We start from the raw sequence: 55,004 nt of genomic DNA on the forward strand, positions 1-55,004 counted from the left end.
TGATTATGGAAGTGCGATTCGAAGAATCATGTACACCACCAACGCGGTCGAAAGTGTTCACTCCAGCTTTAGAAAAGTCACTAAAAAAGGAGCATTCCCCCATGAGAATGCTTTATTAAAACTACTCTTTTTACGAATTAGAGAATTAGAAGTGAAATGGTCAACTGGATTCGTTCCTAACTGGGCCCAAGTATTAAATCAGCTATTGATCAATGAAAGCCTACAGGCGAGGGCTGCCAAGTACCTGGAGTAAGAAACTTACACAGTTTATTTGACAAGCCCGTAAAAGTACCTGAAGGACTTGATCCTGCGCAGGCCAGCAGTATCACATGCGCAGGTGTTACAACTTATAAGGCCATCAAGGTTTCTGACGTGAAACCAGGACAATGGGTTGTTATCTACGGCTGTGGCGGACTTGGGAATCTGGCTATCCAGTATGCTAAAAATGTGTTTAATGCAAAGGTGATTGCGGTTGATATTAATGATGACAAATTAGCATTAGCAAAAGAAATCGGTGCTGACATGACGATTAATCCGCTGACAGAGGGAGATGCAGAAAAGATCATTCAGGAACAATTAGGTGGCGCACATGCCGCGGTTGTTACAGCTGTGTCTAAAGCTGCATTCAATTCAGCAGTCAATGCAGTACGTGCCTGCAGTAAAGTCGTAGCGGTCGGCTTGCCTTCTGACACAATGGATCTGAATATCCCCCGTCTGGTACTGGACGGCATTGAAGTTGTCGGCTCTCTGGTAGGTACACGCAAAGACCTTGAAGAAGCATTCACATTTGGTGCAGAGGGTAAGGTCGTACCAATTGTAAAAACCCGCTGTTTACATGAGGTTCAGGATATCTTTGAAGAAATGAAGGAAGGTAAAATTCAGGGACGTATGGTCATCGATTTTCAAAAGCAGTCAAACTAATCATAGATATGGAAAGCGGGTGCGCCGGATGCGTGCCCGCTTTTTAACGAATTGTCTATCATCTTTAGGTATGGTTTTCCTTTTCTTACTCCGCTTTCTTTTTAACGTATGCCGTTACCTCTTCACCTCTGTCTCCACTATTCACCCCAGCACATCCAAACAATAGATTCATATGATAAATGTTTAATTTCTCCCCCCGCGTGAACTATAAAGGATAGGAAGGTTTGCAGGTTCACCCGCTGCCTTAAAAAGACAATGGAGGTTTTATAGAGATGGTAACTGCTAAAGCAAGAGCTGTTGATGGACCGGATAAATCGTTTCGCGAGGCTGAAATTGAGCGTCGTGAGCTTGATAAAAAGGATATTTTAATTGAAATTAAGTTTGCAGGGATTTGTCACTCTGATCTTCATACTGCACACGGCGACTGGGGCGAAGTGAATTATCCGCTTGTTCCTGGTCATGAGATTGCAGGTGTGGTCACAGATGTCGGTGAAGACGTGACGAAATATAAAGTCGGTGACCGTGTAGGTGTCGGCTGTATGGTGGATTCATGCGGCGAGTGTGAGAACTGTAAAGAGGGCGAAGAGCAATACTGCCTCAAAGGCAATGTCCCTACTTATGCAGGTGTTGATAAATACGGTGAGCCGACGCAGGGCGGATATTCTACGCATATCGTAGTCGTTGAGGATTTCGTACTTGGTATCCCCGACAGTATTCCGCTCGATAAAGCTGCACCGCTTTTATGCGCAGGAATTACAACATTTTCACCGTTAAACCACTGGAATGCAGGTCCTGGCAAACAGGTAGCGGTTGTCGGTATGGGCGGCCTTGGACATATGGCGGTTAAAATTGCACATGCCATGGGCGCTGAAGTGACGGTGCTTTCTCAGACATTGAATAAGAAAGAAGACGGGCTGGCATTTGGTGCGAGCAGCTATTACGCAACAAGTGATGAAGAAACGTTCGAGAAGCTTTCAGGCACATTCGACCTGATTATTAATACGGTCAGCGCAAAGCTTGATATGAATGCATACCTTTCGCTGCTGACATTGAACGGGACACTTGTAAATGTCGGAGCGCCTGCTGAGCCGCTTGATATCAATGTATTTTCACTCATTCCTCACAGACGTTCATTTGCAGGATCATTGATTGGCGGTATCCGTGAAACACAGGAGATGCTTGATTTCTGTGCAGAACACGATATTGCACCAAGCATTGAAGTGATTTCTGCTGATGAGATTGATGAGGCTTATAAACGTGTGATGGATTCTGATGTAAAATATCGCTTTGTGATTGATATCAGCACGATGTAATCAAGCTTAAGGCTCCCGGACTGGTTCCGGGAGCCTTTTATCATTTTATTACCGCCAGATAAGCCATTGCCTTATGTAAAGGCGCCTTTTCTATGTACTGCCCTGCGTCATAATCCATTGCCCCACCTGGCTCATAATGAACCACATTAAGATTGAGTCCGCTCATCAAAAGTTGGAGGTCTGCAGGTGAATAACATCTGAGCGACTGCATTACTTTACCCTGCGCTTGATCCACTTCCCACCAGGAATCAAGCATACGGCAATTTACAGCATCAAAACCGTACGCGCGTTGAATGCCATTTGCGAACGACATACTCTGCCCTGATGCACCTGCCCAGAACCACGGCGTGTAAATGTCGATAAAGGCTGACCCATCACGCTTAAGCCATTGACGAATCCTTTTTAATAAACGCTGCTGATCAGCATCCGTTCCTATGCCAAAGCTGTCCCAGTAACAGACTGCGTCAAACTGATCAGGTAATTCAATTTGATAAAAGTCACCATGTATGACGGTAATTTTTTCCGTTACATTATGCGTTTTTGCCAACTTGTGAATATGAGCAACTGCGTTTTCTGTAAGCTCAATGACTGTGACATCATAACCCTTTTTGGCTGCCGCTACTGCGAAATATCCTTTTCCGCCGCCGAGTTCGAGAATCGACTGTACGGGTTCATCCGAAAAGTTTTCAAGGTGATTGAGCCTCTCATTTTCAGCCTCCAGCATGTCTTCGTCGTTTAAATCCATCCACTCATATTGCTTTGTGTAAAATCCTTTGACCCATTTCATTCAAAAAACTCCCTTTTCACTACTCTTTTAAAAGCTCGTATTGAATCAGCCGGCTATTCTTACCCTCATAGTCTTCATACCCGACTCTGCTGACTTCCTGAAAGCCAAGTTTCTCAAGCATTTTCCTGGAGCGGCTATTGGCTTCATGTGTTTCTGCGTAAAAGGTCGTGAGGTTCAGCTCCCGCACACCATATTCCATCATTAACGCCGCTGCCTGAGCACCAATCCCATTTCCCCACAATCCACTTTTCCCAATCGCAATGCCAAGCTCAGCGGAATGACCACTGATCTCTGCTAAGTCCGCGTAACCAACTAATTCTGTTTCAAATACGATACCTTTCCGTATAAAATTCTCTGGCGGATGGTTTACAATCTTACCCCACCAGCACTGAATTTCTTCAGGGTTTCTATTCATCTGCCATCCATTTGCCTGACAAAACTTCAAGTCACAGCTCCATTGAAGTACGTCTTTAATATCACTTTCAGTAATAGGTCTTAATCTCATATTCAACGTCTATCACTCTTTCTCTGTCGTTACGAGCAGTTCATCAAAAGGATGGAGATCAGGAAACCTGTCCAACACTTTGTATTCCATTGCAGGAGATGCCTGAACGTGAATGAACGAATCTTCAAGTTCAAAAATAATCACACGCATCCAGACTTCCCCTTCTTCTCTAAAACCATAGCCCCACACATTTTTTATTTTATTTTTCAAGGTTGAAAAACTTGCAGAATAGATCAGGTACTTTTGCGATCCCATCTCTGATTCCTCAAACTTTAATGGCTCAGGGACATCCTGTTCTGTAACGATTAATGCGTCATCTCCTGAGTACAGCTCCCGCCACTTAATAAGCCAGAACTTCTCATTCCTGTTCCCGTTGACTTGCCAGAAGCAAAGGATTGCCGGGTCTGCAATAACGGTAATGTTCTGATCATTTTTATAGGTATGAAGCAAGTCACCATAGATCCCGGAGAATGTCATTCCTTTTACTTTTTTCAGAAAGTCGAATTGGTTAATCATGATCACCTCCACCTTCACACTTCTTTACAACCTATACAATCCCCTTTATTTTCCTGTAAAATAGAGTAAGTATCTAAATAGATTATACATACACGGAGGTCTTTATCATGTGGGTCATCTTAGGGGTTATCGCGATCGCAGTAACTTTTCTCAACCTTTATCTGTATTCAGTAGGAAAGGATTATAAGCTTGCGATGGCAATGGGATTATCATTTACTGCATTAACACTTTGTGCAGAATACAGTATGGTATCAGAGTGGGTAGACGCTGAAGACTGGGCGGCGTTAATGGATATCGTGCCTACGATGGAATGGGCTTTATGGTTTCTAACAATCGTATCAATCCTGCTAAATATCACACCGATCATTTTAGAGAAAAGAAGTAAGTAATAAATAGTAAAGGATAGAATAAGCGTTGCGCTCAGCCTATCCTTTATTGCTGCCATTTGATCAGCTGTTCTTCAGTTTTAACGAATTTTTCTGCAGACATAGATCATCTCATAACTCTCATTTTTCACCGGTGTTTCTTTCCAATCTTCATATACATTCAGCACTTTAAAACCATGTAAATCCAACAGTCTTTCCATTTCTTTCGGGTACACATATCTCAGACTGATATTGGTACGTTTTTCATCAACAAGCTCGGCTTGACGATCTTTGTATTTTCTAATCGTCGTATAGTGCTGAATCTGCTCCAGTGCATCATAGCGACTGATCGTAGAGACGTCTACTGTGAGTTCACCGTCCTGATAAGATCTCCAGTATTCTTCCACAGGTGGCTGTAATAACTCTTCCGCGCCTGGAAACCTTGTGCTGAAAATCAATATCCCCTCATCTTCTAAATGACGGTTCACTGAACGCAGTAATCCATCCTGTTCTTCATTCGTTAAAAAGTGTTGAAATGAGTTTCCGACTGTATAGATGAGCGGACTTTTCATGCCAAGATTCAGATCTGTACAATCCTCCGCAAGCCACTCGATGTCAACGCCCGCAGAAGATGATTTCTTTTGGGCCGCTTCAAGCATCCCTTGATGTACGTCTATTCCCATCACCTGAAAGCCTTCTTTAGCCAGCGGAATGGTCACTCTTCCCGTTCCACAGGCCAGATCAATCATTGTACCTGGTGTTTTTGAGGCCCACTTGATCAAGAAAGGCAGTTCAGGCAGATAGCTTTCGTTTTCTTTATCATAAAGCTCCGGATCGTCGTATTCTTCAAAATTATCCACTGCTTAGTTCCCCTTTTTTATGATTGTTTCACGTGAAACAGGTTATTAAAGCTAAAGAACCCTCATGTTCTCATAACCTTATTTTAACAAACAATGAGTGTAGACTGGACATAAATAAAACCCTGCCATGTTAAATGACAGAGTGGACAATTAATCTAAAATGCTTTTTTCTGATAAATGATTGTTGTGAAAGTCCAGGAAGCGGCGTATATCAACAGGATAATAATTGCTGCCCCTGAATATAATGACGTGTCGGGAGTTTCAATAAAAAAGGTCGTAATGGTTGTTAAATGATTAGATAGAAATCTGATAACAGGCTGGCTGATTATCCCTCCGACGATTACAACAAACATTAGAACTAATGTGATATAGCCTTGCTTAAGAATATAAAAGAGTGGAAAAGCGATAGCTCCGAATAACAGGAAGGCTAATGCGCCAATTGCAGCATCTGTTAATGAGAAGCTTCGATTAAAGATCATCATAGATAAAGCGACAAGTGCACTCGCGATGAACATAAAGACAAGCGCGCCAATGTATCTCGCTGCAACGATCTGTTTTCTGGTATAAGGAAGAGAATTCAGCAGAATATTAGCATCTGTCTTTTCATCATATGCATAAGCATTGAATGGAATAAAAAAGCTCGCTACAAAGAAGGTCAGGATCGGCGGAACACCTGTTAATACGAAGAATAAAATAAAAGGTATAAAAATAATCAATTGTCTTTTCTGTAAAATAATATCTCGCCTGATCAGATTAAGCATAGCTTTTACTCCCCTTCGTGTAATACATAATATCCTCAAGTGTTGCCCGTTCAATGACGACTGATTCCCCAAATGTTTCCCTGACAGCCTTCACATTGTCAGTCAGTGCTTCAAAACCGGTAGAAGCCCGCTGCACATGGACAAATGATTTTTCGGTATCCCGGTCTAGGAGGTCAGTCCCTCCTTTTACAAGCGCATAACTTTCTTCTACTTCAGGAGCAGTCTGATTAAATATCAACTCTCCTTTATTGATAAAAGCAATGTAATCGGCGATCCGCTCAAGATCAGTTGTAATATGGGTCGAAAACAAAATTGTCCGCTTACCATCAAGCATGAGCTCCTGCAACAGATCAAGCAGCTCACGTCTGAATACCGGATCAAGTCCTGCAGTCGGCTCATCCATAATGATCAGTTCAGCATCATGTGAGAGTGCAATTGCTAATGAGGCCTTCATTTGCATCCCTTTTGAAAATGTTTTAACTGATTTTTTTAGCGGAAGTTCAAATCTCTCCACATATTCACGAAAAAGCTGATTATCCCAGTGTTTGTAAGCCGGACCCACAATCCGCCTGATATCAGTCAGGTTCATCCCTTCATAAAAAACGTTGCCATCGTACACAAAACCGATGCGTTCCTTAATCGCTTTTTCATGTGTGCTGTAATCCTGACCAAAGACTTTAACTTCTCCTGCCTCTGGTTTAATCAGATTCATCATCATTTTAATCGTCGTCGATTTTCCTGCTCCGTTTGCCCCGATCAATCCCGTAATATAACCCTGCTTGACCTGCAAATTCATTTTATTTATTGAAAAACCCTTATAAGTTTTCGTTACATTTTTTATATCAACTACGTGTTCCATCCCTTTTTCACTCCCTGTATAAAATGTCTAAAAGCTCTTTCATTTCCTCTAAAGTCAGCCCGATCTCCCTGCTGTTCGTGATCACAGCGCTAAGCTGTTCCTCAATCACTTTCAGCTTCTTTTCTCTCATCACTTCCAGGTTCTGTTCAGCTACAAATGATCCTTTACCAACGACTGAATAAATGAATCCAGCCTTCTCAAGTTCTTCATAGGCACGCTTCGTTGTAATAACGCTGATGTGCAGATCCTTAGCAAGCTGCCGGATTGAAGGCAGTGATGCACCTTCTACAAGATCACCCGAAAGAATCAGTGACTTCACCTGATTAGTGATCTGCTCATAGATCGGTTCCTTAGAGCTATTCGAAATAATAATCTGCATGTAAATCCCTCGTTTTTCATCATTAATGATATAGTGTATATATACTTTATATACACTATATACACAAGCGTATTTGATTGCAAGTTTTTTTAAAAACAAAAACAGGTGCTAAACTTTGAAGTTTAACACCTGCATTAGCCATGTTTTCTATTCAAATCTTTCGTTACGCGGGAGTAAGTTCTGACTCTATTCCGCCCATCCGCTTTCGCCTGATACAACGCTTTATCCGCCTGATTCAGAAGCTGGAATAAAGTTTCATCCTTCTCGTGAGTCGCAGATGCTACACCGAGACTTAATGTAATAGGCAGCGTGCCTTCTTCCATTTTAAAAGGATGATCCTCAATTTGCTGACGCAGCTTCTCAGCATCTGATACCTGCAGCGGTTCAATTCTGATGTTCATGTAGATGCTCCTATTCTCTTAACCTGTTAATAAATCTCCTTCAAATCTCAGCTGGTAAATATCAGGCATTGCGAGCTGATTCCAGAAGGCGAAATCATACTGCTGATCAAAAAATTCATAATCAGCACCATAATATTGCCGTGTGTTCCAATCACAATATTCTGTCCTTGATACTTCTCTAATACATTTTCCAGTGCTTTCACACCTCTTTCCTGCGCAGCCAGATTCGATTCCCCACCGTCCCAGGAAAAGGCCGGATCCTCCCATACTTTCGTGATTGCTTTGTTAAAATCTTCAACGGGTTCAGCAGTTAATGTCCGCTCTCTGAAGTCTTCAACTATTTCAATCTCTTTATCTATGTAAGCAGCAATACCTTCAACCGTTTGGACTGCACGTTTGTAAGGGCTTGATAGCACAGCAGTTATATTCTCAGTCTTTAAGTACTCCGTTACAGTATTGGCATCAATCAGCCCTTTTTCAGACAAAGGACGGCTCATGTCGTCTGGCGTGAAGTATGAGTGTGCGTGCCTGACTAGATAGATGGTTGTCAATGTCATTCAACTCCAATGTCTTTCTCTGATTCTAAATGCTTGATTACTGGATAAAAGACAAAATGAAGAGCAATATTCCCAATGAAATAATCACTTTGCCCCCGGTTTTTTTACCTTCATCAATCAACCTTAATCCTGACATAGTAATCCAGCCGGCAAGTGAGATCATAGACACCACTGACAGCAGCGTTAATTCTTGAAAGATCAGACTTGGGATGGTTGTAATGATGACAAGCCCCAGAAAGATATTTTCCATTACACGAATCATGTTGGTCATAGATCCCTCCGTCAAAAGTATTTCCAACTGTCTTCTTACGATTATTTTGACATGATGGTTAGTGAATGTATATTGGTTTTTCTAAATTATGGTACACAAAAACGCCTGGACACAGATTCCAGACGTTTCATTTTCCATATTATTTAGCCGCTTCTCTACTAGCCCTATACTCTTCTCTAATCCGCTTTCTCACCCGACCAATCAAATCTTCTAACCGCAGCTGGTCAGTTTCTGTTAATCCGTCAGGGTGCTTAGGAAGAAATAAGACTTGTGCTTTTGATAGGAAAAGATAGTAGTTCCTCTGATCCTCACCGATACGAATGACACCATCCCAGTCGAACGCGAGTGTGGAATATTGCATTTTGCGGATGACTCCTGCTTCATCTAATTGAAATTCAACAGAACCGATGGAATTCTCCATGTTTTTCCCGTCAAACTGTTTCTGAATACTTTTCATTGTTGTTCTTTCAACCGTAGGCGGTACGAAGACCCCTGTAAGGATAATTAGTAAGATCCCCATGATTACGCCGATAAATGAGCTGAATAAATCAAGAGTAAAGGAAAGGATAATGACAATCAGCAGAGATGAAAGAGTGGATCTTTTCTTTATACTGTTCAAATCGCCGTTAAGTATTAGGCGCTTTCGCTGCATGTCTACATAATCCTGTGTTGTGTAAAATGCCTGAAATTTAATCATGTCAATTTCGAATCACCTTTCTTATGATGTCAGTGTCAACTTAACATAGATTAAGAGGCGTATGTAATGAAAATTTCGTAAAACTAATAGATTTTTAAATATGATACAATCAATACAAATAATTGGAAGGTGTGGTTCAGATGAAAAACGTTAAAACAGAGGTTACCGGAATTTAACATGGGCAATCCACAGAGAATGCCCGTCATTTTTGAACATTTTAGGAGGAGCATTCTTGTTAAATAACACTGGATTTAATTTATGGGCAAATGATTATGATCAGACGGTAAAGGTAAGTGAAGAAAGTAATTTATACCCTTTCGCCGGCTACAAAGAGATATTGAATATGATTTTTAATACTGTGATGAATAAGGAAAAAGCTGATGTGCTGGATATCGGATTTGGTACTGGTGTTTTGACGAATAAGCTTTATGAAAACGGCCACCAGATTGATGGACTGGACTTTTCATCTGAGATGATTTCGATTGCACAGAATAAAATGCCTGAGGCGAGTCTGGTGGAATGGGATATTTCAAATGGCCTGCCGCCTGCGCTTCAGGAGAAAAAATACGATTTTATCGTCAGCACGTATACCCTTCATCACCTGAATGATGAAGAAAAGGTCACGTTTATCCGTGAACTGTTATCTCATTTAAAAGCAGGCGGTCAGCTGCTGATTGGTGATATTGCTTTTGGGACGAGAGAGCAACTTGAGGCTTGCCGGGCCGCGCATGTTGAGCATTGGGATGAGGATGAGTTTTACTTTGTCGCTGACGAGTTGAAGGCCGCATTGGACGGCATTTGTAAATGTGATTTTCATGAAATTTCGCATTGTGGCGGTGTGATTTTGATCACCGCTTAAAGACATTTCGCCTTCAAAATGGTATAATACTGTTAATTAAATAAGGTTATCAAGAGTGAACGAGAGTACTGGCTCTAAGACTTCACAGCAACCTGCCTAAAAGGTAAGGTGCTCCCACCAGCAAAGCGCAGGCTTTGGATGATAACGAACGGACTGTGGTCCCTGTTGCATTCATTGCAGCAGGGATTTTTTTCGTTTCTCTTGATCCTTGTTTAAAAAACATGAAGGAGAGATGAAGATGAATGCTTCAGGAATGTTGAGAGGTTATGCTTCAAAGGCTATGCCGAATGACGCATTCTTTGATCACGTGACACAGACGATGGAGAAGCAATTGAAGCAGTGGGATACGGACTATGAGCTGTTTGTGAATACGACAGATGGTTATCAGATTGCGGTTTTATATGGGGAGAGCCGTTACACAGCAACATTGAGTGCTGAAAATTGGGATACGCTTCAGCAAAACACTCCCTCTTCAGTTGACCGTGCCATCTGGCTGCAGCTGCAGGAACAGGGGCTTGAGGTGAAGACTGGGTTTGGGGATTATATCGAGAAGGTGTTCGGGAGTTTTACGGGTAATTAAATGAACATGTGCACTGCCGGGACGGAGGTTAACAGGCCATTTCGTGACCATTTGACCTCCGTCCCCACACTGCCTATCATAAATAGAGCTACCCCGGCGTTAAAATTGATAACGCCGGGGTAGTCTTCACATCTATCTATTCTTTTTCCTTCTCCAACTGATCCAGCAGTTCATCAAGACTCGGATCATTCAGATAACTTTCAATCGTAATAATCTTTTTATCATCATGAGCCATTCGCGCACGATCTGATAGATTTTTGTGAACGACGATGATATCTGAGTGTTCAGGTACGTCTTCAATTCTGTAGTGCTTGACCTCAATGTCTGTGATCCCCTTCTTCTGGAGCTTCTTTCTGAAAGTCGTTGCACCGAGTGCACTGCTTCCCGCTCCGGCATCACATGCAAATGAGATTTTGCTTACGTTCTTTGTTTCTGCAGATTCTGCTGAGAAATTCATCAGCTGCTTTCCTTCTGCTTTCATTGACTGTGACTTCGCAAGAGAGCTGCTGAAGTCAGCTTCTTCATCTTTGTTTTTATCAAGCTTCAGGATCACGGATGTAACTACAAATGTTACTGCTGCAGCTACCAGAACGCCTGAAATAATACCGAGGAAGTTTCCTCTTGGTGTAAGAGCCAGGTAAGCGAAGATCGATCCCGGACTCGGTCCTGCGACAAGACCTGCATCAAATAGGCTGAACACTGCAATTCCTGACATACCCCCTGCAATCATACCGATGATTGTAAGTGGTTTCATTAGTACATAAGGGAAATACAGCTCATGAATACCACCAAGGAAATGAATCACAATCGCACCCGGTGCTGTTCTTCTGGCTATCTTTCCACCAAATAGCGTGAATGCAAGAAGCAGTCCAAGACCCGGTCCAGGGTTTGAAGCGACTGTAAAGAAGATGGATTTCCCGGCATCAACCGTTTCCTGCAGTCCAAGCGGATAGTAAATCCCCTGGTCAATCACGTTATTCAGGAACAAGACTTTAGCAGGCTCATTCACAATAGATAGCAGCGGCAGGAAACCTGTCGACACAAGCGCCTGAATGGCTGCTGTCATCGCTTCATTCAGAGATTGAATGACTGGTCCAATAAACAAATAAGAGATGATCATTAAACCGAAGCCTAAAATACCGATTGAGAAGTTGTTAACGATCATTTCAAAGCCGGCAGCAATTCTGTTTTCAATCAGCTTATCAAACTTCTTGATCACATAACCGCCTAATGGTCCAATAATCATTGCCCCAAGGAACATCGGAATATCGGATCCAACAATCAATCCGATGGCACCGATCGCCCCCATGACAGCCCCTCTTTGACCGGCAATCATTCGTCCACCGGTATAAGCAAGCAGTAACGGAAGCAGGTACGTAATGGCTGGTCCGACAATCTGTTCAAGCTGCTCGTTTGGAATCCAGCCAGTCGGAATAAACAGCGCAGTTAAGATACCCCAGGCAATAAAAGCACCGATATTCGGTAAAACCATGTTGGTTAAGAAGCCGCCCATCGCCTGGATCTTTGCACGAATTGATGGTTTCTTATCGCCGTTTTGACCGTAATCCGGAACATTCGCTACGTTTGTCATTTTACATTCATCCCCTTCGTCATTGTTTATTCTAGCGATTCAATCAGGTTCAGGACTTCTTCTTCGTCTGTTGACTGCTTCAGCTGCTCCATCACTTCTTCATCGATTAATAATGATGACAGATCTGAGATTAATTCCAGATGGCCTTCGCTGTCTTCAGCTGCCAGAACAAACAGGATTTTTACATCTTTGTCTTCAGGATATGTCACGCTGTTCTCAAGCTTCAGGAAAGAAATGCCCGTTTTCAGTACGCCCCCCTGATTCTGGGCATGTGGCATGGCGATCTCAGGTGCAATCACGATATAAGAACCGTTGATTTCAACATTTTTAATCATATCGTCCACATAGGATTCAGTAATAAAGCGCTTACTTAAAAGTGGTTCTGCAGCGACTTTAATAGATTCCTCCCAGGTTGACGTTTCGTTTGCGAAGTGAATGTTTCCTTTTAGTAAATCTGCTAGCATGATGTGTTCCTCCTCTAATTGATCGCTGACATTTTCAAATTATTGTATTTACTTAATATTTTACTTTGAAGGTTTTGATCTTTGATATGGCTGATATTTTCAATCGCTTTTTCAATACCATTTTCTGCAATGTATGCCTGAAGTTCGACTGCTTCCGTGTCTTCAGTTGTATCAAACAAAAACCCTGCTGCAATCGCTGTTGTCAGGTGTTCTGTTGAATGGTCCGCTTCAAATAACGACACTGTCGGATGAACAAGACGTTCACGGCGGCCGAGCTTTCTCATTGGTGCTCTGCCAACCCTTTTCACATCATCATCTACATGCGGGTTTTTGAAACGGCTGAGTGTCTTTTCAATAAATTGATCCAACTCTTCAGGATCAGCCTGAAATGTCTGTACGATATAACCGGCTGCTTCCTTCATTGCGCCTTTTACCTGTGCTTCAAGTTCTGCATGTTGAAGTGTTTCTCTAATCGTATGGCAGCCTTTCAGATATCCAAGGTAGGCAGCTGCTGCATGTCCCATATTCACGATATAGAGTTTTCTTTCGATAAAAGGAGTCAGGTCCTGTGTGTAAGTGACGCCCTGAAGTTTTGGCAGACTATCATCCACCTTTTCGGACTCATCAATGACCCATTCATAGAAAGGCTCCACCATCGGAATCTCTCCATTTTCACTTTGCCTCGATAACGCCAAACGGTCAACGGCAGTATTTGGAAAGGCTGTGAAGGTACTGATATCAGCTGCCTCTTCCTCTGTCAGATGTTTATCGATTTCTGCTTTTAGCGTTGAGCTTGCATTAATTGCGTTCTCATTCGCCATCACATTCAGGTTCTTTCGGCTCTCAGCTGCTCTTTTCTTCAGGCCTTCAGCGAGTACACCCGCTACCCTTGAGAGATTCTGAACGCCGACTGACATGGTGATCACGTCAGCTGCCGCAATTTTTTCAATCACTGCTTCTGTTTGCGTGATGCTGTTTAATGCAGAAACAGGAGAAATTGTTTCCATGCGGCGATCATCACTCAGCAGCTCAACATCATAGCTGTTACGGCTGTTAATATGATCAATCATCTGCTGATTCACATCAACGAAGCATACATCGTATCCGTTCTTACTCAGTAAATAGCCGATGAAACCTTTGCCAATATTTCCTGCTCCAAAATGTAATGCCTGCATGTTCTAATCTCTCCTATCTCTATTTATCGTCTACTCAAGGTTTGCGTGATACTCCCAAAGGTTCTTCATATCAATGTCCTGTTCCTTAATCATCATGAGCGCCACTGTATCACCAAGTACGAGCAGACTTTGTTCAAATAAGCTTGTCATTGGCTGGACGGATGGGATTTCATTCGGCCTGTTCAGCTTCGTGCTGACAGGGATGCGCACAAATACATCAGAGAATTCTCTCATTGAACTTTCAGGATTTGCACCGATATGAGCAACTCTTGCATTATGCTGCTTTGCTTTCTTGGCAATGATCAGCGGAAAAGCTGTTTCCCCGCTACCCGACCCAACAATTAAAAGGTCTTTATCAGTAATCGCCGGTTCAGTGATCTGGCCGACAACATACGTGTTCACACCCAGGTGGGCCAGTCTTTTTGCAATTGATTTTAAGGAAAGTAATACTCGTCCCACACCTACGAAGAATACTTTATCCGCTTGACTAATTTCCTTCATTAAAAGCACTACATCTTCTTCATTTACATGTTGCAGTGTGTCCGCCAGTTCATTTGTAATGTCTTTTACAGATTCCTGATATTGAGTCATTTACTTTACCTCCTCAAGTAGACCTTTTTTAATTTGTTCTTCCATCAGCTTCTTGTTCTCTGCAAGGCTCTGTCCTTTAGCAAATAGGCTTGTACTACCTGCCACCAGAATGTCTGCACCTGCTCTTACAAGTTCCGGGATCGTCTCAAATGAAACGCGTCCATCGACTTCAATACGTGTATCGAGGCCTTTTTCATCAATTAATTGACGAAGATCCTCTACCTTTTGAACAGCGTATGCAACCTGCTTTTCATTCTTATCTGTTGCAAATCCAGGGTTGATCAGCATCAGCAGTACTGTATCGCAATATGGCAGAATGTATTCAAGCTCTGAAAGTGGGGTTGCAGGATTCAAAGCAATACCTGCACGTAGTCCGCTTTTTTTCACCAGCTGCAGATGTCTGTCGACGTGATTACTTGTTTCTAAGTGAAATGTAATCTGCTCTGCACCAATCTGAATCATTTCCTGAATGAAGTACTCATTATCTTTTGCCATCACATGCACATCGAACTTCATGTTTGTGCGTGTTTTTAATTGTTTAATCGTATCTATGCCTAGGGGCATGCTTGGACTGAAGTATCCATCGATTACATCAACATGTAAAAGCTCAAGCCCTAATTCTTCTATATTTTTAACACCTTGTTCTAAGTTACAAAGATCAGCGCACATAATTGATGGCGCGATATCGATTTTTCTATTTTGCATTTTTTTGCCTCCTTGTGCGTGTTTTTAATTGTTTAATTTATTATAAGCGCTTTCATTTTATATGTAAAGCCTGTTTTTGCATTTTTTTACGCGTTTAATGCGCGAATATTTTCGTGTTTTGTATTTTTTGTGATAAAATATAGACAATTCCACATGAACAAAGGGGATCGATCAAATGCTAAAAGAGGAAAGACAGCAAAAGATAGTGGAGATTTTAGAGGAAGAACATAAAATCATTGCGACAGACTTAAGCCGCAGGTTATCCGTTTCCGAGGATACAATCAGAAGAGATTTAAAGGAACTGGATAAACAGGGGCTGATCAAACGTGTACACAGCGGTGCCCTCAGAGTAGGTCCGCCGGTAGTGGATTTCACAACGCGTCAGCATATATCCAGTGACATTAAAACGAGCCTGGCTAAAAAGGCAATGGACTTCATTAAAGATGAGATGGTGATTTTAATTGATGGAGGCACGACAAACCTGCAATTTGTGAACCAGCTTCCTCTTACATTAAAAGCAACCATCATCACTAACAGCCCGCCAATCGCTATGGCACTTGAAGATCATCAGGATGTCGAGGTCATCATGATTGGGGGAACGTTATTCAAGCAATCAATGGTTACGCTCGGGATCGATACAGTAGAAGCACTTGAAACGATGAGAGCGGACCTTTATATTATGGGCGTCTATAATATCGACCCGCATATCGGAATCAGCGTACCGAGTATTTCTGAAGCACTGGTAAAAAGGAAGATGGTCAACGTGTCAGCTAAAACACTGGCAATGGTGACATCTGATAAGCTTGATACTGTATCAAACCATATTATCTGCCCAACAAGTCAATTGACGTACCTGATTACGGAAAATGTGAATGAACGTGTGAAGAAGCTGTATGATAATCAGGAGATTGTGGTGGTTAGTTAGGACACAACAAACTTATTCATATAAATCATGTAAAGAGAGAATATTGTTTTTAATACACTTTACCAAGTGCAGCGAAGCGTAAGGCGGCGACTCCAGCAGGAGAAGCCGGACAGGTGAGACCCCGCAGGCGCAAAGCGGCGAGGAGGCTCACCGCCGGCCCTGCGGAAAGCGTCCGCCTGAAGCGCAGCGAAACGATTACATTCCCCAAAAGTTTTCTTCCATCTTTTTTAAACCCCCTCCCCTTGCACTTTCCCCAAAATCCTATTAAAGTATATAAAGACCAAAGTCAAGCGAAACTAGTCATTGATGATTTTATATAAAATGTTGGGAACGTGTTTCCTCTATAGAAAGGGTTCAGATAGATATGAAAGATAATTTCTGGCAGGAGTTGCCGCGTCCATTTTTCGTGCTTGCACCGATGGAAGCAGTAACAGATGTCGTGTTTCGTCATGTTGTCAGTGAAGCAGCGAGACCTGATGTGTTTTTTACAGAGTTCACGAATTCGGAAAGCTATTGCCACCCGCGCGGAAAAGACAGCGTAAAAGGCCGACTCACATTTACAGAAGATGAGCAGCCGATTGTTGCGCATATCTGGGGTGACAAACCTGAATACTTCCGTCAGATGAGCATCGGCATGGCTGAGATGGGCTATCGCGGCGTAGATATTAATATGGGCTGTCCTGTACAAAACGTTGCAGCAAACGGAAAAGGTTCAGGCCTGATCCGTCATCCAGAGACTGCAGCTGCAATTATCCAGGCAGCAAAAGCGGGAGGTCTTCCGGTTAGCGTGAAGACGCGTCTTGGCTATACGAATGTCGATGAGTGGCATGACTGGCTGAAGCATATTCTTGAACAGGATATTGCCAACCTGTCGATCCACCTGCGTACGAAAAAAGAGATGAGTAGCGTGCCGGCGCACTGGGAGCTGATCCCTGAGATCAAAAAGCTACGCGATGAGATTGCACCGGATACACTTCTTACGATTAATGGTGATATCGAGGACCGCCAGATGGGTCTTGAACTTGCTGAGCAGTATGGGATTGACGGTGTGATGATCGGGCGCGGGATTTTCCATAATCCTTTTGCATTTGAAAAAGAAAAGAAAGAGCATACGAGTGAGGAATTGCTTGATCTGCTTCGTCTGCAGCTTGATCTGCATGACAAGTATTCAAGAGAGCTTGAGCCGCGTGCATTCAAACCGCTTCGCCGATTCTTCAAGATCTATGTACGTGGATTCCGCGGGGCAAGTGAGCTCAGAAACCGTCTGATGGAGACGGAGACGACTGATGAGGTTCGTGATCTGCTGAATGAATTCGCGGAGAAAAATGGTGTGAATGAAGAGCAGGGATTTTCGGTAATCAAATAAAGATTTGAGAGAAAAGCTGATTGGGCTTTTCTCTTTTTTAGTTCTATTAAAGCTTGAGCTTTTTAATCGTTTCGCTGCGCTTCAGGTGGATGCTTTCCGGAAGGTTGTTGCTGAGCCTCCTCATTGCTGCGCGCCTGCGGGGTCTCAGCTTCCAACTAATCGTCCCGGAGTCACCGCCTTCCGCTCCGATGCACTAAGATTTCATTTGTACATTAATTCAAAATTCCGATATGATACAATCGTTTTAATTACATAATATACCTATAATTTAACAAAAGAATGATGAACACGTGGCGCATTTACTCTTTTCAATTGTACTGGCAACGATTCTTGGTTTTATATTATTGATGTTGGGACCTCTGATCGGTGGTCTGATTGCTTTTGGTATCATTGTTGGCTCCTTATTCAGAGGGCTATATTTATTAAACGAAATTCATAAGAGAAGTTCTGTATATTCATCAGGAGTAGATAAAGTCCCGACGGCTTATGAAAAACACTTAGAAGAAAACAGCGCTCACAAATAGGGCTGGGAAGCATAGCTCCCGGTCTCTTATATTGTAATCAAACTACTTTCCGCCCAGAAAATCCTTCACCATCTCAACCGAATCCCCTCTGTCATACCTGCCATATAACTGATCAGCCAGCCTTACAGGATCGCCGAAAAAGAAGCGTTCATATAATTTCTGCCTCGAACCAAACGCGCTCATCGACAAATCCCATGCCAGGCGGAACAGCTTTACCCGTTGATAGCCATCCTGATTCGCTGACTGCATATGCTGAAGCAGGACGCCCTCAGTATCTTCTTTAAAGTCCTTTTCAGAAGGAATGGCCACAAGTCCGCTCGCACTGATCAGCTGAATGATTTCGATGAAGCGCGGGTAGATTTTCGGGTAGTAATTTACCGCTGCCAGCAATGGGTTGGGGTCAGGCGTCATCGTACCCCACTGATTGATTGTTGCGTTATGCTCCGACTGAAACAAAAACCCTTTCATTGCCTCAAGCGCAATGGCCACTTCAGAGAACTTTTCACGGATATGCTGATACTCACTGATATTGATGCTATTGATGATCAGCTGGATGGTTCCTAATATAAATTCCGTCTTCACCACATTTTTTGATACAACCTGGTGAGCTGTATGTTCAAGCATATGGCTCTGACTGTATAAAAGGTTTTTCACAAACGAATTTCCATGCAAAAACACCCGCTCCCAGGGTACAAGCACGTTGTCAAAAAGCACAATCGCATCCATTTCATCATATCTGGAGCCAAGCGGATGGTCATAATGAGAATCCTTATAAGCAAAAGACTCACGACAGATAAATGTTAAACCCGGCGTGTCACACGGAATCGCAAACGCGTAGGAAAAAGCTTCATCATCTGAGTTTGAAGGGACCGGATAAACCAGGATTTCATCAGTGATTCCGGCCTGCGTCGCTAAAATGCGGGAGCCGTTAATCACAATGCCGTCTGCGGTTTTCTTCACCATCCGCGCAGCAGTACCCTCCCCCTCTGCCTTTTTTGAGCGGTCTTTTTGCGGACTGACAAATACATGGGTTAAAGATAAGTCATTATCCCTCACATACGAATAGTAGTTCCTGATATTTTGTGCGCACTTTTCATCCTCAGCAGAAAACAGGTCAGCTGCGGCATTCAGCACCATCAGAATCGTATTCATATAATCCGGGGACCTTCCCATCATTCCGGCATGGCTCTTCGCCCACACCTGAATCATCCGCCTTCTTTTTTCTAAATCCTCTTTTGTTTTCGGCTCTAAAAAGGAAGTTCCACTCAGGCTGGACTGATCGGTGGTAAATGTCATCAAGTCTTTTAAGTCAGGCTGATGCTGCAGGTCATACAGCTTCGCCTGACTCGCCATCACACCCTTGAAGGCTGGATGATCTGAAAGATTGCCAGTGATCAGGCTGCCATCCAGCAAAATATTCGTTTTTAATTGATTCATTCGTTTAAGGTACTGCGCTCCTGTAGAGATCCCCATCGTGACATGCTCCTTTTTTCAGAAAAGGTCTGGTATTTATAGGTATGAAGAGAATTGGATTGTGTGACTGTCATGCTGATTGATTCAGTCTAAGCATCAGAACTTTTTATTCAGACCTAATTGTGAACATTCCCATCTTTTGAATGGCATGAAGTGTTGCATTCATTTCAAAGATATAATTGACAAGTTACAACATCCGGTCTAAAGTAATGATAATGATAATTGTTATCAATTAATTAAAATGAAGGTAGGAATAGAGATCATGGCATTTAAAGTAAAGTCTCCACTGTTTACATTTTCAATTTCAGCATTATTGATGCTTGCGCTTGCAGGCTGTTCAGATGATTCAGCTTCTGAAGAGACAGATACATCAGAAGATACGGGTACAGAAACGACTGAAACAACTTCAGGTGAATACCCGATTGTGATTGAACATGCATTAGGAGAAACCACGATTGAAGAAAAGCCTGAGCGTGTCGCAGCAGTGGCATGGTCAAACCATGATGTACCACTTGCACTTGGCGTTATGCCTGTCGGACTTTCAGCTGCAAATTATGGTGTACAGGATGACAGCGGTATCCTTCCATGGACAGCTGAAGCAATTGAAGAATTAGACGGAGAAGAACCGGTTCTTTTCCAGGATACGGACGGCATTGATTTTGAGGCAGTCGCTGATGTGAACCCTGACGTGATTCTTGCTGCTTACTCAGGGCTGACGCAGGAAGAATACGATACGTTAAGTCAGATTGCACCGGTTGTGGCTTACCAGGAAGCTCCATGGGTTTCTTCATGGCGCGATCAAGTCACCTACAACTCAATGGCGATGGGTATGGCTGAAGAAGGTGAACAGCTGATTGCTGATACAGAGCAGCTGATTGCTGACAAAGTTGCAGAGTACCCGGAGTTCGAAGGAAAAACAGCCGCATTCTTAAGTGTTAATGCTGCTGACCTGTCTTCATTCTTTGTTTATTCCAATGAGGATCCACGCGGTGCGTTCCTTGAGGAAATCGGGATGGAGTACCCTGAAAGTATTACAAGTGAATTTGCTGATCCGAATGCATTTTACATTGAAGCCAGCGCAGAAAATGCAGATATGCTGAATGATGCTGAGGTACTTGTTTCATATGGCGATGAGAATACACTTGAAGCATTACAAAATGATCCAATCCTTGGCCAGGTACCGGCGATTGAAAGAGGTTCTGTTGTGATCATCGGTGATAACACGCCGCTTGCAGCATCAGGCACACCAAGCACACTGTCAATCGAGTACACGATTGATGAGTACCTTACACTGATGTCAGAAGCTGTAAGCAAACTAGAGCAATAAGATGAATAACCTTTCCGTTACAGCACAGAAACAGTGGCATATGCCAAAAAACTTCATTAAGCTGCTGGTTATATCCTTTGTACTGTTAGCGGTATGTATATTTGCTTCACTTGCATTCGGGTCACGGGCACTGGCAATGAGTGATATCATAACTGGTTTATTTAGCGCCGATGTCCAGACCCACGAGGCAAATGTTGTACGGCAGAGAATTGCGCGAACCGTATTCGGATTTATGTGCGGCGCAGCACTTGGTGTATCCGGGGCCCTGCTTCAATCCGTTACCCGGAACCCGATTGCTGACCCGAGTATACTCGGTGTGAATACCGGGGCTGCACTTTTCGTCGTTTGCGGAATCGCATTTTTTAACATTAACAGTGCAGCACAGTTTATTGTTTTTGCCCTTGCAGGTGCGATCCTGACTGCTATATTTGTATACGGAATTGGTGCAATGGGTCGTGGCGGTGCCACGCCCCTTAAGCTCGTTTTAGCGGGTGCTGCGACAAGTGCTGCCTTGTCATCCCTTGTGATGGCAGTGATGATCCCCCGTTCGAGCGTAATGGACCAGTTCAGATTCTGGCAGGTAGGAAGTGTTGGTGCCGGCACATGGGATTCAGTGATGATTTTTATTCCATTTCTCGTCGTTGGACTGATCATTGCTGTTGTCACAGCACCTGCACTGAATGCGCTTGCCTTAGGTGATGAAGCTGCCAAAGGACTTGGTGTAAAGACAGGAACACTCAGACTGATTGCAGCGCTTGGCGGCGTGATGCTGTGCGGTGTAACTACTGCGCTTGCCGGGCCGATCGGATTTATCGGTCTTCTCGCCCCTCACCTGATCCGGCTGATGATTGGACCGGATTTGCGCTTTATGATTCCCATGTCTGCGATCTCAGGTGCCATTATTTTAAGTATTTCAGATGTTGCCGGACGCGTGCTTGGCAGTCCGGGTGAGCTTGAGGTCGGGGTGGTTACAGCATTTGTTGGCGCACCTGTACTCATTCTAATTACAATGAAAGCGAAAATGCGTGCATTATGATGAATAATGAATTGATTCAGCCTATAAAATCAGGAAGAATAAAAAGGCAGCGGAGGTTTCTGACTGTCACAGCTATCCTTACCATACTGGCACTGGCGCTCAGCGGCGCTATGCTGATGCTTGGTAATACAATTTACCCGGTCAGAGAAGTAATCGGCGTTCTGATCGGTGAAGAAGTCAGCGGTGCATCCTTTGCAGTCGGAACGATCCGGCTCCCAAGAATGATTGCCGGTGTGTTTGCAGGCTTTGCATTTGGCGTAGCCGGTCATGTATTTCAGACCATGCTGAGAAATCCGCTCGCTAACCCGAATGTTATCGGAATTACTGCAGGTTCCAGTGCTGCCGCTGTATTCAGTATTATCGTACTGCAGGCCAGCAGTACATTTATATCTGTTTCCTCTGTGATCGGAGGACTGGTTACAGTACTCGTTATTTTCACTCTGTCTAAAAGCACTTCATTTTCAATTGGCCGATTAATTCTTGTTGGCATCGGGATACAGGCAATGCTCAATGCAGTCATATCTTACCTCCTTCTCATCGGACAGGAAAATGATATTCCGACGGCGATGAGATGGTTGACAGGAAGTCTGAACGGCGTAACGACTGAAGGGCTGTACCCGTTAATGGTAACGGTTCTGATTTTCACACCGATTATTCTTGCCCTCAGCAGGCGGCTCGATATGCTTGAGCTTGGTGAACAGGCAGCGACTTCGCTTGGGATCAACACAAGCCGGACAAGACTCTTACTCGTTGTCAGCTCTGTCATGATCATTGCTTTAGCCACTGCAGCGACAGGACCGATTGCATTTATCGCCTTTTTATCCGGGCCGATTGCTAAAAGACTTGTGGGTGCAGGATTTTCAGGCACAATTCCTGCCGGGCTGGTAGGTATTATTCTGGTGCTTGCTTCTGATCTGATTGGTCAGTTCGCCTTTACTGCACGCTATCCTGTAGGCGTTATTACAGGTATACTGGGGGCACCGTATCTGATCTATCTGCTGATCAGAATGAATCAAAAAGGAGACTTGTAATGAAACAGACACATACCTTCCGTGCTGACAACATCATTGCCGGATATGACCAATCGCCGATTCTTCATAACATTGATGTCACAATTCCAAGCAACGAAATCAGTATCATCATTGGGGCCAATGGCTGCGGAAAGTCTACCCTTTTAAAGACGATGGCGAGACTGATCAAGCCGACAGCCGGTGAAGTCACAATCGGCGGGACACCGATCCAGAAGATCCCACCGAAGAAACTGGCACGTGTGCTAGGCTTGCTTCCTCAGACACCGATTGTACCTGAAGGCATTACAGTGACAGATTTAGTCGGCCGCGGACGCTTCCCACACCAGTCATTTATGAAGGGGTGGAGCCAAAAGGATTATGAGGCTGTGAGTGAGGCAATGGATATCATGAACATCACAGAATTCGCTGACCGTCATATTGATGAGCTGTCAGGCGGCCAGAGACAGCGCGTCTGGATCGCCATGGCGCTTGCCCAGCAGACAGATATTCTGTTTCTTGATGAGCCAACGACATACCTGGACATTACCTATCAGGTCGAAATTCTGGATCTGCTAACAGACTTGAACCGTAAATACGGTACAACGATTGTGATGGTGCTGCATGATATCAACCTTTCAGCCCGCTATGCAGACCATATCTTTGCGCTGCGCGAAGGAAAACTGATCGCAGAAGGTGATCCGTCTAGTCTTATTACAAGCCCGCTGATTGAAGAGATCTTTGGACTGAAATGCTCCGTCATGAAAGATCCGATCTCAGGATCCCCTTTTGTTGTGCCAATCGGACGGCATCATAATAAGATCAGAAAACATTCATGAGTGAAAGCCGCAGAGGAGATTCTGCGGTTTTTTGTTATAAAGATGCTGACTTTCTTCGCTCATGACTTCACATCATTGTCAAACTTCCACAAAAAATCAATCAATCCGTGCAACCAAATGCTTGAAAAGCCAGTATAAATAATAAAAAAGCTGAAAATACAGCAACTTACGGAGGAAACAACATGACAGAACTTCATCAGCCCATTTCAAAAGAAGAATTTGAACGCCTCAGAAAAGAAATCACGCGGTTTCGTGCGACTTATAAGTTTGCTTTGGACGAGATCAGTACAAAGGTGAACATTCTGAAAGAGGAGTTCCAGCTGATTCATACGTATAACCCGATTGAGCACGTGAATACACGCGTAAAATCCGGGGATAGTGTGGTGAAAAAAATACAGAAGAAGGGACTGCCGCTGTCACTTGAGGCGATTGAAAAGGAGATCAAGGACCTGGCAGGAATTCGTATCACCTGCTCCTTTGTTTCTGATATATACAAAATCAGTGAGATGATTCAGAAACAGGCGGACATTCAGGTGATCGAAGTGAAGGATTATATCAAACATCCGAAGCCAAACGGCTATCAGAGTCTTCACCTGCTTCTGCAGATACCGGTTTTCATGTCTGACCGCACTGTGAATGTGAACGTTGAGATGCAGATCAGAACCATTGCGATGGATTTCTGGGCCAGTCTTGAACACAAAATCTATTATAAATATAACGGCAACGTTCCTGAAAAGCTGATGCTTGAGCTGAAGGAAGCTGCAGATACGGCAAGTGCGCTGGATAGGAAAATGGAGCGGATTAATCAGGAGGTAAATATTCTCAAGGAAACAAACTATGAAGAAGATGAAATGTTTAATCCCGCTGAGATGATGGCTGATCTGCTGAAACGGATGGATAAAGGCAAGAGATAAAAAGAGGCCAGGTGCTGTGATTGATCCACACCTGGCTTTTAAGCATTTCCAGAAAACCAAGTCACAACAAGTGCCATGCTAACGATGCCCCATGCAACTGCTCCCCATATAAACCAGATGACCGGTTTAGCTTTCTTTTCACCATCTTCAAGATCCGGGTTACTTTTCAATAGCTCTACCCGCTCATTCATTGATTTCCTGAGTACCATCAGCACAACAAACCCAATTACCAAAAAAGCGATGGTAAACCATAATAGTAAGTCCATTTCACTTCACCCCTTCGTTAAATGGCTTAAAGTCTGTTTGGATTCTCAATCTTCATTCCAAAAACGTCTCCGCATTTCGCATAGCAGAAAATATACATAGCTGTACCGAGTGACATAAATGAATCTGGTTTCTTAATCTTATCATAGCCGCTGTTGCCGATTTTTCCGGTTTTGAACGCTGTATGTCCGCACTTTTCACAATTGAAGTTTTTTCTCATCATACCATTACTTCTCATAAGCTATTAACAAAGATACGTGTGAGTTGGAAAAGCGTTCCTTGATGTTGATCTTTTTCACCCGTGTGATGACACGCATTGATTCTATACAAACAGTAAAAGCGAATTTATTTGTCTGATTTTAAAAATTTTTAACATGAAAATACAAAATTCATTTTTGCAAATGATTAATGTGATTAATCGTTTGACTGAAATAAATGCTTTACTTTTTCATTCTTAAGCGTTATTATTTTTAAGTAGACAACACGGATAATGATTATCCACTTTATACACGTTGAAATTGAAAGGAATTGATATCTTGCATATAAAAACAGGGGTTGAACAATCAGTGTATGGTATATTGCTGCTTACGTTTCTACCTGAAAAAGCTGTGCTGCCAGGAGATGTCATCAGTACTCAACTGGGAGGGTCACCTACGTATTTTCAAAAGCTTCTTCGAAAGCTGGTTAGCGCTGATTTACTGACTTCCGTTCCTGGAAGCAAAGGTGGATTTCGTTTGAAGAAAACACCGGAGGAAATCACGATCTATGACGTATACGTAGCGATTGAAGGCAAGCAGTCTCTTTATTCATCAAGCGGTATTTTTCACGATATGCTTAACTTAAAAGATAAAGATATGTGTTTACTATCTGACTTAATGGGAGAAGCTGAATCTTCATGGCAGTCCATTTTAAAACGTCAAACCATCGCTATGCTTACAAATGAAATTCATAAAAAGTGTCCGAAAGAAAATTTGGACGTACTTAAAGCAACAGTAGAAGAAAAAATGGTGCTGTAGCACCTAAAGGAGATTATTATGGAAAACTTAAATAGATATTTTGATTTATTCGATCAGTCACGTACAAGCGAACAAGCATTTGAAGAATTAGTGAGCCTTTTTTCAGACGATATTGTATTTGTCTTAAACGGCCACAAAAAGCAGGGCATTGAAAACTGGAAGATGTTTGTGAAAATGGTGTTTAAAGAAAATGCTGACATTAAGCATATGTTCGAAGGCTGGAAAGGAATTGAAGGTACAGATATGTTAGAAACACCTTGGGCAGTTTGCGGCAAGCGTGCAACTGGAAACGTTTTTACTCAAACAGGTAAAGATATTGCGAGATTAGATGAGAATGGAAAAATAACTTATCTAGAAAATATCCCGGATAATACAGATATGTTTGACTCCTACAAAAACTAGTATAAAAAAAGACCGAAATTCCTTAGATTAGGAAAACGGTCTTTTTTATATGAAGTTTTTCTAAAAGACACAGATTTATATAAGTTGAGCGAGTTATATAAAAAAATTCATTATTTCTATTTTATCCAATGTTATTTAATAGTCCTTATGATTTATACCATTCAATAGATAAAATGATTTTGTTGCGATGACAGAGATGCTTCACACTAAAACAGCCCTCTTTTTCATAATCGAAAAGAGAGCTGCACTGTTTTATTTACTTTATTTTCTGCACTTCAGTACACAGCCCTCAAAATTTAATAGACTAGTTTACTGTCCCGCCCGCACTCATATAGCGCGCATTAAATTCCTGCACAAACTGATTCACAACTTCAGCATCATGAATGATCAGCATGTTTTCATCATTGACATTATTTCCATTGTTACTCCAGTTTGTAGACCCGACGACAACAGTCGAATCACTGTTTGTATCAGCATCAATAATCATTGTTTTACTGTGAAGCTTGCGGTCTTCATTTGCTTTATAGACCGGGGCAGGGTTAGCCCAGCGCGTATTTGGATTGTCCACGCTCGTCTGACTTGCTGTACGCCCTGTCATATCCACACTTGCACTCCACCACTGGTTCCAGAAGCTGTAGTCAAACAGACCTTTTACATCAAATCCGGTCAGTGTTCCTTCCAGATCATTGTAGGAGCCTTCATATTTATTTTTTAATTCATCTACAAGACCCTGGTCACTCCAGGCGAAAATCGTGAAATAAGTGTTGAGGTCCGCTTCATTTTTCACAAGCTCTCTCATGCGACCCAGTGCATCATCTCCGGTAGAGAAATAAACCTCAACCATTTTGCCGCCTACATCAAATATATGCTGCGTATTGTCTGTTTTTCCCGTACCGAAATTCGACACTGACGCGTCAGGAGTCATCGTCTCACTGCCCCACATTTCGTTAAATTCTGTCTCATAGGCAGTTGCAACCTCAGGGGCATGCAGCTCGACTACATGCTGCTGGTTACCACCAAGGACGCCGTTCGCCATATTGTCCTCTGAGCCGTAAAGTCCTGTTACTGTAAAGTTCCAGCTGCCGGTAAATACCCACGTATCATCTACAACGGCAAACTTATTGTGCATCTGCACACCAGGTGAATAGTATGTACCTGCTGATTTCTCTTCACCGTCTACAAATAAATACCCTGTATAATCTGAGTTGCCGATTGTATAGGTTCCATATTCGAAATCATCCGGAGCAGATGGCAGTCCGTGTGATGTTCTCAAAGCCGGATCCTCCACTGCAAGCATCGGAGAGTCAGAGAAAACCTGAATATCATCAGCAGTGCCGACAGCACCATCTTTTCCGCGGACCATTTCCTCTATGTATAATCTCATTGTGTTAAAGCGGTCTGCATAATGAGGATCCGTCGCATCTTTTGCATCTGCAATGACACGTACATCGATCCCTTCAGCTGCCTTATTAATCAGTGTATCAACCACACGTGGCAGGTTAATTTCATATGTAGCAAAATCAATACTTGTCGTCGCCTGATTCAATCTTTCAATCAAACGGTCTTCAAGGTTTACGTTATAATTCGCAGCATTGCCTGCTGTTGCATCAGCAGCAATTGCACATTTATTAAAATAAACATTGATCGCATACAGTGATTCAGATACGTTATTTAAACGTTCAGTCGAGTCACCGCAGACGTTAGCCGCTGTGCCGTCACCTGAGCCTGTGTTGCCTGAACCGCTGTTAGCAGGTGTTCCAAAACCGCCGTCATATGAAGCTGTTGCTGTCCCCCAGCTTGCTGCGGCTGTTCCGGCACCATCAGGATTGATTCTTTCCATGGTTGATTTAGCCGTATTATCACCGCCGTACCAGGCATCGACTGAATCGACTAACACACCGTCCGCATTGCGCAGCTCCAGTGTTTCTCCACTATTTCCAAGCGAGCCGCTGTAGATCAGATCAGCAGTGAGTCCCGCCAGAGTACCATCATCTGTTTTTTCCAGCAGAAAAGAACCATTAGCCGGAATCTGACCTTCTAACGCAACAGCGGGTGAACCGTCCTGCGCGTTTAACGACCAGCCTGTTAAGTCAATATTTTCAGATGTATTATTATAAAGCTCCATCCACTCATCTGAATAACTGTACGTTGTGCCCATCCAGGCAATTTCATTGATGACCACGTCATTAGCCGTGATCGCTTCCGCTCTTTCTTCATTCCCATAGACAGGAACAAACAAAGAGATCACCAGAGACAAAATCAGAGAACGATTCAAAACCTTTTTCATACTGACAACTCCTTTAAAGTGATTACCAGATTAGTATATAGGAGCTGAGTGACGATTTGTTAAGCCACAGATAAGTATTTGTAAATATGATAAAATCGCATCTTCAGTCTGATGTTTTCAATCAATATTTTCTGGATTTTAATATATTTTGATATAATCAAATCAGCTTAACAAACAGAGGTGCTTATGGACGCTCTACGTTGGATGATGAAAAAAACACGCCAGAGAATGATGGACCATCAATTCCAGCCCGGCGAAGTGCTGGCCGGGCGCTACGACATTGAAAAGGTGCTGCAAAACGGAAGTTACGGAATCATCTATTTATGTCACGACCAGAAAACCGGACAGACATGCGTTGTGAAGCAAATGCGTAAAAGTAAGAAAAAAGAAAATGCTGAAAACTATCTTCAGGAGACAGCGATACTGAAGCTCCTGGACCACCCGGGGATTCCATCGCTGGTCGCCACCTTTTCATATGAGAGTGAACAGTTCTTTTCGATGACATTTGTAGAGGGTAAAAATGTGGAGGATACATTATTTGCGACCGGACAGCAGTATACAGAAAAGGAATGTCTGGCAATCGTTGAACAGCTGACTGGTATTGTTTGTTACATCCATGACCAGGGTGTATTCCACGGGGATATCAGAATTCCAAATGTTCTTCTTCACAATGGTGAGATTCACCTGATCGACTTTGGTCTGGCAAACAGGCTGGAGGCAGACAACGTATTAAATACGCAGCGTGAAAAGCTCGCACAGGATGATTTCTTTGATCTGGGAGACTTCCTGTTGTTTCTCCTGTACTCTTCTTATGACAAGGACATCAAAAAGGGAAGACCCTGGACAGAAGAGCTTCATCTCGAGCTGCAGACAACGCTGCTGCTCAAACGGCTGCTTGGTATTACTAAGCCCTATCAGCAGTGCGCAGACATTCTCACAGATATCAGGAAGGCGATTGGCAGCTTTCACACACATTAAAAGACGCCGCTGAACCATTGTCGGGTTCAGCGGCGTTTTTTTCGATTTCATTGCAATCAACTGCTGGAATAATGTCTGTTGTTTTTGTAACGGCCTGAACCACCATACGGGTTGCGTCCCCGCCGGTCACTACTGCTTCCACCGCGGTAACCGCGCCTTTTCCCGCTGCTTGAGCCGTGACGGTAATGCTTTCTTCTGCCACTGCTGCTGCCACGCTTCTTCAGTTCTTTGGAAATGCCTTTGATGATCTTTTTGAACATTAAGCATCCTCCTTTAATGTAGAGGGTGTACTCTGTAAAGGTGAAACACACCCTCTATCATGAGCATAAAACGGCTGATGATTTTATACAACTGAAATGTATTTCCTCATTGTCACAAAGCCTGTTACCACGGCAGTTTGGCATCCTCAAGATCTTCCCGCCACATCTCTTTTAACTCATTGAGCATCTCAGCGGACAGGCGTCCCTCTGATGCGGAGCGGTTCTGGTTAAACTGCTGACGATCTTTTGCACCGGGGATCACTGTGGATACCGCTTCGTGCGACAAAATAAACTGCAGCGCTGCCTGTGCCATTTGTGTATCGTCCCCAATGATCTGCCGTACTTTTCCAACCAGCCTGCCTCTTTGTTCAATCTCTTGCACACTCCATCTGCTTCTGATTCCGCTGAACCGGCTGCCCGTGTCATACTTGCCGGTCAGCCAGCCTGAATCAAGCGGCACCTTCGTGATGACCCCTACACCCTGACGCTCAGCTGCCCTGATCGCAGCTGCAGGCTCCTGGTGAAAAATATTAAACATCACCTCAATGACCTGGCTATCCGTTTTCTCTAACAGCTCATTCATTTCTTTTCCGGTATCCACTGAAGCTCCGTACGCTCTGATCTTCCCCTGCTCCTTCAGGTTTTCCAGCACTTCAAACTGCGGACTGTTTCTATCCAGACTTGAAAACGGCGGGTTATGAAGCAGCAGGCTGTCGAGATAATCTGTCTGCAACCGCTGTAGACTGCCTTCCACTGACTGGGTCAGTTTTTCCGGGTCAAAGCTTTGTTCCCCGTTCTGATGGTGGCCACATTTACTGCTGATCACCACCTGCTCTCTTTTACCCTTAAACGCTTTTCCAAGCAGCTCTTCACTTTTTCCCGACCCATAGTTAGGTGCCGTATCAAAAAAGTTACATCCTGCACCCATGGCTTCACTGACTAAATGAATCGCTTCAGCATCCGTCATTCTGCCCCAGTCTTTTGTGTTACCTAACTGCCATGCACCAAATCCGATCTCTGACACCTGGATCTCTGTATTTCCTAAGCTTCGTTGCTTCATCTAATTGTTCCCCATTTCCTTATATTGAGTTACTTATTTGACTGAACACGGTATTTATTCATCAGCTCATCAGAAATGTGACAGTAATCATCCGGACACTTCTCGAGCCGGTCCTGATGCTCCTCTGCACTTCTCACGTAATTTGTGAGAGGAAGCACTTCAACCACAATGCGGTCAGCATCGTCTCTCTGCCGGATAAAAGCCTGTGCCACTTTTAAATGAGCAGGATCTTCACTGTAAACGCCGGTTCTATACTTCTCTCCAACATCAATCCCCTGCTTATTCACGCTATAAGGATCAATGATTTCAAAGAAGTAATCCATCAGCTGTTCCATCGTTACGACTTCAGGATCAAACTCAGTTTTCACACATTCTGCAAACCCATCGTACTCACCATCAAGTGTACTCGTTGAGCCATTCGCTCTTCCTGCTTCTGTCGATGTTACGCCGGGCAGCGTCTTGATAAATGCCTGCACGCCCCATAGGCAGCCTCCGGCAAAATATACGGTTTCCATATGGTTTCCCCCTTGTATATATTAAAATATCTATTTTCTAAAAAACATTCACTTTACTGTTTTTCACTAGCTGATTACTTAACTTCATTTAAGAATTTATATTATATTCAGTCGAAAATCACTATAAGTACCATCAAGTTGAAAAAATATTTAAAGATTTTTTTACATTTTGATGGATAAGAGCTTCGAATTTCCCAAGTTATTTCCAATACCATCTGCTACATATTAAGTATTTGAAAAACGATTCTCTATATTTCGGCCCCCAAATTAAGCCAGAAGTATGATAGAGTAGATAATTTTCCCAACAACATCACATAGTAGATTTGATATAGTAATAAGCAATTAGAAAATAATACAAAAGAAGGTAATTCACTCAAACAATTGATTGATCAATGGCTGTTAAATAGTTAAATAAAATTGCTAATTGAAAGGAGGTGAATATGATGCAGGAGATGAATTTGCAAAATCTATCTTTTAGGTTTTATGCGTTGTTGTCAAGTATAGTACAATATATTACAAATCCTTTCACTCAGAGTTTTCAAAATGCTGAAGCTGTAGGCGAAACGCAAAAAAATGCTTACATATGGGTAATTGTATTTGTACTTGTAGTAGCTGCTTACTTAGCTGCTTGTGCTCTAGTTGACAAAGAATTCAGTGGAGAAATTAAGTTTTTGGGCTTTTATGCCAAAGTAAAGTGTATCTAAGCAAAGGTTTTAAAAAGGGGTGCATGCTTTTTGCTCCCCTTTTATTTTTAGGAGGATGGTTGTCATGCTAAATTTGTTGATTAATAAAAAAAAGTATACTAGTTCCTTCGAGTTAACAGATATCAAACTTCAAGTATTTAAAGGGGAAATTACGCTTTTACTTGGTCATAACGGCTCAGGCAAAACAACGATCATTAAATCCCTTCTTGGTTTAACTGATTATGAAGGCACCTGTAACATAGATGACAAACAAGTTGATTATTGCAGTAATACTAGTATTACTGACTTTAAGATGAAAGTTTCATACATATCTGATCATGCCGACCTCTTTGACTATCTATGCCCTCAGGAATATATCAACTTGATGAAAAGTACATACAGTGGTTCGGTGGATCAGCGTTATCTGGAAAACTTAATTAAACTATTCGAATTAACACAATACCTCTCAGTTCCTATAAAGAACTTATCCTACGGAAACAGAAAAAAGGTACAGATTGTAAGTCAATTATTTCTGAAACCTGATTATTTAATTATAGATGAACCTACAAACGGTTTGGACCCGGATATGATTATCGTTTTGAGGAAAATCCTAAAGGTCGTCAAAAATACCGGAACAGGCATTTTACTATCCACTCATCATTTGGATTTTGGTCAGGATCTAATGGATAGGGTACTCATTATAAGAAACGGGAAAGAACTTTTAAATGCAGATGCAGAAGAACTGCAAAAGCAGTTTTCAGGTCAACGCATAGAGGAAGTTTATCAGAAAGTAAACCATGAATATTATCAGCACGTGGAGGAACTGCTATATGAACTCAATGGCTGAGATTATAAAACGCGTTGAATTGCCCGGTCTGTTAATCAGAATAAAAGAAATTGCTTCTGACAATAAACCTCAGACATTTGCGGTATCAATCGGAGTGCTGCTGATCTATTCTCTTTACTTAACCATTGCTGTTCAAAGTTCATTGGGAACAGACATTACTGAACAAAGTTATTCTGAAAGAACCTACATCGCATACATAAGTTTTTCCATTCTTTTATCGAGTATCATATTTTTCTTATCTAGAAATAAGCTGGATTCTTCAAGCTATAAAAACCTGTATTATGCGATTAACGTTAAATCACACGAGTTTATCATTGCACTTTATTTCATTCTATCTGTGTTTTACACACTTATTCTTTCGTTCACAATGCTGCCGCTCTTCATTGTAGGATATATCATTTTTGAATCGTTTTTTGTCATGTTTTTTCTTTTTATACTTTCGATTTATACAGGTACATTTTTATTTTTGCTCGTTTTTACACTGTGGATGGTCAGTAACTTTTTCTTCAGACGATTCTTGTTTATTTGTCTATCCTATATCGCTCAAATATTAGTTGTGAGCGGACTAGTCGTTTCACTGTTTCATAACTACAGCTTTCAATTTGAAAGCCTAGAGTTTCTTTTAGCATTTCTTTATATTTCAATCGGGTGTTGTTTTCTTTTTATATTATTTTATAAGCATTCAACTACTTATCTTTTAAAACAATTTCAGGAGAATTCAAATTCGAGTATAGGCTTGATTGATAAGCCTGTGTCATTTGATCAAATGAAAAGCAATTATAGTATTAATGCAAAAATGGAAAGTGTATATATGTTCAGAAGCAATGTTTTAGCGGAACAGGCTTCACTATATATCTTTCTCATCTTGATTACTGTAATTTTTTATAACGCACTCAGTTATGTGAACTTCACAGCAGTATACACTGCCATCCTTAATTTTGGATTAATAGAAGTCATCATTATCCTACCTTTAATTTTTGGATTTAATTTCATTAAAAGCCAGGTTTATCTATTTCCATTAGGCTTTACTAAAAATGAGTATTTAATTCCAAGGTTAGGATTATACACACTGATTAACACTTTATTTATACTTTCTTTTTTAATTTTTATCCCCTTAACGTTACAAATTCCAAGTGAATTTTCTTTTAGCTTTTTGCCTAAAGTGTTATTTCTAACTGTCATTTCTGTATTAATTGGCTACGAGTTTCCGATGACTCAAATGAATAAGGTACTTTTAATACTTACTCTAGTTATAACCTTTGGAATGTTCGATTTCTTTTTAATGTATATATTTAATTCTTTAGCGATTGTAAATAGTATTTATCTCGTTTTAACAGTTATTTCTTTCATATGTATCAGAATTTTTTACTTAAGGAAACCGGTGGTCATATGATACTTTTTTTTATTTTTCTAGCTATGTGTACGTATATGGTTGTCACTTTAACTGTAGAACATTTTGTTAGTCAATTTATCATTACAGTAGTTGTGACACTATTTTTACACGAACTCGGTCATATCTTGGCCATCATCTATTACAACTGGACCGAAAAAAGGAAACCACTTGATTTTCGTATTCATCTTTCTTGGCACTCATTTGAAGTGCATCACCTTACATTTATTAAGAAATACAAAAACATTATAATAGCCTGTGCCGGTTCAATTTTTCCTTTTTTACTCAGTATTATATATTTCAAATTGTTTAATGGACCATTGGCAGGCATGCTGTTTTTTTCATCTATATTAAACCTTGCATTGTTATTACCAATCTTTCCTGATGGTAAAAATGTATTAAATAATATGGCAAAAGGAGAATGAGTTATGCAAAAATTATTTAAATATCTTTCAAGTGGTGTCAGTTTTCTTCTACTGTACTTTGGGGCAACATTTATTATCCCTATGATTTTGATCATCATAGATTACACAAATGTAAATTTGAAACCTACACTGTTTGGTCAGGAATTATTAATCATTCAAGTTAATGAGAACACATTTCTTTCTGAAGGGACTGGCTTTGGTGCACTGCTATCGTTTGCTTTGGGATTATTAGTTTATTATTTATCGCTTCTAATTTTTAAAAAAAGAAAAGTAACTCCTAGTGAAACTTATTAAATACTAAACACCACCGCCAAAGCGGTGGTGTTATTTGTTATACTCCGTGTAGATCAATTTAACACTTGAGACCTCCACCTATTTACGCGCCCACTCAGTAATCGCCCTAATATCCTCAGGGGTCGTTCTGCAGCAGCCGCCAATGATCCGTGCACCCGCTTCATACCACCGCTGTGCGTCCTCCGCAAACTGATCTGACGAAGTTTCCCCGCCCCACTCTTTGCTGACTGCATCATATGTTTCACCTGAGTTCGGATAGACAATGATCGGTTTTGCCGTCCGGGTTTTTACTTCTGTAATCAGGGAAGCGATCGTCTCCGGTGCTGAGCAGTTGATACCGACTGCTGCCACCTGCTCCTGATCATTCAGCCACTCTGCACAGTCAGCAATTTTTTCACCATTGCTGATATGTAATTGATCCTTTGCGCTGAAGCTGACCCATGCCGTCACTTCAGGAAATTCCTTTAATACCTCTGCAATGGCTTTCGCTTCTTTAAGGCATGGAATTGTTTCGCATGCTAACAGATCTGCTCCGGCTTCAACCAACACTTTGATTCTCTCTTTGTGAAAGGCAACCAGTTCTTCAAATCCTGCGGCGTAATCACCACGGTATTCAGATCCGTCTGACAGAAAAGCGCCATATGGACCGACTGAGGCTGCGACTAAAGGTTTTGGACGCCCCTGCTGTCCCGTCCAGAATTCATCGCGCGCTTGTGCTGCAAGATGGACTGATTTCTTAATCAGATTGACGGCTTCTTCTTCAGTCAATCCCCTTTGCTGATACCCTTCAATCGTTGCCTGATAGCTGGCAGTAATCGCACAGTCGGCGCCTGCCTCAAAATAATCAAGGTGCACCTTTTTAATCATTTCCGGATTTTCCAGCAGAATTATTGCCGACCAGAGCTGATCATTCAAATCACATCCATAGCCCTCGAGCTCAGTTGCGAGTGCCCCGTCAAGAATGATGATGGGATAGTCATTCAGTATCGTTTTGATCGGGTTCATGCTATGTCATCCTTTCTGTCATCCTATTATTCAGCCCGCTTTGACCGCTTTAAAAACTGCTTCGTTCTTTCTTTTTTCGCGTGGTTAAACAGCTGATCAGGCGTTCCTTCTTCTACAATCAGCCCATCCTCCATAAAAATCACTCTGTCAGAGATGTCACGCGCAAACTGAAGCTCATGCGTCACAATGAGCATCGTTTTTCCTTCTTCAGCCACACTTTTAATCGTTGCCAGCACACCGTCCACAAGCTCCGGGTCAAGTGAAGATGTAGGCTCATCAAACAACAGGACTTTCGGGTTGAGTGCCATCGCACGGGCAATGCCGACACGCTGCTGCTGACCGCCTGAAAGCTGCGCCGGATAATGATCGAGCCGGTTGGATAACCCGACTTTTTCAAGGATGGCAAGGCTTGTCTCTTTCGCCCGCTCCTTCTTCAGCTGCTTCACACTTGTTAAGCCGACCATTACGTTTTCGAGTACAGTCAGGTTTTTGAATAGATTGTACTGCTGAAAAACCATGCCTGTTGACGTTCTTAACGCCAGAATATCCGACTTACCTGCCGACTCAGCGTCCACCTTTTTACCGTTGAGCTGAACGATTCCGCTGTTTGGCTGCTCGAGAAAATTGATGCAGCGCAGGAGCGTTGATTTCCCTGACCCGCTTGGACCTAAGATCGACACGACTTCCCCTTCACGAATGTCCAGGTCAATCCCTTTCAGCACGTGCTGTTTGTCATAATATTTATGAATATTTTCAAGTTTTATCATCATGCAATCCCTCTTTCATATCTGCGCGCCCGCTTTTCAAGTCTGACAAGCAGCCGTTCAACAGCGATGCAGAGAATCCAGTAGACAATCGACACCGCAATATACACTTCAAAAAATGCCAGACCGCGTGAGCCGAGAATTTTCGCCTGTCCCATGACGTCAATGACACCAATAATGAATACTAAGGATGTATCCTTGATCGTGCTGATAAACATATTGCCAAGGTTAGGGATCGCAACAGTCAACGCCTGCGGGAAAATGATTTTCGTCATCATCTGCACCGGGCTCATCCCGATCGCCTTCGCTGCTTCAAACTGCCCACGGTCCACTGATTCAATCGCAGAACGGATCGTCTCAGACAGATAAGCCCCGAGGTTAATTGAAAACGCCAGTAGCGCATACACTTCAGGCGAAATACTGTTCACATCTGCTGATAAAAACACACCGTATTCAATCTGCAGGTAATAAATCACTTTCGGGATCCCGTAAAACACCAGATAGATCTGTACGAGTAATGGCGTTCCCCTGATAAATGAGACGTAGACTGATGTAATCACGCTCAGTACAGGCACCTTGTAGATTTTAATTAAAGCTGTCGCAAGTCCGATCAGAAGGCTGATCACCATAGAACCCACGGCAATCCCTATCGTAATCGGCAGTCGCGACAAAATCGCGGGATAGCTTTCTATGATAAAGCCGATATCCAGTAAATTTTCCATACACTCTTACCCTCCGGACGCTTATTCAGGAATATATTCTCCGCCGGTCCACTTCTGTGACAGTTCAGCTAATGTACCATCCTCTTTCAGCTGCCTGATGATCGGATCAATTAAGGCCTTCAGCTCCTCGCCTTTTTCACCGTGCTTCAGCACAATGCCCATCTGATCATTGACAAGCGACTGTCCGACAATTTCAACGCCCAGCTCATTTTTCTCAAGCACGTTATTCATCATAATCGGATCATTCACATAGGCATCTACGCGTTCGTTTTGCACGTCCTGTAAAATCTCAGCAGGCGTTCCGCTTTCACTGTACGTTAATTCAATCGGAGTATCCGCTGTCTCGTTATACTCTTCAAGCAGCAGCGTATAGGAATCACCCGCGAGCGCACCCACCTTCTTTCCTTCAAGGTCCTCAATGGTCTGAATATCCTCTCTGCCTTCCTTCACAGCAATGACCGTTTCAGCTGCAAAATAGGACTCATCTGTAAATAAATACTTCTCCTCGCGCTCAGGTGTTTTCGCTACCTGATCAGCTACCGCCTGAATTTTATTGGATTCAAGCGAAAGAAACATACTGTCCCATGGAACCGCCTTAAACTCGAATGTATAGCCATCAAGCTCCTCATCAATCGCTTTTACAACATCCACGTCATAGCCTGTCAGTTCATTGTTGTCATCTGCAAAAGCAAATGGCGGATAATCATTCTGCGTTCCGACCGTAATGACCTCATCGCCATTTGACGCCGTCGTTTCCTCTGAAGAACAGCCGCTTACTACACCTGCTCCAGCCAGTAAAAATAGTGATAAGAATAAAGGTTGATGTCTTTTCATTATGCAAGCTCCTTTTATGTATATAATGTAAATTAATGTAATGGATTAGCTTTTTAAAGTCATATTTCCATTGTTGAACACACTACGCTCCCTTTTTCCTTATCTGCAACCGGCAATATAAAGGGCAATCTCCTGATAAACACAAAAAAACCACTTCCAATAAGAAAGAGGTTTTAATCTGCTTCTTATCTCTCAGAATGACAACATTCTGCAGGAATTAGCACCTCTCATCAAATGATGGTTGCTGGACGTCATCGGGCCTGTCCCTCGGTCTCTCTGGATAAGTTATTTAATTTTTCGATAGTTAGAATAGTATGCGACTTTTAAGCTTCTGTCAAACAGATTTTTCTTCTTTTTACACACACTCACATTTTCTTAAAAATTGAAAGCGTAACCAACGCAATATCCCGACACTTTTTACGTATTGAGCATATTAAAAATATTTCGGGACATAGTAACAGCATCTATTTTAATTTGGGGGAGGAACAAAATGAAACGACAAACCGGCACTTATTATTGGCCTACTACTTTTCCGGATGCACCGTCTTATCCTGTACTAGAAACAGACCTCATCTGTGATGTACTGATTGTTGGAGGCGGAAGTTCAGGGGCGCAGTGTGCACATTACCTGGCTGGCCATGACCTGGATACAGTCGTGATCGAAAAATCAACGATTGCTAGCGGAAGCACTGTGACGAATACAGCGATTTTGCAATATTCAGGTGAAAAGATGTTCACCAGTTTAGTGAATACATTCGGAGAAGACTACATTGCAAGACATTTGCAGCTGCTGCAGGAGGCGATTGATGAGATTGAAGCAGCCTCCAAAAGCAGTTCAATCGACTGCGAATTCACCAGAAGAGATACGTTATATTCCGCAAGCTGTCCGGAAGACGTTGCCAAGCTGCAAAAGGAATATGAGTATTTAAAGCAGCATGATTGTGAGGTCGACTTTTTAAAAAGAGATGAGATTGAAGCGAAGTATCCATTTAGCAGAGAAGCAGCGATTTATTCCTATCGCGACGGTGAAATTAATCCATTCAAATATACGCATGCGCTATTTGAAGAGGCAGTGGCACACGGTGTACGTGTATATGAGCATACTGAAATGAATGGACAGCACGTCGATCAGGGCAGCGGCAATATGATTGTGACAACGAAGAACGGTTATGCCATAGAGGCGCGTCATGTGATTTTTGCTGCAGGTTATGAGGGCATGGATATTAAAAAAGAGAAGAAAGCTTCTTTTGAAAGTACCTTCACGATTACCACTACTCCGGTTGATGACCTGTCTGCATGGTACAACCGGACACTTCTCTGGGAAACCGCACGTCCCTATATTTATGTACGGACTACGAAAGACAACCGGGTAATCATTGGCGGACTGGATGAAAATACAGATGAAGAAAGAGACAGAAATAGTAAATTAACTCATAAAAAATATCAGTTAATTAAGGAATTTAATAAACTGTTTCCTGATATTCAGGTGGAACCTGAGTTTTATCTGGCTTCATCCTACGGTGGGATTGTAGATGGGGTACCTGTCGTTGGGAATTACAAAGAATTCCCGGGCTGTTATTTCGTGTTTGCATTTGGTGATAACGGGATGGTGTATGGGCAGGTGTTAGCAAAGCTTGTTGCTGAGGAGATTGTGAAAGGGGATAGTGCGGGTCTGGCGATGTATTTGCAGGATCGGCCGATATTAAATCAAGCAAAAAGGCCGTGACAATCCCGGCCTTTGCTTTTTTAATCTTCATCCGTTGTTAATTCTACATATATGCCTGTTGTTAAAATGATGACGAGAAAAAAGAAGATTAACGATAGTACCATTTCACTCAACTCCTACCATGTGATAAATCCTCTGGAACCTGGTGGTGCATGCTGAATCATCTGGGCGATCGGGATCGCGTATGCGATGATGATGAGTAAGAAGGCGATGCCAATCCACAGCCACCAGTTTTCAAGTATTTTCGGTGTTGCCCGTTTATCACTTTCAGCAAGCGGAAACTCAACAAATTCATGCGGCTCAGCCTTTGGTGAGACGAATGCGCTCATGATCACGATATAGAGCAGCAGCATGGCTGAAAGGAAAAGAATGCTTCCGCCAACGGCCATTGTGACGTGGTTTGTCAGGATGCCATCAAACCACTCCATTGCGGATTCATGGCCGTTGTAACCTGAATATGCTGTTCGGCGAGGCGCGCCGAGCAGTCCGAGAATATGCTGCGCTGTACTCATTAACAGCATCCCGACTGACCATAAGCCAATCTGGATAAAGCCTAATTTTTTCATGGTGTTCGAGAACTTTCTTCCGGTTAAATACGGAATTAGCCAGTATGTCAGCCCCATGAAAGTCATAGCAACAGGCGTTCCGACAGTAATATGGAAGTGACCGACGATCCAGAGTGTGTTGTGCACGATTTCATTCAGCTGAAAGCTTGCGTTAATGATTCCGCCTGCTCCTCCCGGAATGAAGAAGGCCATGGCCACGAAAATGGATGTGAACCGCAGATCTCTCCACGGAAGCTTTGTGAACCAGCCGAATAACCCTTTCCCGCCATTCTTACGTCCAGCCCGCTCGAAGTTTGCAAACATGGAGAATGCCGTCATGAGAGACGGAATAATCACCATAAACGTTAATACGACCTGCAGGAACTTCCAGAAGTCAGAGATGCCGGGCTCCATTAGCTGATGGTGAAAGCCGACAGGAATGGAGAACAGGATAAACAGGACAAATGCAAGACGTGCAAGTGAATCACTGAAGACCGGCACGCCGATAATTTTCGGCACAATTGTATACCATGCCATATAAGCAGGCAGCAGCCAGAAGTAAACGAGCGGGTGACCGAAATACCAGAACAGCGTCCGGCTCAGTTCCACATTGATCGTATCCACCCAGCCGAATGCCCATGGAATATACTGAAATAACACTGTCGCGACGACACCAAGGCATGCGATCAACCATAATACAATGGTCGCTACTGTCATAAATGCAAAAAGCGGACTGAGCTCACCGCGGTTTGCTTTTCTCCATTTCACGTAATGGCCAATGAGTCCAAACCCCATAATCCAGGAGCCGACGACAAATAATGCAAGACCCACGTAATACCACGGGTTAGCCATTAAAGGGGCGTAAAATGTATAAAGAACGGATGCTTCTCCGATCACAATCATAAATGTCGCAAGAATCGTTCCTGCAAGCATGACCAGAAATCCGATCCAGTTCCAAAGCAATACCTTCGGACCGAATGCGCCAAGGCTTTTACTCATACCTGAAATGAAAAAGGCAAAAATGAAAAATGTCGTAAATATAAGTGCAAGTAACACGCCATGTGCGGTTAAAATCTGATAGTAATCCAGCCATGCCGGAAGCTCCAGTGCGTCGTTACGGATAAATACCTGCAGCAGACCGGCAAGTGTTCCGATTAAAAATGCGGTGTAGGCAACACCAATATTCCAGAGTGCGAGTTTACGTTCTCCAGCTGCGATCATGATTCAGTCACCTCAATTTCCCTGTACATAAAATGATGACCTGTTCCGCAGTATTCATTACAGATGATCAGATATTTCCCCGGCTCTTTAAAGGTGTATGATTTTGTCGTCACCTGACCGGGCACAACCATCATATTGACGTTTGTGTTATCAATCGTAAAACTGTGAACCACGTCTGTACTTGTTACTTTAAAAATAATTTCTTTGCCAACCGGCACTTCTAACGCCTCTCCGCCGTCGTAAGCAAAAGCACTTGCGATGATCGCGGCCTGATACGTATCATCATCCAGCTTTTTAACACCCGGCTCGTTAAATGGAGCGGTTTCTCTTACCTTTTCAGGATCGATCGTCTGGATTCCGCCAGCAGGTGTGTGATCGTGGGCAAACGCATTGACACCGACAATACTTAAGAATGCGATCAGGCATACTGTGCCGAACACGAGCCATATTTTTTCGTACTTATGAAGATGCATGGTGATTCTCCTTTAAGGTTATTGGGATAAATACATCAGGTAAACAGCTACCCACATTGCGACGATGACAAATCCAACAAAAAACACGCTGATGAGTGTGCCTTTCAGATTTTCTTCATTCGCCTGTTGTTTCTTAGCCATTTCAGTTCCCCTCTCCAACATTCATATTGGGTTAAGCGTAAAGGAATCACGGTTTGACCACTGTGATAAAAGTCACATCTGTGACAAAAATTTACCTGGAACTACGATTCTTTCATTTTTTCGCCAAATTTCTTATATGGGCTCTATAGAATCTGGCTGCTGATTTCCGCTTCAGGGGGACGCTTTCCGCGGACGAACGCTCAAGCCTCCTCAGGCAGAAGAACACTGCCTTCCGGGGTCTTTCACGATCGTTTTTCCGCAGGAGTCGCCCCCTTACGCTCCAATCATCAGCTGTGAAATATCAACGATGGACTTTAATAAAGTGATAATAGAAAGATAAATATAGCTTTGTGCTATTTTTCTAATCGTTTTACTGCACTTAGATTTTATTCGGAATATGATTTGGTAATACAAATAAGTTTGTTTTATTTAATCGATTAAGTTAAAAAAGACAACAAAAAAACTACTATTCTCTGAAGTGAGAGTAGTAGCTGGTTAGTCAATCCGGCAAAGTGTCAACGGACAGTTTTCGCATTGGATTTCGTTTTTTAAGTAAGCCAGGTCACGGATGAGGATCTTTCCGTCGCATATTGAGATGATCTTCTGTTTTTTCAGCTCGGATAGCATCCGGTTTGCCACTTCACGTGCCATTCCGCAAAAGTTGGCGAGGTCCTGATTGGTGAGGGATACGTCAATTAAGAGCCCTTCTGACTTTTGAATGCCATAGCTATTGGATAAACGGATCAGTGTAGAGTAAAGGGCACCCTTTTTGCCGTGAAGCAGCAGGTCACGAAAGCGGGTCTGTGTCTTCCGCTGATTCAGGCACATCCATTTCATAAATGCAGCAGCAAGCCGCGGGTTTTTCTGAAATTCAGCTTCCAGCTCGTGAATCGGATATACATAGCACGCGACGTCCTCTTTCACCTTTGCATCAAGCATGTAAGTCGCGTCATCAGCGTACAGATACACTTCCCCAAGCAGCTGATTCTGCCCGCAGATCCGCAGCGTCAGCTCACGCCCATCCGTATTCACCTTACTCAGCTGAACTTTTCCTTTTGCGATAAAAAACAAATGTTTAATCTTATCACCCTCACGGAACAAATAACTGTCTTTAGCGAAGCTTTTCACATGATGAGACAGGGACAGTAATTCTTTCAAATCGTCTGGAATTGGTTCGGTTTCTGCATACATGCGGCTCGGCCTCCTAAAGATGTATTTTTTATAATTGTTTAAGTATAGCATAGGTGTGGTGCCTAAGGAGACGGATCCTGGTGATTATTTCTATAAAATAATTGAACCGCTTAATGTCTATTCCAATACGTTCAGCGGTTCAATTAACTCGAATCCATCCTCATTAAAAAACCGGACTCTGACGTTGCCGGGTAATAAAGATTCATCGATACTGTCGAGGAGAAACATATCTGGGCCAACGACAAATTCATTATTGGGCAAAATCGTCATTTCTCCTGGCATTCCACCGTAAACTTTATCCTCAAAATCTTCCGGATCACACGATATCACATACCCTTCATAAGGGAATGCATCCCAAATCTCCTCATCATCAAAAAGAATTTCTACACAAAAATCGACAGGTCGATTAGAATGATTCAGGTATCTGACAAACACCTCAAGCTCTTCTTCCTGAGGCAAATATTTAATATAGCTGGTGTCCTGGTCCATTTCGATTGCGGGATCACTGCTGCATGCAGTTAGAAAAATGGCAAAGAAAGTAATTATGGTCAGGTGCTTTTTCAAATAGACAGCTCCTTTATGTAAGTGAATATTAAACCTTATTATACCATTTTATTCACATATACGTTACAGGGTGATGTAAAAAGCCAAGCGTTTACTCGGGCTATTTTTTGTGTGCACAAGTTTCAATTTAAATTAAATATTGCTGTACTCACCGGGACGATAATGACTAAATTACAGATCAGCCGGCGCATAAATGGCCGGGCTGCACCTTGCACCTGACACAAGATCCATTATTCAATATCAAAACGGGCTAAACCCGGGCCTTTCGTGCTTTTTTCTGTATCGTTATCGAAGAATATGTATAAATGACAAGAGCTGACCAGATAAAGATAAACGAGATCAGATAAGCCGTACTTAAAACTTCTTTGTAAAGCAGGACCCCGGTGAATAGAGAGATGGTTGGTGCGATATATTGCAAGATACCTAACATTGATAACGATACTTCATGAGCACTTTTTGTAAATAACAAAAGTGGCAGAGCCGTTATAATGCCACTTCCTATCAGCAGCATACTCGTGGAAACAGAGTCGAAAAATTGAAAGTCGGTTTGAAAAAAAAGATAGGTTAAGTAGGCTCCAGCCAGCGGGACGATTGCCATCGTCTCTAAAGTCAGTCCAATTGTTGAATCGGTTTTTATCATTTTTTTGACCAGACCATAAAAGCCAAAAGATAATGCCAGACTTAAAGAAATCCACGGAACCACACCATAGTGGAGAGTGATGATCAGTACGCCGGTTCCTGCTAATACAAATGCTGTAATTTGTTGTCCTGTCAGCTTTTCTTTTAATACGATTACGCCAATTAACATACTGGTGATAGGGTTAATATACTGTCCCAGGCTAGCTTCTAAAATTCGTCCGTGAATGACTGCCCACATAAAGATGCCCCAGTTTGAACTTATTAAAAGCGAAGCAATAAAAAGGGACCAGAATAATTTTGGTGTCTTTATCATCTCTTTTACAAACTGAAGGTATAAGCTGAACTTTTTCAGAAAAAATAGGAGAACAAGCATAAAAATAAAAGACCATAAAATCCGCTGTGCTAAAATCTCTCCATGCGATACATCCTGCAGCATTTTCCAATAAATCGGAGTCAGTCCCCACATCACATAAGAGAGGATAGCATATATAACTCCGTTTTTTCCGGTGGTCACTTTCACAAGCAACTTCCTTTCCTGAAAGCTTACTCATATTCAAACATACCTTATTGATTTTGCGACCTAACAATGACAAAAACAATCTCTTCTAAAGTTACTTACACACGATATCCGAAAGCGAGATAATGATCAATAGCATGCAGCGTGTTATTGATCACTATGTTTTGGCTTTTCTCGATAGGTGAATGATTATATGCTTTTTTATTTCACAAAAAATAATTCTTTAATTTTTATGATTCCGGCTTTATAGTTAAAGTTAACTTCAACTATAAAGGAGATGTTAGCATGCACACCATCAAAGACGTTGAAACGATGTATGGACTTCCGGCTTCGACTTTACGATTCTATGAAAAAGAAGGGATTCTTCCTAAAATTCAAAGAGATGGCGGAGGACGAAGACAATATTCTGAAGAAGAATTAGAGTGGCTTCAATTAGTGATCGCTTTAAAAAATACCGGAATGTCGATGGATGAAATCAAGAGATATGTAGAGTTACTAAAGCAGGGTGACAAGACATTGGAAAATCGAAGAAACATGCTGTTGACCCATAAAGAAGAAGTTGAAAAAAAAATGACTCAAACATTGGCGCACCTTGAAAAGATCAACAGGAAAATGGCCATTTATGATGTATTAGTTGGCAGAAAAAATAATAAAGATTTTTTAATCTGAAATTTAACGCTTGACTTAAAGTTCACTTTAACTTGTATGCTATCCATATACAAATTAAAGGAGTGATACATGTGAGCCAAAACAACAAAGTCTGGTTGATTACAGGATGTTCCACAGGTTTCGGAAGAGAAATTGCAATACATGCGATAAATGCAGGTTATCAGGTAGTTGTAACAGCGAGAAACCCGGAAACACTTCTGGATTTGGAGAAAATAAATCGTGAGAATGTGTTGGCACTAAAGCTTGACGTTACAAATAAAGAGGAAGTAAATCAAGCCGTTCAGAAGAGTGTAGAAACCTTCGGCAGCATCGATGTGTTAGTAAATAATGCAGGGATCGGTTATTTTAGTTCGGTTGAAGAAAGTTTGGAAGATGAGACACGCAAAATGTTCGAAATTAACTTCTGGGGTTTAATGAATATGACCAATGCTGTTCTTCCAACCATGAGAAGTCAAAAATCCGGACACATTATTAACTTTTCGTCGATCGGGGGTCTTGCATCCTTCCCTTCAATGGGATACTATCACGCAACAAAATATGCTGTAGAAGGAATTTCTGAAACGCTGGCACAGGAACTCGCACCCTTTAACATAAAGGTTTCATTGATTGAGCCAAGTGGATTCCGCACTGATTGGGCAGGGCGTTCTTCAGTCAAAACAGAATCTAAAATCTATGAAGACACTGTAGGGAAAATGATTCAAGGAGCTGCGTCAAGCAATGGTCATGAGCCAGGAAATCCTGCGAAGGCTGCTGAAGCCATTATGAAGATTGTAGAGTTACCAAATCCACCGCTCCGGCTTTTATTAGGGAAAATGGCTTATCAAGTAGCTACTCACAAATATACAACTCTTTTAAATACCGTTGAAGACTGGAAAGAAACAACTGTTTCTGCTGATTACGAATAGACTTTCATCATCCCTGATCAAATATTGATTAGGGATTTTTAATGTCACTGTATCAAATACCATTCTCACACAATCTTATTTTGTTTATATCATTCTCATGAATTGTGTGGATGTTGTTCCTGGCACAGAGGCACTCTCAAAAACATTTCACTAAAATGTAAAATATCAGATAGATTTGAGATGATCACTACCTATCTTTTACAATGGTATAAAACGTTGAGACAAATGGAGGCAGTATATGAATGCTTATTGGATTGTGAATGCAACGATTGAAACCGGATTTTATTTTGAAAGCCGGGTGACTAGTACTATTACGGAAATGGCGCATCTCAAAATTGAGGATGAAACCATCACTGAGGTGACATCCACTTATCCTGCTCAAACCGACCTTCCTGTAATCGATGCAGAAGGCGCATTGTTGCTGCCTGCATTCAGGGAGATGCATATTCATATTGATAAGACGTATTACTCAGGACCGTGGAAAGCTGTAGAGCCCGCTGTAAATGGCATCTTCACGAGGATTGAAGAAGAACAGACGATCCTGAAAGAACAGCTGCCTGTAGCAGAAGACCGTGCCAAAAAGATGATTGAACTGCTTTTGCAAAATGGTCATACCCATATCCGCACGCACTGCAATATTGATCCGGTCACAGGGATTGAAAACCTGAAAGCAACAGTCCGTGCACTCAAAGCATATGAAGATTACCTGACATATGAAATTGTCGCTTTCCCGCAGCACGGGCTCTTAAGAAGTAACGCGGAGTCCCTTGTCCGTCAGGCGATGGAACACGGGGCCACTCATGTGGGAGGCGTGGACCCTGCAACTGTGGACCGCAATATTAACAAGTCCCTTGAAGCGATGTTTGCGATTGCACAGGATTATGATAAAAACATTGATATTCACCTGCATGATCCGGATTCACTCGGCGCTTTTGAAATGGAACAAATCGCTGACTTAGTCAAAAAGAATGGCTATGAGGGACGCGTCACGATCAGTCACGCACTGGCGCTTGGCGACCTGAAGGAGAACCGGCTGAAGCAGCTGACCGGCATTCTGAACGACGCAAAAATCGATGTGACGACTACCGTCCCAATCAACCGTCCCACGATTCCAATCCCGGCCTTGTGGGGAGCAGGGATTCCCATCTCAGTCGGCCACGACAGCATCACAGATCACTGGTCACCCTTTGGCACCGGCATTACAATCGATAAGCTCGCAATACTCGGAGAACGCTTTGGGATCAGTGATGAAGTCGGGTTAAGTCAGTTACTGAAATATGCAACGGGTGGGGTCACCCCTCTCTCAGCAGAAGGTCAGCAGCAATGGCCAAAGCCAGGTGATACTGCTTCATTTATGCTTGTTGATGCGGTGTGCAGTGCAGAAGCGATTGCGAGGAGAAAGTCTATAAAGGCTGTTTTTGGTAAGGGGAAGCGGTTTTTAATAGCGGAATCATGATACTTAAACAATATGAAAAACCCGGGAATGATTCACTTCATGTGAAACCAGATTCCCGGGCTTTAACTAAAATTTATATCAGCATGCTTATTGCTGCGATCATACTGAAAAGCTGTGCAGGCTGCCATCCTGTGAGCGGATGAAGCAGACGTTTCAATCTATCACTGCTTCAAATCATTTATCGTAAATGAATAGTATGTAAAGCAGAAAATATTCTTCATGACCCAATTATCGTACACTTTTTCTCCTCATCCACTGTGTTGCAACCCACTTTTCTCCTTTTATCACAGGTGCGCCACCATGAAGCGTTTGTTTGTTCAGTTCTTCATCGATGTAAAAGTATTCGAAGTAAACAGCTGACCCTTTTTGAGGCGTGATCGAGATATCTAATGCAGGAAAGTAGGTTTCTCCTCCCTCTTCCACCTCATTCAAGTAAACGACCATTGTGCTGATGCGATTATTTGAAGCTGCTTTACTGGTTGGCAAAAAGTAATCGTGGTGTGCTTTGTACTCCTGCCCTGGCGTATATTTCAGGATTTGCAATCCCTCTGCGTGTTCAACAGGGATATTCATGATCTTCGCAAGACGCTTTTCAATGATATTGACCAGATCATTTTCTGACTCCTCAAAGAACATGCCGCTACTTGTCCTCATCTGATTCACCACACGATCACTGCTGATTTTCGAACGTTTCATTCTATCCGTCGATAATTGAATCAGCTGATCACATTCCCCGGAGCTTAGTACATCCTTAAGCACCACAACCAGCGGCCATTCATGCTGCTTCGTAAACGGGATCGCTGTATCTCCGACCATCATGACAGACCCATCGGCCTCAAAAAGATGTTGCTCTGCCGCTTTTTCGGGTTCTGTTCTATATCCTTCATTGCGCTGTTCTTCCACATTGATTAAATGATGATTAGGCGTTATGTTCATACGTTCCACTCGCTTTTCTAATTTTAAGAATATTAGCTTTATTATACCATTCATTTCAAAAAAGTGTCAGAACAAAATTTCTTCTCGAAGGTAGCTTTAGGCTGTGACAGACCCAGACTTCGCTTATACAAATAAAAGGCCCGGGACCACTCCGCTTATTGCTGAAGTAGATCCCCGAGCTTTAAATAAAACTTATATATGTTCATTTCCAAAAATAGCAACATACTGATTTTGCAAAACAAACGGATGATCCAGCCATCCTAAAGTATTCAAAACATACCCTAAAGAATCAGCATTATATCTCCCGGCAATTTTCTGATAAGCCAATAGCTCATACCGATTATTTGAATCAAAATCTACAGGATATAAACCACTCAGAGGATTTACAAATCCAGTAACAGGGCTCTTCAGTTTGCCATTTTCATCATATATTTCATTTAAATACTCACTGCCTTTTGTTGAGATATCTATGATGTACTTTTGATGATTGATCAAGCTGACAACTTCCACTTTATAATCATCCTGATAATGGACCTCATACTGATACTGCTCATTATATACATTGAAATCAAATAATAATTGTGGTGTATTACCCACAAAGGAATAAATATAATGGTACATGATTGCACCACTACCACCTGTCGTAATACTGATTAAAATATCATCTACTCCATTCCCGGTAAAATCCCCAAGGAATACAGTCGGATTGTAGCCTGCATTTTCTCGAAGTGGGACACTTGTTAACACGCCAGATCTTCCATCCTGAACGAGCAGCGTGATATGTTGAATAAATGGACTATCCGGAGTCATTATGCCGGTTAAATAGACATTATCTGGCACTCTATCTCCAGTTACATCTCCACGTGCAAACGAAACTACATTCGGAGGATTCATATTCGTCCCAGCGTAGTAATTATACATAACATGCTCCTTTTCATAATATATGTCATATGATTAAGCTCCATAAATGTATGATATGTAAACTTGTAATTTTACATACTTTAAAAATAAATGGCTTATATAATCTTTAAATCATCCCTCTAACATTCTTAGCGATAAATTCATTCTTTTTTCAAGAACTGCAACGAATATTTCATTTATGCAGTAGTCTTCTTGCAAACCCACTGCATAGAATTGTATTTTTTTTTGAAATAGATTACTCTTTGTTAAAGTAAACTTTAAGTAAAAGGCGGTTTTAATGGTGTATACGATAAATGAGGTAGAAAAAATGTATGGCATCCCTTCATCAACATTACGTTTTTACGAAAAGGAAGGCATCCTTCCAGCAATAGATCGAAGCAGCAACGGACGAAGAGTTTATAAAGCACAGGAGCTGGAATGGCTGGAGCTGGTTATGGCTTTAAAAGATACTGGCATGCCGCTGGAGGCGATTAAAGAATACCTTGAGATGTATCATGTGGGTGATGAGACACTGGATCAAAGAAGGAAAACACTTACGGATCACAAGCAGCTTGTTGAAGAGCAATTAGCGATGACTATCAAACATCTGGAGAAGATAAACAGAAAAATAACCTTCTATGATTTAATTATTCTTAAAAAGAACCCCAGGGATCTTTGATTGAACCCTCCCCTTGACTTAAAGCGTCCTTTAACTTGTATAGTTTGATACGAGGAGTTGCCAGCAGGTAATTTCCTTAATTTGAAACGATACATGAAAGGGTGAGCTGCTGTTGAAAACGAAAAAATTAGGTCACAGTGATCTGGAAGTGTCAGCGATTGGATTAGGTTTGATGGGGATGTCGCCATTGTACGGTCAAGTTGATGATGAGGAGTCTATCCGCACAATCCACCATGCATTAGACCTAGGCGTTACATTGCTTGATACAGCCGATGTATATGGCAATGGACATAACGAGCAACTGCTTGGCAAGGCGTTGAAGGGTCGACGGGAACAAGCTGTTATTGCGAGCAAGTTTGGATTCAGTCCTAACTTTGAAGGCATCTATGGTCATCCTGATTACGTGAAAGAGTCTATTGATAAAAGCCTTAAGCGATTAGATGTTGACTATATCGATTTGTATTACCAGCACCGTGTCGATCCCAATGTGCCTATCGAAGAAACGGTAGGAGCGATGGCGGATCTGGTCAAGGCAGGAAAAGTCCGGGCGATCGGTTTATCAGAAGCAACTCCTGAGCAAATCCACCGGGCACATGCGACACATCCAATCACAGCTTTGCAAACCGAATATTCGCTATGGAGCCGTGAAGTGGAGTCTGAGATCATGCCGACAGTCAACGAACTTGGTATAAGCTTTGTTGGGTACAGCCCTTTAAGCAGAGGTTTTTTATCAGGAGAACTGAACAAATTCGAAGATCTGGAAGAAACCGATATACGCAGAGGTCTTCCACGTTTCCAGCCGGAAAACTTCTCTAAAAATGTGGAATTAGTAGATAAGATTAAAGAAATGGCCTTGGAGAAAAATTGCACGCCTTCACAATTGGCCATTGCCTGGACGATGGCTCACGGAGTCCTGCCGATCCCAGGAACGAAACGCATCAAACACCTGGAAGAAAATGTCGAATCTCTAAACGTCAACCTCACTTCTGAAGACCTACAGCGCATCAATGCAAGCATGCCAAATGATGCAGCACTTGGGGGCCGATATTAATAATGGATTAAGAAAAAACTCAATCTTTATTTGGTTGAGTTTTTTTCTTTGTCTAATTTTGTTGACAGCGTTTTCAATTTGCTTTGTTATTCTTAACATTGATAGTGTGGAACAAAGCATTAAAATCTAAGACTAATATAAGGAATCTATTCAACAATGATCAAAGGTGTTGTTGTAAGTGGCAAGCATTTTTATTTGCCATTTCCGACATTTTTTTACTTGCCAAATACAGTGTGCTAAAAACAATCCTTACACAAACTTAATTTTTATATAATTCAATTGAATTTTGTAGATTTTTTTTGATTTGGCGCCATCCTTATTAAATGGACATAAAAAATCCCTGAGACAATTACACAAGTCATAATTGTTTCAAGGAGTTAAGTTCCTTAAATCTAGAAATAGCTGTTACCCTATTTTCCAGACGACCTTTCGGAAGGGTCTTTCATGTGTCGATAATAATATCATTTACAAAAAGCCAAATCAATTGTAATTACTTATTTCCGACACACAAGTTTATAGATAATCAGTATTAAACAAACACTTTTTTAGCTGTTTTCCCTATAATATTAGTCCCTATACCGTCAACCGTTCCTCCAATGACTCCTCCAATCAGAGGTACTGCCTTACCGAGATTCACTACGCCTTTTTCACCGAACTTAGTTAATAGACGGAAGCCTACAGCTTTATTTATTGACCTGATCACTCCACTTGGAATTTTTGTTATCATCTGCTTAGTCATTAATGTTCCTGCTTTGATCCCTGACTGCTTTAAAACACCTGAAGCAGACTGACCTGTCAGGCAGACAAATACAAATATTTTGACCTGATCATCCTTTAAGTCGTATCCCCGTATATGTGCAATTGCCGCAATCATTCGTATTTGTACGTATGTAACGGAAGCGATGTTTGCTGGGATGGCTACTGGTAATGTAATCAAACCGCCTAATCCTGTTAGAAAACCGCTTGTTGTCAATTTAGTATTTTGCCACCGGATCAGGCTATTAATCGCCCCATCAGTTGAATCATTTTTTGATAGGAAATTTTCGGCCAATTCATAAGCGTTATCCATGCCCGGAATTTCAATTAAAGCTTTTTCATATGACCAATCCAGCATTTTCTCAACTTTACCCTGTGAAATCTCTTTACCTGACATGCTAACACCTCTAGAGAGTATAATTTTGTTAATTTGATTGTAATTTAAACTGGGTTTTTAAGCTATAAAAATTCTTAACATTGAAGGCTAACAGTTCACTAAAATGATCTACACAAGATAAAATAAAAAGCCCAGGGTCCGCTTCCGCTTATTGCGGAAGTGGATTCCCGAGCTTTAAATAAAACTTAAATATCGCCATACTCACCGGACTATATCTAAATGAGATTTTTTCAAACTGGAGGTATTCCCCCTCCTAACTCTGTAAATTGCAATGAATCTTATATCATCAGTAAAAGGTTAGAGGTAATATTCTTTATGGTTATAGAAATACCTTACTCCCTTAAATTTAGTTTTTCTAATCGATAGAGTAAAAGCACTAGAGCCTTTTTTCTCCAAAATTCCATACTAACCTGCCCGCTTGACATGCCCCCTCGTGCATATCTTTCCACAAAAATAGATTCACCTTCAGTATTCAACGGGTAATTTGTAAGCTTTTTAAAAAACTTTTCAAAACAGTCTATAAAGCACGCTTTTGAGCAAGGAACTGGTATACCGGCAAAAGCCTGTTCTAATTCGCACCATAAATAGGGATCTCCTCTAAGCCCCCATGATTCTGGCTTTGATTTAAAAATTATTGATAATGACTTTTCCATGGTTTTACCCCCAAACCGTTCTTCAGCTAAATCTTTTTGATTGTAGAGCAGTCTTAAGGTCCGGTTATGTATGCAAATGTAAGAATTTTTCTTCAAGATAAAATCAATTGTCATCTCGAACCATACGTCAATTAGTTAAGCAAATTTATAAAACTACATAAAAAATTGGTTAGCATAAGACAGTAAGCTTTTCTTTATTTCGTTAAAGTCTTGGTGCAGATCAAGAGATACCACAAAAATTTGTTTTCCTTTAACCTGGTAAACATGGTTAGGTTGATTTAGTGCAGTTGTTTTTGCGTAAATCAACATACCTGCAACCTTTTCACCTGGGCTCTTTTTCCAATTGTTTATATACGTAAAGATTTGATAAAGATTGCTGGACTTCTGTTTTGCAGCTCCACCTTCAAACCTAGCCACCATATTTTCCGAATAAAATTTTGCATCCGCAATCAATGTTTTATGATCTTTTTGAAGTATAAGGTCTGTTTGCATAATGGGTAATGCTTCTTTGAAGCCATCATCAACGTCCCACTGGATTTGAGAACGTGATACTTTATAATCTGATTCACGTTTGAAAAATGCATAAATGAACTTTTCATATAATGATGATAATCTTTGTTCATCCTGAAGCTCTTTCATGATCTGAGAGGTAGAGCTTTCATCAAATAATAATTCCTCATAAAGATATCTGCATACATCCACAATGAATTGATAGCGAATATTTTGCCGGTTATATTTAACATTCTTCCATAGTCGCAAGTCCAGCTCTACAGCTGTTACCTCAGTAAAATATGGTAATAGACCGTAAAACGATTTACGCATTTTATGATTTATTTTATTTGAGTGGGCTAAGTAAAGAAGCGTCCCTTTAATAATTTGATTTAACAATATATCTTCAGAGAACTCATCGTAAACGATTGCGACTTTTTTATTGACCAATGTATTTTTCTTGATCGTCGTATTGATATCAATTTTCCCTTTAATTACATTGGAAGTCTCTTCAACGCTCATATAGTCTTTGCTCAATCCTCCACGAATCAAAACGGGGATACCAATCGATAAAATTGCTGCGTAAAGCTCTTTTACATTCTTAAAATCTTCTGTCCCGATTTGTTTGTACTCAGAAAGATTTAACGTTTGATAGGCATAAGAAAGCATGTAGTAAATATTACGAATCGGAATATTACTATTTCTCTCCATCGTAACAGCCTCTTAGTCGTTCAGCCCAATCGTTTGCTTTCTGTTCATTATCAAACCAATACTCAAATAGC

At 41.9% G+C, this 55,004-nt stretch carries 65 protein-coding genes, 2 pseudogenes and 2 riboswitches (2 of these 69 only partly in view); of the genes and pseudogenes, 28 read left to right on the top strand and 39 right to left on the bottom strand.

Translation table 11 applies throughout. The features are described from left to right. From DH10bf12_RS03220 to DH10bf12_RS03230, 3 genes and pseudogenes are all read left to right on the top strand, one after another. Window positions 1-253, top strand: partial view of an IS256 family transposase gene (locus DH10bf12_RS03220; protein WP_471736684.1) — the end only. It extends 992 nt beyond the left edge of the window; 253 of the gene's 1,245 nt are visible here — the last part of the coding sequence; its start codon lies beyond the left edge, outside the window; it ends in the stop codon at window positions 251-253. Window positions 254-273: 20 nt separating this feature from the next. Beyond that, window positions 274-921 (top strand): annotated as a pseudogene (gene adhP, locus DH10bf12_RS03225) (alcohol dehydrogenase AdhP); the annotation flags it as partial. 272 nt (window positions 922-1,193) lie between these two features. Beyond that, the gene (locus tag DH10bf12_RS03230; RefSeq protein ID WP_471737173.1) at window positions 1,194-2,234 is read left to right on the top strand and encodes an NAD(P)-dependent alcohol dehydrogenase; all 1,041 of its coding nucleotides are present in this window, start codon (window positions 1,194-1,196) and stop codon (window positions 2,232-2,234) included. Window positions 2,235-2,274: 40 nt separating this feature from the next. Here DH10bf12_RS03230 and DH10bf12_RS03235 read toward each other — a convergent pair whose 3' ends face one another. The 3 genes from DH10bf12_RS03235 to DH10bf12_RS03245 are packed head-to-tail and all read right to left on the bottom strand — an operon-like array spanning window position 2,275 to window position 4,042. Further along, window positions 2,275-3,021 carry an SAM-dependent methyltransferase gene (locus DH10bf12_RS03235; protein ID WP_471737174.1) on the bottom strand — a complete coding sequence of 249 codons (747 nt, stop codon included), beginning with the start codon at window positions 3,019-3,021 and terminating at the stop codon, window positions 2,275-2,277. A 19-nt stretch (window positions 3,022-3,040) separates the two neighbouring features. Further along, window positions 3,041-3,526, bottom strand: coding sequence for a GNAT family N-acetyltransferase (locus tag DH10bf12_RS03240; protein ID WP_471738183.1), 486 nt, complete (start codon window positions 3,524-3,526; stop codon window positions 3,041-3,043). A gap of 12 nt (window positions 3,527-3,538) precedes the next feature. Then, window positions 3,539-4,042, bottom strand: a complete 504-nt coding sequence (locus DH10bf12_RS03245) for a hypothetical protein (protein ID WP_471737175.1) — start codon at window positions 4,040-4,042, stop codon at window positions 3,539-3,541. 107 nt (window positions 4,043-4,149) lie between these two features. Between DH10bf12_RS03245 and DH10bf12_RS03250 the strand changes: the two genes are divergently transcribed. After that, window positions 4,150-4,431 carry a hypothetical protein gene (locus DH10bf12_RS03250; protein WP_471737176.1) on the top strand — a complete coding sequence of 94 codons (282 nt, stop codon included), beginning with the start codon at window positions 4,150-4,152 and terminating at the stop codon, window positions 4,429-4,431. Between the two features lie 77 nt (window positions 4,432-4,508). Here DH10bf12_RS03250 and DH10bf12_RS03255 read toward each other — a convergent pair whose 3' ends face one another. From DH10bf12_RS03255 to DH10bf12_RS03290, 8 genes and pseudogenes are all read right to left on the bottom strand, one after another. Continuing rightward, on the bottom strand, window positions 4,509-5,267 hold the full coding sequence (locus tag DH10bf12_RS03255; protein ID WP_471737177.1) for a class I SAM-dependent methyltransferase: 759 nt from the start codon (window positions 5,265-5,267) through the stop codon (window positions 4,509-4,511). A gap of 155 nt (window positions 5,268-5,422) precedes the next feature. Continuing rightward, window positions 5,423-6,028 carry an ABC-2 transporter permease gene (locus tag DH10bf12_RS03260; RefSeq protein WP_471737178.1) on the bottom strand — a complete coding sequence of 202 codons (606 nt, stop codon included), beginning with the start codon at window positions 6,026-6,028 and terminating at the stop codon, window positions 5,423-5,425. Next, window positions 6,021-6,887, bottom strand: coding sequence for an ABC transporter ATP-binding protein (locus DH10bf12_RS03265; protein WP_471737179.1), 867 nt, complete (start codon window positions 6,885-6,887; stop codon window positions 6,021-6,023). The genes DH10bf12_RS03260 and DH10bf12_RS03265 overlap by 8 nt, the downstream gene beginning before the upstream one ends. A 7-nt stretch (window positions 6,888-6,894) precedes the next feature. Continuing rightward, window positions 6,895-7,266 carry a GntR family transcriptional regulator gene (locus DH10bf12_RS03270; protein ID WP_471737181.1) on the bottom strand — a complete coding sequence of 124 codons (372 nt, stop codon included), beginning with the start codon at window positions 7,264-7,266 and terminating at the stop codon, window positions 6,895-6,897. 134 nt (window positions 7,267-7,400) lie between these two features. Next, window positions 7,401-7,667, bottom strand: coding sequence for a GGDEF domain-containing protein (locus tag DH10bf12_RS03275; RefSeq protein ID WP_471737182.1), 267 nt, complete (start codon window positions 7,665-7,667; stop codon window positions 7,401-7,403). Between the two features lie 18 nt (window positions 7,668-7,685). Continuing rightward, window positions 7,686-8,224: pseudogene (locus DH10bf12_RS03280) on the bottom strand (histidine phosphatase family protein). A 37-nt stretch (window positions 8,225-8,261) separates the two neighbouring features. Continuing rightward, window positions 8,262-8,495: a hypothetical protein gene (locus DH10bf12_RS03285; RefSeq protein WP_471737183.1), complete on the bottom strand. Its 234-nt coding sequence runs from the start codon at window positions 8,493-8,495 to the stop codon at window positions 8,262-8,264. Window positions 8,496-8,634: 139 nt separating this feature from the next. Continuing rightward, the gene (locus DH10bf12_RS03290) at window positions 8,635-9,192 is read right to left on the bottom strand and encodes a YcxB family protein (protein WP_471737184.1); all 558 of its coding nucleotides are present in this window, start codon (window positions 9,190-9,192) and stop codon (window positions 8,635-8,637) included. Between the two features lie 232 nt (window positions 9,193-9,424). Here DH10bf12_RS03290 and DH10bf12_RS03295 point away from each other — a divergent pair, with 232 nt between their 5' ends. Both DH10bf12_RS03295 and DH10bf12_RS03300 read left to right on the top strand, forming a co-directional pair. Continuing rightward, a complete protein-coding gene (locus DH10bf12_RS03295; protein WP_471737185.1) occupies window positions 9,425-10,051 on the top strand; it encodes a class I SAM-dependent methyltransferase in 627 nt (208 codons plus the stop codon). A 43-nt stretch (window positions 10,052-10,094) separates the two neighbouring features. Further along, a riboswitch (SAM riboswitch) is annotated at window positions 10,095-10,199 on the top strand. A 90-nt stretch (window positions 10,200-10,289) separates the two neighbouring features. After that, entirely contained in the window at window positions 10,290-10,631 is a 342-nt protein-coding gene (locus DH10bf12_RS03300; RefSeq protein WP_471737186.1) for a hypothetical protein, read from the top strand. Between the two features lie 136 nt (window positions 10,632-10,767). Here the strand turns inward: DH10bf12_RS03300 and DH10bf12_RS03305 are convergent, their stop codons facing one another. The 5 genes from DH10bf12_RS03305 to DH10bf12_RS03325 are packed head-to-tail and all read right to left on the bottom strand — an operon-like array spanning window position 10,768 to window position 15,157. Then, complete coding sequence (locus DH10bf12_RS03305; protein ID WP_471737187.1) at window positions 10,768-12,222, bottom strand: PTS mannitol transporter subunit IIBC; 1,455 nt, start codon at window positions 12,220-12,222, stop codon at window positions 10,768-10,770. A gap of 26 nt (window positions 12,223-12,248) precedes the next feature. After that, complete coding sequence (locus tag DH10bf12_RS03310; RefSeq protein ID WP_471737188.1) at window positions 12,249-12,686, bottom strand: PTS sugar transporter subunit IIA; 438 nt, start codon at window positions 12,684-12,686, stop codon at window positions 12,249-12,251. A 14-nt stretch (window positions 12,687-12,700) separates the two neighbouring features. Next, window positions 12,701-13,861, bottom strand: coding sequence for a mannitol-1-phosphate 5-dehydrogenase (locus DH10bf12_RS03315; RefSeq protein ID WP_471737189.1), 1,161 nt, complete (start codon window positions 13,859-13,861; stop codon window positions 12,701-12,703). Window positions 13,862-13,891: 30 nt separating this feature from the next. Next, complete coding sequence (gene hxlB, locus DH10bf12_RS03320; RefSeq protein ID WP_471737190.1) at window positions 13,892-14,452, bottom strand: 6-phospho-3-hexuloisomerase; 561 nt, start codon at window positions 14,450-14,452, stop codon at window positions 13,892-13,894. Continuing rightward, complete coding sequence (locus DH10bf12_RS03325) at window positions 14,453-15,157, bottom strand: ribulose-phosphate 3-epimerase (protein WP_471737191.1); 705 nt, start codon at window positions 15,155-15,157, stop codon at window positions 14,453-14,455. A 175-nt stretch (window positions 15,158-15,332) separates the two neighbouring features. Here DH10bf12_RS03325 and DH10bf12_RS03330 point away from each other — a divergent pair, with 175 nt between their 5' ends. The 3 genes from DH10bf12_RS03330 to DH10bf12_RS03340 all read left to right on the top strand — a co-directional run bounded on the left by DH10bf12_RS03330 (window position 15,333) and on the right by DH10bf12_RS03340 (window position 17,972). Next, the gene (locus DH10bf12_RS03330) at window positions 15,333-16,082 is read left to right on the top strand and encodes a DeoR/GlpR family DNA-binding transcription regulator (protein ID WP_471737192.1); all 750 of its coding nucleotides are present in this window, start codon (window positions 15,333-15,335) and stop codon (window positions 16,080-16,082) included. 364 nt (window positions 16,083-16,446) lie between these two features. Beyond that, entirely contained in the window at window positions 16,447-17,448 is a 1,002-nt protein-coding gene (locus DH10bf12_RS03335) for a tRNA dihydrouridine synthase (RefSeq protein WP_471737193.1), read from the top strand. A gap of 290 nt (window positions 17,449-17,738) precedes the next feature. Continuing rightward, window positions 17,739-17,972, top strand: coding sequence for a hypothetical protein (locus DH10bf12_RS03340; protein ID WP_471737194.1), 234 nt, complete (start codon window positions 17,739-17,741; stop codon window positions 17,970-17,972). A 42-nt stretch (window positions 17,973-18,014) separates the two neighbouring features. On the opposite strand, the gene hpaB is transcribed toward DH10bf12_RS03340, so the two are convergent. After that, window positions 18,015-19,445 (bottom strand): 4-hydroxyphenylacetate 3-monooxygenase, oxygenase component, encoded by a 1,431-nt coding sequence (gene hpaB / locus DH10bf12_RS03345; RefSeq protein ID WP_471737195.1) that lies wholly within the window; start codon window positions 19,443-19,445, stop codon window positions 18,015-18,017. A gap of 262 nt (window positions 19,446-19,707) precedes the next feature. Between hpaB and DH10bf12_RS03350 the strand changes: the two genes are divergently transcribed. The 5 genes from DH10bf12_RS03350 to DH10bf12_RS03370 all read left to right on the top strand — a co-directional run bounded on the left by DH10bf12_RS03350 (window position 19,708) and on the right by DH10bf12_RS03370 (window position 24,568). Continuing rightward, window positions 19,708-20,772 carry an iron-siderophore ABC transporter substrate-binding protein gene (locus DH10bf12_RS03350; protein ID WP_471737196.1) on the top strand — a complete coding sequence of 355 codons (1,065 nt, stop codon included), beginning with the start codon at window positions 19,708-19,710 and terminating at the stop codon, window positions 20,770-20,772. A gap of 1 nt (window position 20,773) precedes the next feature. Next, window positions 20,774-21,808, top strand: coding sequence for a FecCD family ABC transporter permease (locus DH10bf12_RS03355; protein WP_471737197.1), 1,035 nt, complete (start codon window positions 20,774-20,776; stop codon window positions 21,806-21,808). Further along, a complete protein-coding gene (locus DH10bf12_RS03360) occupies window positions 21,805-22,839 on the top strand; it encodes a FecCD family ABC transporter permease (RefSeq protein WP_471737198.1) in 1,035 nt (344 codons plus the stop codon). Before DH10bf12_RS03355 ends, DH10bf12_RS03360 begins: the two co-directional genes overlap by 4 nt. Further along, window positions 22,839-23,654, top strand: coding sequence for an ABC transporter ATP-binding protein (locus tag DH10bf12_RS03365; protein ID WP_471737199.1), 816 nt, complete (start codon window positions 22,839-22,841; stop codon window positions 23,652-23,654). The genes DH10bf12_RS03360 and DH10bf12_RS03365 overlap by 1 nt, the downstream gene beginning before the upstream one ends. Window positions 23,655-23,836: 182 nt before the next feature. After that, window positions 23,837-24,568: a GTP pyrophosphokinase gene (locus DH10bf12_RS03370; protein WP_471737200.1), complete on the top strand. Its 732-nt coding sequence runs from the start codon at window positions 23,837-23,839 to the stop codon at window positions 24,566-24,568. Window positions 24,569-24,606: 38 nt separating this feature from the next. Here DH10bf12_RS03370 and DH10bf12_RS03375 read toward each other — a convergent pair whose 3' ends face one another. Then, complete coding sequence (locus tag DH10bf12_RS03375; protein ID WP_471737201.1) at window positions 24,607-24,834, bottom strand: hypothetical protein; 228 nt, start codon at window positions 24,832-24,834, stop codon at window positions 24,607-24,609. 26 nt (window positions 24,835-24,860) lie between these two features. Continuing rightward, window positions 24,861-25,055: a hypothetical protein gene (locus DH10bf12_RS03380; protein WP_471737202.1), complete on the bottom strand. Its 195-nt coding sequence runs from the start codon at window positions 25,053-25,055 to the stop codon at window positions 24,861-24,863. Between the two features lie 313 nt (window positions 25,056-25,368). On the opposite strand from DH10bf12_RS03380, the gene DH10bf12_RS03385 reads away from it, so the two are divergent. Continuing rightward, on the top strand, window positions 25,369-25,848 hold the full coding sequence (locus DH10bf12_RS03385; RefSeq protein ID WP_471737203.1) for an RrF2 family transcriptional regulator: 480 nt from the start codon (window positions 25,369-25,371) through the stop codon (window positions 25,846-25,848). Between the two features lie 18 nt (window positions 25,849-25,866). Next, window positions 25,867-26,250 carry a nuclear transport factor 2 family protein gene (locus tag DH10bf12_RS03390; RefSeq protein ID WP_471737204.1) on the top strand — a complete coding sequence of 128 codons (384 nt, stop codon included), beginning with the start codon at window positions 25,867-25,869 and terminating at the stop codon, window positions 26,248-26,250. A 304-nt stretch (window positions 26,251-26,554) separates the two neighbouring features. Here DH10bf12_RS03390 and DH10bf12_RS03395 read toward each other — a convergent pair whose 3' ends face one another. Then, window positions 26,555-28,537 (bottom strand): phospholipase D-like domain-containing protein, encoded by a 1,983-nt coding sequence (locus DH10bf12_RS03395; protein WP_471737205.1) that lies wholly within the window; start codon window positions 28,535-28,537, stop codon window positions 26,555-26,557. Between the two features lie 186 nt (window positions 28,538-28,723). Here DH10bf12_RS03395 and DH10bf12_RS03400 point away from each other — a divergent pair, with 186 nt between their 5' ends. Beyond that, window positions 28,724-29,515, top strand: a complete 792-nt coding sequence (locus DH10bf12_RS03400; RefSeq protein ID WP_471737206.1) for a serine/threonine protein kinase — start codon at window positions 28,724-28,726, stop codon at window positions 29,513-29,515. A 56-nt stretch (window positions 29,516-29,571) separates the two neighbouring features. On the opposite strand, the gene DH10bf12_RS03405 is transcribed toward DH10bf12_RS03400, so the two are convergent. From DH10bf12_RS03405 to DH10bf12_RS03415, 3 genes are all read right to left on the bottom strand, one after another. Next, window positions 29,572-29,775 (bottom strand): hypothetical protein, encoded by a 204-nt coding sequence (locus tag DH10bf12_RS03405; RefSeq protein ID WP_471737207.1) that lies wholly within the window; start codon window positions 29,773-29,775, stop codon window positions 29,572-29,574. Between the two features lie 124 nt (window positions 29,776-29,899). Further along, a complete protein-coding gene (locus DH10bf12_RS03410) occupies window positions 29,900-30,835 on the bottom strand; it encodes an aldo/keto reductase (RefSeq protein ID WP_471737208.1) in 936 nt (311 codons plus the stop codon). A 29-nt stretch (window positions 30,836-30,864) separates the two neighbouring features. After that, window positions 30,865-31,350, bottom strand: a complete 486-nt coding sequence (locus DH10bf12_RS03415) for a peptide-methionine (S)-S-oxide reductase (protein WP_471737209.1) — start codon at window positions 31,348-31,350, stop codon at window positions 30,865-30,867. 443 nt (window positions 31,351-31,793) lie between these two features. Here DH10bf12_RS03415 and DH10bf12_RS03420 point away from each other — a divergent pair, with 443 nt between their 5' ends. The 5 genes from DH10bf12_RS03420 (at window position 31,794) to DH10bf12_RS03440 (ending at window position 34,989) form a co-directional block, all read left to right on the top strand. Further along, a complete protein-coding gene (locus tag DH10bf12_RS03420) occupies window positions 31,794-32,054 on the top strand; it encodes a hypothetical protein (protein ID WP_471737210.1) in 261 nt (86 codons plus the stop codon). 64 nt (window positions 32,055-32,118) lie between these two features. Beyond that, window positions 32,119-32,880 (top strand): ATP-binding cassette domain-containing protein, encoded by a 762-nt coding sequence (locus DH10bf12_RS03425; RefSeq protein ID WP_471737211.1) that lies wholly within the window; start codon window positions 32,119-32,121, stop codon window positions 32,878-32,880. Next, window positions 32,864-34,273: a hypothetical protein gene (locus tag DH10bf12_RS03430; protein ID WP_471737212.1), complete on the top strand. Its 1,410-nt coding sequence runs from the start codon at window positions 32,864-32,866 to the stop codon at window positions 34,271-34,273. Before DH10bf12_RS03425 ends, DH10bf12_RS03430 begins: the two co-directional genes overlap by 17 nt. Window positions 34,274-34,308: 35 nt before the next feature. Beyond that, on the top strand, window positions 34,309-34,695 hold the full coding sequence (locus DH10bf12_RS03435) for a hypothetical protein (RefSeq protein ID WP_471737213.1): 387 nt from the start codon (window positions 34,309-34,311) through the stop codon (window positions 34,693-34,695). Between the two features lie 3 nt (window positions 34,696-34,698). Further along, on the top strand, window positions 34,699-34,989 hold the full coding sequence (locus tag DH10bf12_RS03440) for a hypothetical protein (RefSeq protein ID WP_471737214.1): 291 nt from the start codon (window positions 34,699-34,701) through the stop codon (window positions 34,987-34,989). 78 nt (window positions 34,990-35,067) lie between these two features. Here the strand turns inward: DH10bf12_RS03440 and mmuM are convergent, their stop codons facing one another. From mmuM to DH10bf12_RS03460, 4 genes are read right to left on the bottom strand one after another with little or no spacing between them, the layout of a single operon-like run. Continuing rightward, window positions 35,068-35,994, bottom strand: coding sequence for a homocysteine S-methyltransferase (mmuM, locus tag DH10bf12_RS03445; RefSeq protein WP_471737215.1), 927 nt, complete (start codon window positions 35,992-35,994; stop codon window positions 35,068-35,070). Between the two features lie 26 nt (window positions 35,995-36,020). Beyond that, window positions 36,021-36,761 (bottom strand): amino acid ABC transporter ATP-binding protein, encoded by a 741-nt coding sequence (locus DH10bf12_RS03450; protein WP_471737216.1) that lies wholly within the window; start codon window positions 36,759-36,761, stop codon window positions 36,021-36,023. Then, window positions 36,761-37,480 (bottom strand): amino acid ABC transporter permease, encoded by a 720-nt coding sequence (locus DH10bf12_RS03455; protein ID WP_471737217.1) that lies wholly within the window; start codon window positions 37,478-37,480, stop codon window positions 36,761-36,763. The genes DH10bf12_RS03450 and DH10bf12_RS03455 overlap by 1 nt, the downstream gene beginning before the upstream one ends. Before the next feature lie 21 nt (window positions 37,481-37,501). Then, window positions 37,502-38,314, bottom strand: coding sequence for a transporter substrate-binding domain-containing protein (locus tag DH10bf12_RS03460; RefSeq protein ID WP_471737218.1), 813 nt, complete (start codon window positions 38,312-38,314; stop codon window positions 37,502-37,504). Between the two features lie 182 nt (window positions 38,315-38,496). Further along, window positions 38,497-38,601: riboswitch (SAM riboswitch) on the bottom strand. Window positions 38,602-38,804: 203 nt separating this feature from the next. On the opposite strand from DH10bf12_RS03460, the gene DH10bf12_RS03465 reads away from it, so the two are divergent. Further along, window positions 38,805-40,040, top strand: coding sequence for an NAD(P)/FAD-dependent oxidoreductase (locus DH10bf12_RS03465; RefSeq protein WP_471737219.1), 1,236 nt, complete (start codon window positions 38,805-38,807; stop codon window positions 40,038-40,040). A gap of 116 nt (window positions 40,041-40,156) precedes the next feature. Here DH10bf12_RS03465 and DH10bf12_RS03470 read toward each other — a convergent pair whose 3' ends face one another. From DH10bf12_RS03470 to rarD, 6 genes are all read right to left on the bottom strand, one after another. Next, window positions 40,157-41,806: a b(o/a)3-type cytochrome-c oxidase subunit 1 gene (locus DH10bf12_RS03470; protein WP_471737220.1), complete on the bottom strand. Its 1,650-nt coding sequence runs from the start codon at window positions 41,804-41,806 to the stop codon at window positions 40,157-40,159. Beyond that, complete coding sequence (locus DH10bf12_RS03475) at window positions 41,803-42,279, bottom strand: cytochrome c oxidase subunit II (protein ID WP_471737221.1); 477 nt, start codon at window positions 42,277-42,279, stop codon at window positions 41,803-41,805. The genes DH10bf12_RS03470 and DH10bf12_RS03475 overlap by 4 nt, the downstream gene beginning before the upstream one ends. 18 nt (window positions 42,280-42,297) lie before the next feature. Next, window positions 42,298-42,420 (bottom strand): cytochrome C oxidase subunit II, encoded by a 123-nt coding sequence (locus tag DH10bf12_RS03480; RefSeq protein WP_471737222.1) that lies wholly within the window; start codon window positions 42,418-42,420, stop codon window positions 42,298-42,300. A 495-nt stretch (window positions 42,421-42,915) separates the two neighbouring features. Continuing rightward, on the bottom strand, window positions 42,916-43,611 hold the full coding sequence (locus tag DH10bf12_RS03485; RefSeq protein ID WP_471737223.1) for a Crp/Fnr family transcriptional regulator: 696 nt from the start codon (window positions 43,609-43,611) through the stop codon (window positions 42,916-42,918). A gap of 117 nt (window positions 43,612-43,728) precedes the next feature. Further along, window positions 43,729-44,175, bottom strand: coding sequence for a hypothetical protein (locus DH10bf12_RS03490; protein WP_471737224.1), 447 nt, complete (start codon window positions 44,173-44,175; stop codon window positions 43,729-43,731). A 250-nt stretch (window positions 44,176-44,425) separates the two neighbouring features. Next, a complete protein-coding gene (rarD, locus tag DH10bf12_RS03495) occupies window positions 44,426-45,334 on the bottom strand; it encodes an EamA family transporter RarD (protein WP_471737225.1) in 909 nt (302 codons plus the stop codon). 282 nt (window positions 45,335-45,616) lie between these two features. On the opposite strand from rarD, the gene DH10bf12_RS03500 reads away from it, so the two are divergent. From DH10bf12_RS03500 to DH10bf12_RS03510, 3 genes are all read left to right on the top strand, one after another. Beyond that, window positions 45,617-46,000, top strand: a complete 384-nt coding sequence (locus tag DH10bf12_RS03500; protein WP_471737226.1) for a MerR family transcriptional regulator — start codon at window positions 45,617-45,619, stop codon at window positions 45,998-46,000. A 71-nt stretch (window positions 46,001-46,071) separates the two neighbouring features. Then, window positions 46,072-46,905, top strand: a complete 834-nt coding sequence (locus DH10bf12_RS03505) for an oxidoreductase (protein ID WP_471737227.1) — start codon at window positions 46,072-46,074, stop codon at window positions 46,903-46,905. Between the two features lie 238 nt (window positions 46,906-47,143). After that, the gene (locus DH10bf12_RS03510) at window positions 47,144-48,361 is read left to right on the top strand and encodes an amidohydrolase (protein ID WP_471737228.1); all 1,218 of its coding nucleotides are present in this window, start codon (window positions 47,144-47,146) and stop codon (window positions 48,359-48,361) included. Window positions 48,362-48,589: 228 nt separating this feature from the next. Here DH10bf12_RS03510 and DH10bf12_RS03515 read toward each other — a convergent pair whose 3' ends face one another. After that, window positions 48,590-49,297: a 2OG-Fe(II) oxygenase gene (locus DH10bf12_RS03515; protein WP_471737229.1), complete on the bottom strand. Its 708-nt coding sequence runs from the start codon at window positions 49,295-49,297 to the stop codon at window positions 48,590-48,592. Between the two features lie 192 nt (window positions 49,298-49,489). Then, window positions 49,490-50,218 (bottom strand): VCBS repeat-containing protein, encoded by a 729-nt coding sequence (locus DH10bf12_RS03520; protein WP_471737230.1) that lies wholly within the window; start codon window positions 50,216-50,218, stop codon window positions 49,490-49,492. Window positions 50,219-50,495: 277 nt separating this feature from the next. Here DH10bf12_RS03520 and DH10bf12_RS03525 point away from each other — a divergent pair, with 277 nt between their 5' ends. Both DH10bf12_RS03525 and DH10bf12_RS03530 read left to right on the top strand, forming a co-directional pair. Continuing rightward, window positions 50,496-50,876, top strand: coding sequence for a MerR family transcriptional regulator (locus DH10bf12_RS03525; RefSeq protein WP_471737231.1), 381 nt, complete (start codon window positions 50,496-50,498; stop codon window positions 50,874-50,876). A 112-nt stretch (window positions 50,877-50,988) separates the two neighbouring features. Next, on the top strand, window positions 50,989-51,927 hold the full coding sequence (locus DH10bf12_RS03530) for an aldo/keto reductase (protein ID WP_471737232.1): 939 nt from the start codon (window positions 50,989-50,991) through the stop codon (window positions 51,925-51,927). Between the two features lie 529 nt (window positions 51,928-52,456). Here DH10bf12_RS03530 and DH10bf12_RS03535 read toward each other — a convergent pair. From DH10bf12_RS03535 to DH10bf12_RS03550, 4 genes are all read right to left on the bottom strand, one after another. Continuing rightward, entirely contained in the window at window positions 52,457-53,080 is a 624-nt protein-coding gene (locus DH10bf12_RS03535; protein ID WP_471737233.1) for an EcsC family protein, read from the bottom strand. A 332-nt stretch (window positions 53,081-53,412) separates the two neighbouring features. Continuing rightward, complete coding sequence (locus DH10bf12_RS03540; RefSeq protein WP_471737234.1) at window positions 53,413-53,733, bottom strand: hypothetical protein; 321 nt, start codon at window positions 53,731-53,733, stop codon at window positions 53,413-53,415. Between the two features lie 153 nt (window positions 53,734-53,886). After that, window positions 53,887-54,933, bottom strand: coding sequence for a 5-methylcytosine restriction system specificity protein McrC (locus DH10bf12_RS03545; RefSeq protein ID WP_471737235.1), 1,047 nt, complete (start codon window positions 54,931-54,933; stop codon window positions 53,887-53,889). Then, window positions 54,920-55,004 carry the end of an AAA family ATPase gene (locus DH10bf12_RS03550; RefSeq protein ID WP_471737236.1) on the bottom strand. Its footprint extends 2,021 nt past the window's final position, so 85 of the gene's 2,106 nt are visible here — the last part of the coding sequence; its start codon lies off the right edge, out of view; its stop codon occupies window positions 54,920-54,922. Before DH10bf12_RS03550 ends, DH10bf12_RS03545 begins: the two co-directional genes overlap by 14 nt.

This window comes from Jeotgalibacillus sp. 10bf12 (assembly GCF_055597105.1).

What these genes read in the sequence shown, in the direction of transcription:
- DH10bf12_RS03230 (WP_471737173.1), top strand. Translation starts at nt 1,194, where the DNA reads ATGGTAACTGCTAAAGCAAGAGCTGTTGATGGACCGGATAAATCGTTT.
- DH10bf12_RS03235 (WP_471737174.1), bottom strand. Translation starts at nt 3,021, where the DNA reads ATGAAATGGGTCAAAGGATTTTACACAAAGCAATATGAGTGGATGGAT.
- DH10bf12_RS03240 (WP_471738183.1), bottom strand. Translation starts at nt 3,526, where the DNA reads ATGAGATTAAGACCTATTACTGAAAGTGATATTAAAGACGTACTTCAA.
- DH10bf12_RS03245 (WP_471737175.1), bottom strand. Translation starts at nt 4,042, where the DNA reads ATGATTAACCAATTCGACTTTCTGAAAAAAGTAAAAGGAATGACATTC.
- DH10bf12_RS03250 (WP_471737176.1), top strand. Translation starts at nt 4,150, where the DNA reads ATGTGGGTCATCTTAGGGGTTATCGCGATCGCAGTAACTTTTCTCAAC.
- DH10bf12_RS03260 (WP_471737178.1), bottom strand. Translation starts at nt 6,028, where the DNA reads ATGCTTAATCTGATCAGGCGAGATATTATTTTACAGAAAAGACAATTG.
- DH10bf12_RS03265 (WP_471737179.1), bottom strand. Translation starts at nt 6,887, where the DNA reads ATGGAACACGTAGTTGATATAAAAAATGTAACGAAAACTTATAAGGGT.
- DH10bf12_RS03270 (WP_471737181.1), bottom strand. Translation starts at nt 7,266, where the DNA reads ATGCAGATTATTATTTCGAATAGCTCTAAGGAACCGATCTATGAGCAG.
- DH10bf12_RS03275 (WP_471737182.1), bottom strand. Translation starts at nt 7,667, where the DNA reads ATGAACATCAGAATTGAACCGCTGCAGGTATCAGATGCTGAGAAGCTG.
- DH10bf12_RS03285 (WP_471737183.1), bottom strand. Translation starts at nt 8,495, where the DNA reads ATGACCAACATGATTCGTGTAATGGAAAATATCTTTCTGGGGCTTGTC.
- DH10bf12_RS03290 (WP_471737184.1), bottom strand. Translation starts at nt 9,192, where the DNA reads ATGATTAAATTTCAGGCATTTTACACAACACAGGATTATGTAGACATG.
- DH10bf12_RS03300 (WP_471737186.1), top strand. Translation starts at nt 10,290, where the DNA reads ATGAATGCTTCAGGAATGTTGAGAGGTTATGCTTCAAAGGCTATGCCG.
- DH10bf12_RS03305 (WP_471737187.1), bottom strand. Translation starts at nt 12,222, where the DNA reads ATGACAAACGTAGCGAATGTTCCGGATTACGGTCAAAACGGCGATAAG.
- DH10bf12_RS03310 (WP_471737188.1), bottom strand. Translation starts at nt 12,686, where the DNA reads ATGCTAGCAGATTTACTAAAAGGAAACATTCACTTCGCAAACGAAACG.
- DH10bf12_RS03315 (WP_471737189.1), bottom strand. Translation starts at nt 13,861, where the DNA reads ATGCAGGCATTACATTTTGGAGCAGGAAATATTGGCAAAGGTTTCATC.
- hxlB (WP_471737190.1), bottom strand. Translation starts at nt 14,452, where the DNA reads ATGACTCAATATCAGGAATCTGTAAAAGACATTACAAATGAACTGGCG.
- DH10bf12_RS03325 (WP_471737191.1), bottom strand. Translation starts at nt 15,157, where the DNA reads ATGCAAAATAGAAAAATCGATATCGCGCCATCAATTATGTGCGCTGAT.
- DH10bf12_RS03330 (WP_471737192.1), top strand. Translation starts at nt 15,333, where the DNA reads ATGCTAAAAGAGGAAAGACAGCAAAAGATAGTGGAGATTTTAGAGGAA.
- DH10bf12_RS03335 (WP_471737193.1), top strand. Translation starts at nt 16,447, where the DNA reads ATGAAAGATAATTTCTGGCAGGAGTTGCCGCGTCCATTTTTCGTGCTT.
- hpaB (WP_471737195.1), bottom strand. Translation starts at nt 19,445, where the DNA reads ATGGGGATCTCTACAGGAGCGCAGTACCTTAAACGAATGAATCAATTA.
- DH10bf12_RS03350 (WP_471737196.1), top strand. Translation starts at nt 19,708, where the DNA reads ATGGCATTTAAAGTAAAGTCTCCACTGTTTACATTTTCAATTTCAGCA.
- DH10bf12_RS03355 (WP_471737197.1), top strand. Translation starts at nt 20,774, where the DNA reads ATGAATAACCTTTCCGTTACAGCACAGAAACAGTGGCATATGCCAAAA.
- DH10bf12_RS03360 (WP_471737198.1), top strand. Translation starts at nt 21,805, where the DNA reads ATGATGAATAATGAATTGATTCAGCCTATAAAATCAGGAAGAATAAAA.
- DH10bf12_RS03365 (WP_471737199.1), top strand. Translation starts at nt 22,839, where the DNA reads ATGAAACAGACACATACCTTCCGTGCTGACAACATCATTGCCGGATAT.
- DH10bf12_RS03370 (WP_471737200.1), top strand. Translation starts at nt 23,837, where the DNA reads ATGACAGAACTTCATCAGCCCATTTCAAAAGAAGAATTTGAACGCCTC.
- DH10bf12_RS03375 (WP_471737201.1), bottom strand. Translation starts at nt 24,834, where the DNA reads ATGGACTTACTATTATGGTTTACCATCGCTTTTTTGGTAATTGGGTTT.
- DH10bf12_RS03380 (WP_471737202.1), bottom strand. Translation starts at nt 25,055, where the DNA reads ATGATGAGAAAAAACTTCAATTGTGAAAAGTGCGGACATACAGCGTTC.
- DH10bf12_RS03390 (WP_471737204.1), top strand. Translation starts at nt 25,867, where the DNA reads ATGGAAAACTTAAATAGATATTTTGATTTATTCGATCAGTCACGTACA.
- DH10bf12_RS03395 (WP_471737205.1), bottom strand. Translation starts at nt 28,537, where the DNA reads ATGAAAAAGGTTTTGAATCGTTCTCTGATTTTGTCTCTGGTGATCTCT.
- DH10bf12_RS03400 (WP_471737206.1), top strand. Translation starts at nt 28,724, where the DNA reads ATGGACGCTCTACGTTGGATGATGAAAAAAACACGCCAGAGAATGATG.
- DH10bf12_RS03405 (WP_471737207.1), bottom strand. Translation starts at nt 29,775, where the DNA reads ATGTTCAAAAAGATCATCAAAGGCATTTCCAAAGAACTGAAGAAGCGT.
- DH10bf12_RS03410 (WP_471737208.1), bottom strand. Translation starts at nt 30,835, where the DNA reads ATGAAGCAACGAAGCTTAGGAAATACAGAGATCCAGGTGTCAGAGATC.
- DH10bf12_RS03415 (WP_471737209.1), bottom strand. Translation starts at nt 31,350, where the DNA reads ATGGAAACCGTATATTTTGCCGGAGGCTGCCTATGGGGCGTGCAGGCA.
- DH10bf12_RS03420 (WP_471737210.1), top strand. Translation starts at nt 31,794, where the DNA reads ATGCAGGAGATGAATTTGCAAAATCTATCTTTTAGGTTTTATGCGTTG.
- DH10bf12_RS03425 (WP_471737211.1), top strand. Translation starts at nt 32,119, where the DNA reads ATGCTAAATTTGTTGATTAATAAAAAAAAGTATACTAGTTCCTTCGAG.
- DH10bf12_RS03430 (WP_471737212.1), top strand. Translation starts at nt 32,864, where the DNA reads ATGAACTCAATGGCTGAGATTATAAAACGCGTTGAATTGCCCGGTCTG.
- DH10bf12_RS03435 (WP_471737213.1), top strand. Translation starts at nt 34,309, where the DNA reads ATGGTTGTCACTTTAACTGTAGAACATTTTGTTAGTCAATTTATCATT.
- DH10bf12_RS03440 (WP_471737214.1), top strand. Translation starts at nt 34,699, where the DNA reads ATGCAAAAATTATTTAAATATCTTTCAAGTGGTGTCAGTTTTCTTCTA.
- mmuM (WP_471737215.1), bottom strand. Translation starts at nt 35,994, where the DNA reads ATGAACCCGATCAAAACGATACTGAATGACTATCCCATCATCATTCTT.
- DH10bf12_RS03450 (WP_471737216.1), bottom strand. Translation starts at nt 36,761, where the DNA reads ATGATAAAACTTGAAAATATTCATAAATATTATGACAAACAGCACGTG.
- DH10bf12_RS03455 (WP_471737217.1), bottom strand. Translation starts at nt 37,480, where the DNA reads ATGGAAAATTTACTGGATATCGGCTTTATCATAGAAAGCTATCCCGCG.
- DH10bf12_RS03460 (WP_471737218.1), bottom strand. Translation starts at nt 38,314, where the DNA reads ATGAAAAGACATCAACCTTTATTCTTATCACTATTTTTACTGGCTGGA.
- DH10bf12_RS03465 (WP_471737219.1), top strand. Translation starts at nt 38,805, where the DNA reads ATGAAACGACAAACCGGCACTTATTATTGGCCTACTACTTTTCCGGAT.
- DH10bf12_RS03470 (WP_471737220.1), bottom strand. Translation starts at nt 41,806, where the DNA reads ATGATCGCAGCTGGAGAACGTAAACTCGCACTCTGGAATATTGGTGTT.
- DH10bf12_RS03475 (WP_471737221.1), bottom strand. Translation starts at nt 42,279, where the DNA reads ATGCATCTTCATAAGTACGAAAAAATATGGCTCGTGTTCGGCACAGTA.
- DH10bf12_RS03480 (WP_471737222.1), bottom strand. Translation starts at nt 42,420, where the DNA reads ATGGCTAAGAAACAACAGGCGAATGAAGAAAATCTGAAAGGCACACTC.
- DH10bf12_RS03485 (WP_471737223.1), bottom strand. Translation starts at nt 43,611, where the DNA reads ATGTATGCAGAAACCGAACCAATTCCAGACGATTTGAAAGAATTACTG.
- DH10bf12_RS03500 (WP_471737226.1), top strand. Translation starts at nt 45,617, where the DNA reads ATGCACACCATCAAAGACGTTGAAACGATGTATGGACTTCCGGCTTCG.
- DH10bf12_RS03510 (WP_471737228.1), top strand. Translation starts at nt 47,144, where the DNA reads ATGAATGCTTATTGGATTGTGAATGCAACGATTGAAACCGGATTTTAT.
- DH10bf12_RS03515 (WP_471737229.1), bottom strand. Translation starts at nt 49,297, where the DNA reads ATGAACATAACGCCTAATCATCATTTAATCAATGTGGAAGAACAGCGC.
- DH10bf12_RS03520 (WP_471737230.1), bottom strand. Translation starts at nt 50,218, where the DNA reads ATGTATAATTACTACGCTGGGACGAATATGAATCCTCCGAATGTAGTT.
- DH10bf12_RS03525 (WP_471737231.1), top strand. Translation starts at nt 50,496, where the DNA reads ATGGTGTATACGATAAATGAGGTAGAAAAAATGTATGGCATCCCTTCA.
- DH10bf12_RS03535 (WP_471737233.1), bottom strand. Translation starts at nt 53,080, where the DNA reads ATGTCAGGTAAAGAGATTTCACAGGGTAAAGTTGAGAAAATGCTGGAT.
- DH10bf12_RS03540 (WP_471737234.1), bottom strand. Translation starts at nt 53,733, where the DNA reads ATGGAAAAGTCATTATCAATAATTTTTAAATCAAAGCCAGAATCATGG.
- DH10bf12_RS03545 (WP_471737235.1), bottom strand. Translation starts at nt 54,933, where the DNA reads ATGGAGAGAAATAGTAATATTCCGATTCGTAATATTTACTACATGCTT.